Consider the following 57671-nt stretch of genomic DNA (forward strand, 5'->3'; position numbering starts at 1 on the left):
AGGTCCTGCATTTTACAGAAACAATCCTACACTACTCATTAGAAAAGATTATCAACTATCGCAAGCGTTTTATATGGAGCGGGATGGCTGTATTTATCGTCAGTACCTTACTGGCTATCTTGGTGATTATTATCAATTTAGGTGTCAAATAAATGGGCGCAACTTTAGCTGCTGGACCATTCACCTTTATGGTTCTGAAACACGCTGGCACAGTTGTCGGCGCCGAGTTCCTGGTGTCCGACTAATTTGGTGTAACTTGAGAATGAGTCATCAATACTGCAGATGCGCATGAAAACAAACTAGTCCAGGTGTGATTCAACGGCAACCAAACAAAATTAACGTGCTGATCCTGTGTGTATTCTGGCGGCCATAGGAAAGATGAATGTGGTCATCCTTTAGTTCAATTTATTTCCCAATGGGAAAAGTAAACCATTGATTGATCAGAGGTTATCTAAATTTCAACAATTGCACCCTATAGATCAAGAAGGGTGAAAAAATCAAACGGAAATGCAGGCTCTTGAGTAACTACTCAGGCTTGCTGAGCGACGAAAGGAGGAGGTAGGGCTTTTCAATGAAAGCAATGCGCAAAACAATCTACATCCACTGGCCATTCTTGTAAGCTATCGAAAAGTACGAACGAACCGTGCAGAACATCTCGACATCTTCTTCTGAGTGGAAACCACTGAACACGTTCATCTTGACTTTCATCATGCGGATATCGGGTTCCCCTGATTGATGTCACGCTTCATGATATTGATAATGTAAATATGCTTTTGGATTTTTTCTTGATTAGTTACTAATCATCTATCTTTTCTGCCCGAAACCCACCTTTCTAAAACACGTAAAGCTTTTTCTGATCCTATCTCCTCTAGAGCGCCTGCCGCAGCATCACTGACTCTAGTTTCCTCATCGTCAAGGGTTTCACGAAGCACAGGAATAGCTTTTTCTGAGCCGAATTTACCTAATGCTATTGCCAATGATCCTCTAACATTCGGGTCAGGCTCATCGTTATCAAGCATAATTATTAAGTAATCAACAACCGATTCGTTTCCAATAAGACTTAGAGCTTCAATTGCATACCACCTGATAAACGCATCATCATCGGATAAAAGTTTAATAATTGAGGGGATAGCTCTTTCATCTCTAATTGATCCTAAAGCCCACAATATTTTCTCTCTCACTTGATTATCTTCATTTGCCAACAGGTTAATTAAAACAGTAGTTGCCATTGTACCGATTTTTTCAAAAGCGTAAGCAGCAAATCCTTTTCCCCCTTGCCTTTCAGATTTAATAATATTAATAAGAGGATCTATTGCAAAGTAATCTCTTAGTTTTAAGTGGGTAAATTTGTACACACCTGAGTATGTTTTGGACAAAAATTGCATCTGATAGCAAAGCGTGAATAGCTTCTCGCTGCCATCCATAACATTAATACCATCTTCCTTACTAAAATGACTCCTAAACGAAACGTTTCCTATTCCATCTCTCTTTATTGCAAGTTTGCCCAGAAATTTTTTAATATCTTTTTCGCTAAAAGACAAATTGTATTTCTCGGTTTCGTGCAGGATTCGTTCTTTAAAAAAGCGATCAAAAATTTGCCACTCAGAAATCGTTTTCGAATTAATGATCGAATTATCTGATCCATTCCCATACGCAATAATCAGTAACGACAACATTAATGGAGTTCTAACTAGTTTTAAGAGCTCCTTATCTTTTGAAATTTTGTTTATTATCCTTTGGGAACCACTTTGAATAAGATATTTTTGAATCTGAGCATTACTCAATTCGTTAAGTGTGATAGCACCTGCCAAGTCAATTTTTGTCGAGATATTATAATAATCTGATATTCGGCATGTGATTACTACTTGCTCATCTTTTATTTGCTCATTGAATTGTTGTATGAATGATGAGCGAGCTTCGAGAGTATTCTTATCATTTTCTTGCATGATCTCATCTAGACCATCCAATAGATACAGGCGGGGATATTCTTTTGGAATTGCTCCGAATGTAGGTTTTTCAATCCAATCTCTAAGTGGGGTTGTTAAATCCCAAGCGCCTATATTAGCCCAAATAGGAATAGGCTTTTGGGGATCAGCTAAGCGATCTAATATAGCCTGTCTTGTAAAATGTAAAAGTGTAGTGGTTTTTCCAGAACCGGGCAATCCCAGCAATAACACCCGATTTTGATGATAATCAAAAGCCTCGGTAAAATTTGAAAAGGTACGATTTTCGATACTTGAGGAAATAGTGTTATTCCGTAATCGCTCTTTTCCTCTATGAATCGGTGACGCTATATAATCAAATTTGAAATCCGGAACAATAGCGTTTGGCGTGTCCGACGATGGAATTTCTAAAAATGTTTGAAAACTGATATTGCATTCGCTGTCTATAAAATCATAAAGCTTTCGTAGATAACCAATTAATTTGGGGGAATCTTTGGATTCTTTTTGAATGTGTAGAGCACTCATCTGGTTGCAAACACCTAGAATTGTTTGCATACTAATAGCAAATGTGGTTTGTGTATTCCTCAGGTTTTGACCTTTGTCCAGGATACTCTTGCCCTTGCTAATCATTCCAATCACTACGCGACGTTGTTCATCAAATACTGGCCCGCCGCTCATTCCATGGTCGGGTTCCTGGGAAATCAACTGTACCAAACGGTTACTGTCGACAATATCCACTATTTTCCCGCGAGCGCCAATTCCCTGAACGTCGGTCACCACTGCATATCCATAAGCGTAAAAGTCATGTCCGGCACTGCCAGAGGCTGAAGCCAGTGGCAATGGCTTCACGTCTTGGGGAAGTGAGACCACACGTAGCAATGCCACATCCCGTTCATAGCTAGGACTGAAACTCTGCTGTTCGACCCACGCGATTGTTTCTGAGCAATCTGCTTTAAAGCGAACTTTCACATGTTTATTAAGACCATCTGAGGCAATCTCGACCACGTGAGCACAGGTCAGAATCAAATTCTCCCCAGCTACAAATCCTGTACCGACAATATCGTTTTTATTATTCAGGATGGCAACAATACTTCTTTGAAGATCCATGATGCCTTAACCGATTCATCTTAACAATGCGATTTCTCTACCTTGCCAATCATGTTTCAGAGTATATATGAAATGGACTCATGCGTCAAATTCGGGAAAACATGCATAGGGAAAATAAACACCAATCCGGGATTGTAAAATTTCTTTAAAAAATTTCAATTTACTGATCTTTCTCATCGAAACTCAAGTATGTTAGCCAGGCTATCGTAACAGAAGATCAATTTCAATGTTTTAAGTTGGATATACAATGGGTTGGTAAATGGGAGGAGCCGATCCACCGGCGTTTTTGAGGGTGACCTAGGGTTAGAAGAGTTTGCTCGTTGTGTCGCGGACCTTGTTTACGTTGGCAAACGCCTGAAATTGGGGTATGATCTACTCCAACAGTCAATATTTATCAATCCGATGGGAGTAAAAAAATGGCGAAGAAAGCTGCACTGTCGCTTACAATCTTGATGCTGCTCGGCCTGGCGGCTGCCTGCGCGCCGAGCGCCACATCACTGCCGCCCACGCCGGTGGCCACCGAAGCCGCGACCCCCACGGCATTCCTGCCGGCCACGCCGACCGCCACGCCGGAAGTACCCACCGCCACGGCCACACCGGCCTATCCGGCCGAAGGCGTTGGGCCGACCAGCTACCCGGACGGCTACGATCCGCTAACCGGTTTGAAAGTGGCCGATGCCAAGCTGCTCGAGCGCCGGCCCATCATCGTCAAGGTCGAAAACCTGCCCCGCGACGATCGCCCGCAGTGGGGTTTGCCGCAGGCGGATTTGATCTACGAATACTACACCGAACTGGGCACCACCCGCTTCGCGGCCGTCTATTACGGCGAAAATACCGAGAAGGTGGGGCCCATTCGTTCGGCGCGCCATTTCGACGTCAACGTCATCCGCGCCTACAAGGCCTGGTTCATCTTCGGCAGCGCCTATGAAGGCGTGATGACCCGCCTGGTCAATTCCGAGTTTGCCAGCCGCCTGGTCCTGGAAGGGAATTACACCTGCCCGGCCGTTTGCCGCGAAGACCCCAACGGCAAGAATTATCTGGTGGCCAACCTGGCTGAATTCGAGAAAGTGATCACCACCGACAACGCCCGCCCCGACCTGAACGGCATGTTCTTCCAGGCGCAGACGCCCACCGGCGGCCAGAAGGCCGATTCGGTGTTCGCGCGCTTCTCGGCGGCCATTTACAACCGCTGGGATTACGACACAGCCAGCGGACGTTACCTGCGCTTCTCGGATACCGAGAATGATTTCACCGGCACGAACGAAAAGTATGCTCCGCTGGTCGACCGCGCCAACCAGAAGCAGATCGGCGTGGATAACGTGGTCATCATCCTGGCGCCCTTCGAATATCTGGTCAAGAAAGCGGATACCGAAGTGCTGGACGTGAACATGACCGGTTCGGGCGCGGCCTACATCGCCCGGGATGGCCAGATCTTCAAGGTCAAATGGAGCCGCCCGGCTCAGGATTCAGTTCTGACGCTGACCTATGAAGACGGCACACCCTTCCCGTTCAAACCCGGCAAGACCTGGTTCGAGGTCATGGGCGTGACTTCCTCCACCGAACAGACGGATACGACCGCACGCTTCAAGTTCGGCATTCCCTAGAGCGGGCCGTTTGTAACTTGACTTTCCGTGGAGCTTGTGGAATACTAGGGACATCATTCGAATATTCATCCCCTCGCTATTCTAAGATAAGGAGGTGATGCCCAAGATGAACGATAGTAGTTATAAACCGGCTGCGGCATCCCTCCTTACTGTAAAGTAAGCAGATGCCGCAGCCCAGAACACGATAGACCGCCAGAAGAAGGCGGTCTATTGATTTAATCTCCCAGGCAAATCCCCAGGCCGCGTGCCGTACGCACCGTGTCGCCGTGCGGGTCGACGCGCCGCGGAACCGCCAGCGCCTCGGACAGCGGCAGGTCGGTGATGCGGCCACCATTGATCGCCACCATGCGCCCGAAGCCGCCCGCATCTGCCAGCCTCACCGCGGCTGCGCCCAGGCGGGTGGCCAGGACGCGGTCGAAGGGGGTGGGCGAGCCGCCGCGCTGCAGGTGACCCAGCACGGTGACACGCGTTTCGACCCGGCAGGCGGCGGCGATGTGCTCGGCCACGGCCTGCCCGATGCCGCCCAGGCGGGGTACGTAGACGGAATCGCCGGCCCGGGCCACTACAACACTCTCCCCGGCCGGATGCGCGCCCTCGGCCACGGCGACGATGCTGAAGGGGCTGCCGCGCTGTTTGCGATCTTCCACTTTTTGATAGAGGGTTTCGTAGCGGAAGGGAATTTCCGGGATGAGGATGATGTCGGCGCCGCCGGCCAGGCCGGCGTGCAGGGTAATGAAACCGGCGTCGCGCCCCATCAGTTCCAGCACCATCACACGGTGATGCGATTCGGCGGTGGTGTGCAGTTTGTCGATGGCTTCGGTGGCCGTATTGACGGCCGTGTCGAAGCCGAAGGTCACCTCGGTGCCGCCGATGTCGTTGTCGATGGTTTTGGGCACGCCCACCACCGGCACGTTCAGTTCGGCCAGTTCCTGGGCAATGTGCAGCGTGCCGTCGCCGCCCACCACGATCAGTGCGTCCAGTTCAAGTGCGCGCAGGTTGGCGATCACCTGGACGGAGGTGTCCTCGACGACCTCCTGACCGTCGCGCAGCACCTTGCGCGCGAACGGGTTGCCGCGGTTGGCCGCGCCCAGGATGGTGCCGCCGCGCGGCAGAATGCCGCGCACGTCCTGCAGGGTCAACGGGAAGACGCCGCCGGGGGTGATGAAGCCGTCGAAACCGTCCTTCACGCCCAGCACCTCGCAGGCGTATTCCTGGCAGGCGGTCTTGACAACGGCCCGGATGACGGCGTTCAAGCCGGGGGCGTCGCCGCCGCCGGTGAGGATGGCAATGCGTTTCATGACAGGTTCTCGAGTTTCTCCGGCGGCCAGTCGATGATTTCAGGCCTGGCGTTGGCCGGGTTTTGGGCGTAGATCAGGGCCAGCGGCAGCCCGCGGGCCCGGCAGATGAGCGCCGCCAGCAGGATGCCGTGTGAAACCAGCAGCACCAGCCCACGCGGGTAGGCAGCCGCGATCTCATCCAGAACCGGGTAGGCGCGGGCGGCCATTTCGGCGATGGTCTCGCCCGCCGGGGGGCGAAAATCGGGCGGGTTGGCGTAGCGTTCGGCCCACTGCAGCGGGTAGCGGGCCTGCACATCGGCGTGGGTTTGCCCCTGCCAGACGCCGAGCATCACCTCGCGCAGGCGCGCATCCAACCGCAGCGGCAGTTTCAAGGCGGCTGCCAGCGCTTCAGCGGTCTGGCGCGCGCGCAGCAGATCGGACGAATACAGGGCGTTGAAATGCTGGCCGCGCAGGCTGACCGCCAGGTCGGCGGCCTGCTGCAGGCCCGCGCGGTTGAGTGGAATGTCCTGCTGGCCCATGAAGCGCTGTTCGCGATTCCATTCGGTCTCGCCGTGGCGCACCAACCAGATTTCGGTCATGATTTCACCTGAATCAATCGAATCGATCGCTTCTTTCAGGTTGATTATACTGAAATCTGGCGGGATGGACTGGCGCGGTTCGAAATGGACGCCGGATGAGTCTCTGAATTCTTATATATTTATAATAAAAGTTGGTTATCATCTCTCATAGAAGGAGAATACGAAATGATGACCCTCCTGTTTCTTGTTGCCGCTGGTTTGATGTTCGCGATTGCGGCGATCCTGGCTGGGAGTTCCTTTTCCCGGCCGGTCCGCGAGCCGGTTCGAATTCACCGGGATGAAGATCAACATTGATCCGATCCTTTGATAACCGTAACCAGAAGTGTGGCGCGCGAGAATTCTATCGCGCGCCTTTTTTTGTCCTCGAATCCCTCTTCAAGTGCGTATAATGGACGGATGACGGGCGGCAGTTTGCCCGCTTCATCGAGGAGCAGACCATGACAGACGAAACGACATTTCAAGAGCTGGTGGATTTCATCCGGGAAGCCATGCCGCGCTGGCACGTGCCCGGCGTTGCGGTCGGTGTACATTTTCAGGGCTGCCAGTGGACGGCTGGTTTGGGCGTGACCAGCGTGGATTTTCCGCTGCCGGTGAACGCGGATACGCTGTTTCAGATTGGTTCGATCACCAAGACTGTAACCGCCACAGCAGCGATGCGCCTGGTGGAGAAGGAGCAATTATCCCTGGATGCGCCGGTGCGCAGCCTGCTGCCCGAGCTGGACCTGGCGGACGAAGACGCGGCCGCGCAGGTGACCCTGCGCCACCTGCTGACGCATACCGGAGGTTGGGCAGGCGATTATTTCGATGATTCGGGGCGCGGCGACGATGCGCTGGCCCGGATTCTGCCGCGCCTGAAGCGGCTCGAACAGCTCACGCCGGTTGGCGAGGTGTGGGCCTATAACAATGCCGGCTTTTACATCGCCGGGCGCATGATCGAACTCGCCGCCGGCAAGGTCTATGAAGAGGCGGCCCGCGAACTGGTGCTGGATCCGCTGGGCATGCGGGCCTGCACCTATTTTCCCGAGGACGTGATGACGCGCAGTTTCGTCGTCGGGCACCAATTGGCGGGCGATCAGCCGCGTGTGGCTGCGCCCTGGGCGCCGGCGCGCTCGTGCAGCCCGGTGGGCGGGTTGATCGCCACGGTGGGCGACCTGCTGGCCTATGCGCGCTTCCACATGGGCAACGGAAATGGCCTGTTGAGGCCCGAGACCCTGCGCCAGATGCAATCCCGCCTGGTCAAGGCGGACGGCGCGCGCTGGGTGGGCTTGAGCTGGTATATCACTCCCTATCAAACACCCGCTGGCGAAGTCGAGGTGATTGGGCACGGCGGCGCGACCAACGGTCAGGAAGCCCTGTTTCGCATGGTTCCGCAGCGGGATTTCGCCATTGCCATTCTCACCAACAGCGACGGCGGCGATCCATTGAATACAGAATCGCTGGCCTTCGCTCTGGATCATTTCCTGGGTCTGCGCGCCAAAAAAGCGCAGCCGGTGGAGATGCCCGCCGGCCGCGTAAACGAATATCTGGGCAGCTACGATGCTCAGGAAGCGACGATTGTTCTTTACATGCAGGGCAAGGATCTGATGGCGCGCGCCGTGAAGAAGGGCGGCTTTCCAACTCCAGATTCACCCCCGCCGCCTCAGCCCGATCCAACGCGCCTGGTATTCTTGTCCCCTGACCACATGCGCGCGTTGGATGGACTGTTCACCGACAAGGAAATGGAAGTGATTCGCGCTAAGGATGGCGGAATTATCTGGCTGCGTTCCAGCGGACGCCTGTTCCGCCGCCTGCCGGCGAACGCCTAAGCGTAAGCGCGTTCGGCCTGGTAAAGCAGCGTGCGGTAATCATATTTGGCCATTTCCACCAGGTCGAATAGACGGGGCAGGTTGCCGTTGCTTAATTGAAGGATAGCGATTTGGACCCGTTCACGATGCTGCTCGCTGGTTTCCAGGCCATAAAGATCCAGCAATTCCATAATCTGGGCTGGATCCTGGTGCGGAAAATTGATTTGCACATCCTGTATAACTTGTTGCCGGGTGTGAGCTGCAATTCGATAAGGATATGTGGTAAGCGACATTTATAACCCCCTGGTTACGTCGTGTGCCATTTTGGTGATGCTTTTAAATCCTAACCTTCGTGACTGACAAAAAACTGTCATTCCCGATGAAAAAAGGAAGGTTCAGCCCGGATTTTGCGGCTGAACCTTTCAGTTTGGTTTTAATTTCGATCTGAATCCCCGCTCAAATCGCTCTGAAGACCTCTTCGATCACGTCCAAGGCCCGGGTCGTCAGATCCAGGTCGGCCTGAGAACCCATATGACCGAGGCGGAACACCTTGCCGGCCAGCGGGCCGTAGCTGCCGCCAACCGCCAGGCCGCGCGTTCGCAGGCGGCGATCGAATTCGGGCCAGTCGATTCCTTCGGGCAGGTTCACCGCGCTGACCGTCGGCGCCGTGATTGCGCTGCGGGCGGGGTACATCGACAGCCCCATTTTGATCAGGCGCTGGCGGCAGTAATCCGCCACCTGCGCGTGGCGCTGAAAGCTGTGTTCCAGGCCTTCATCGAGAATGCGTTGGGCGGCGATGTGCAAGGCGGACAGACCCTGCCAGTAGGGCGTATAAGGGAAGGCGCCGGTCTTTTGAGCCGCATAAAAGGGCCGGATGGCGTCGTAGCCCGGGTAATTGACCTGTTCGATGATCTCCCAGGCCGCGTCGCTGACGGTCACAAAGGACATATCCGGCGGGCAGGAAAGCACTTTCTGCGAACCGCCCAACGCCAGGTCGATGCCCCATTCGTCCACCTTGACCGGCGCGCCGCCGACGCTGGAAACCACATCCGCCAACAGAAGCGGGACTTCATATTCGTGCTTCAACTTCCCGAGTTGCTCCAGTGGATTGAGCGTGCCGGAAGGCGTCTCGCAGTGCACCACGGTGATCATTTTGGGGCGATAATCGGCCAGGGCGACCTCGATACTCTGCCAGTCGGTGATGGTCTGATTGTACGGGATGGGCACCACCTTCACAGAAGCGCCGAGCGCTTCGGCCATCTCGGCCAGGCCGAAACTGAACACACCGTTGGCGACCGCTACCACGCGGTCGCCGGGTTTCAGACAGCTTTTCAAGGCGCCCCACAGCACCAGCATGCCTTCGCCGGTATGAATGACCACCGAATTCTTCGTGCCGAATAATTGCTGCAATTCGCGTTCGGTTCGATTGTACAGGTCGAGAAATTCAGGTTCCAGATCCGCCGAACCGTAATCTTTTTGGTAGGCGGCCAGGATTTCCGGCGGTACTCGAACCGGCCCCGGGATCATGGGGATGGGATAGGTTTCCATGTCTGGATAACTCCTGCGCTGCGGGCCGGGCAGCTTGATGGTATGTGAGTCTCAAATTCCTGGCAGCCAGGGATGGATTTTTCAAGGATTGTAATCGTTTGAGATCCGGGAAGGCTTACAACTCCATAACAATCCGATCGACGGCGCTATTCCTTCGTATTATATCCCACTCGTGGAAAGGGAATCCCCGGAGACCTGCCGATTGGCTCATCGAGCGGTAGGGCCTGTATTTGTGAAGAGAATCTGACAGTTCGGGGTATAATTTATTCTGTAGACAGACAATAGGTAATTTGTCTGAGCGCTTCTGCACGGCGAAATCTTTGACTCGATCCCACGGAACATCGCCAGGCAGCTTGACCGCTCATCACACCGGTCCTGACCGGTTTTGCTGGATGAATCTTCCAATCATTTCGGAGGCAACATGTACCAAAAAATCGTAACCCTGCTGGGCGCAGAAGCGCAATCGCTTCTCGAGCATGAGTGCAAGACCATTCGCAAGGATTTGATCCACGTTCCCGGTCCCGATTGGGTAGACCGCATCTGGGAGCATTCCGACCGTCCCATCCGTGTCATGCGCAATTTGCAGGCCATGTATGGCCACGGCCGGTTAGCCGACACGGGCTACATGTCCATCCTTCCGGTCGATCAGGGCATCGAACACTCGGCAGGCGCTTCTTTTGCCAAGAATCCGCTGTATTTCGATCCCGAAAACATCGTCAAGCTGGCGATCGAAGGCGGCTGCAATGCCGTGGCCTCGACCTTTGGCGTGCTGGGTTCGATTGCTCGCAAATACGCCCATCACATTCCTTTCATTGTGAAGATCAACCATAATGAATTCCTGACCTATCCGAACAAGTACGACCAGATCATGTTCGGCACTTTGAAGGAAGCCTACGAAATGGGCGCTTCCGCAGTTGGCGCGACCATTTACTTCGGCTCGCCCGAATCATCCCGCCAGATCATCGAAGTGGCCCAGGCCTTCGCCATGGCGCACGAACTGGGCATGGCCACCGTTTTGTGGTGCTACCTGCGCAACCCGGGCTTCAAGGTCAACAACGTCGATTATCATGTTTCCGCGGACCTGACCGGCCAGGCCAACCATCTGGGTGTGACCATCGAGGCTGACATCGTCAAACAGAAATTGCCCGAAAACAACGGCGGGTACAAGGCGATTTCCAGCAAGGAAAATCCATACGGCAAGATCGACGAACGCATGTACACCGAACTGGCCAGCGATCACCCGATCGATCTGGTGCGCTACCAGGTGGCTAACAGCTACATGGGCCGCGCCAGCCTGATCAACTCCGGCGGCGCCTCCAGCGGTGAAGGTGATCTGGCCCAGGCCGTCCGGACAGCCGTCATCAATAAGCGCGGCGGCGGGGCGGGTCTCATCTCCGGCCGCAAGGCTTTCCAGCGCCCGATGAAGGAAGGCGTGGAACTGCTCAACGCAATTCAGGATGTGTATTTGAGCAAGGAAATCACGGTCGCATAAGGATCGTGGCAATCCTCAGGCCTGGTAGATCTTACCAGGCCTGAGTTTTCGACCATCTGGCGCGAAGATCGTTAGCCGGATGAGATGCAAATCACCAGATCAATTGAAAATTCCATGGGAGGGAAATATGGCTTTTGAATTGCCTGCATTACCTTTTACAGAAGATGCGCTGGAGCCGTATTATTCCGCGCGGACGCTTAGCTTCCACCACGGCAAACATCACAAGGCCTACGTAGATAACCTCAATAAACTGATCACCGGGACAGACCTGGAAAGCAAGACCCTGGAGGAGATCATTCTCCTGGCGGCGGCGGATCCGGCCAAGGCCGGCATGTTCAACAACGCCGCCCAGATCTGGAACCACACTTTCTTCTGGCATTGCATGAAGCCTGGCGGCGGCGGCAAACCCGGCGGCGCAATTGCGGCGCGCATCGATGCCACTTTTGGCAGTTATGAGAAGTTCGCCGAACAGTTCAAGGCCGCGGCAGTCGGGCGTTTTGGCTCGGGATGGGGCTGGCTGGTCCTGGACGGCGGCGAATTGAAGATCCTGTCCACGCCCAACGCCGAAACCCCGCTGGCAAAGGGCCAGAAGGCGCTGCTCACCGTGGACGTCTGGGAGCATGCCTACTATCTGGATTATCAGAACCGGCGGCCGGATTTCGTCCAGGCTTTCCTGGACCATCTGGTCAACTGGGACTTCGTGGCTGAAAATCTCAAGTAATTTTCAGCCCACGGCTGGCAATTCTCAGCCGGGCACAAATTCGATCGAAGACAATCACCGGCCGGGGGCAACCCCGGCCGATGAGCTAAGCTGGGAGAAATTACGTTCATCCCTCTGTCATTCTGTGGACCGGCCCTTTGCTTAAAAAATACTGGCCAAACTGCCGGTCAAAATCCCGCGGGTCAGGATAAAATTTGTGTATGCCTTCCAAACCAAAACAATCGATTCTGCGATTCATTCAATGGGCGGTCATCGCTTCGCTGAGCCTTGGGCTGACGCTGGGTGTGGTGACGCCGGTAAAGGCGGTCGCCGAAGTGGTTCGTTTCGAACGGCTGACCTCCGATCAGGGCCTTTCGCAAAGTTGGGTGCGTACCATCCTGCAGGATTGGCAGGGCTATCTGTGGTTTGGGACTGAATATGGCCTGAACCGCTACGATGGTTATGAATTCGAGATTTACCGTCACGACCTCGAAGACCCCGACTCGTTGGCGGATAGCAATGTGATTGCGCTGCTCGAGGATACGAATCACCGGTTGTGGGTTGGCACATTGAATGGATTGGACCGCCTGGATCGGGATGGGAACCGCTTCGTTCACTACCATTCCGATGCCTATGACCCCAACAGCCTGGGGGGTATGGAAATTTCGGTGTTATACCAGGACCGGCAGGGCGTATTGTGGGTGGGCACCGAAGACGGCGGGCTCAGCCGGTACAACGCGGCCACCGACAACTTTACCCGGTTTCAGTTTGCATCGGCGGACCCGACCAGCCTGAGCAACAACGATGTGCTGTCCATTTTCGAGGATCACAACGGCATATTATGGGTGGGCACAGCCCTGGGCGGCCTGAACGCGCTCGACCCGAATACCGGAAAGTTCACCCGCTACCGCGCCAACTCGAAAGATTCTGCGAGTTTGAGTTCGGATGCCGTTCGCGCGATCTATGAAGATAGCCTCGGCAATTTGTGGGTGGGCACGGATACCGGCGGATTGAACCTGTTCGACCGTAAAGCCAATACTTTTACACACTACCGCTATCAAGTGGACGATGCTTATTCGTTGAGCGGGGATGAAGTGCGGGTCATCTATGAAGATCGGAGCGGCGAACTGTGGGTTGGCACCAAGGCGGGTTTGAACCGCATGGACCGTAATCTGGGCCGATTTATTCGCTACCGGCATGATCCGAGTGATCCCTATTCGATCAGCAGCGACTCGATCTGGTCGTTATATGAAGATCGCGGCGGAATCCTGTGGATTGGAACCGGAGGCGGGGGTGTGAGCAAGTACGCCGGTTCGCTGCAGAAGTTTACGCTGCACCAGTATCGCCCGGATCAGACCGCCACCTTGAGCGATAACGACATCCTGGCCATCACGGAAGACAGGCAGGGACGCCTATGGGTCGGAACGCATTTCGGCGGGTTGGACCGTCTGGACGATGTGGAAAACGACGTGCGGGTTTTTCGCCACAATCCGCACGACTCCACGAGCATCGCCGGGGATGATGTGCGCGCGCTGCTCGTCGACCATACCGGGCGTTTGTGGGTCGGCCTGAACCGAGGCGGGCTGGACTATCTCGACCCGTATTCCGATGATTTCGTTCACCTGGCGAATTCGGCCGACGATCCCGCCGGCCTTGGCGAAGATCGGGTGGCAACCCTGTTCGAGGACCGTGATGAGACCCTGTGGGTCGGCCTGTGGACGCAGGGATTGGACCGCCTGGATTCGGCAAGCAAAACCTTTACCCATTTCCGGCATGATCCGGCCGACTCGAACAGCCTGGTGGACGACCGCGTACGGGTGATCTATCAGGACAAAGAAGGATTATTCTGGATCGGCACCTATGGCGGGTTCAGCATCTGGGATTCAGGGGAAAACCTGTTTACCAATTATTCGAACGATCCGAATAATCCCGATAGCCTGTCGAACGATATCGTCCGCGCCTTCCATGAGGATGCGTCCGGCAATATGTGGATCGCAACCTATGGCGGTGGGCTGAATTATTTCGACCGGAAGACCCAAAAATTCTCTCACTACACCATCAAGAACGGATTGCCGAGTGACGCGCTCTACAGCCTCCTGGCGGATGAGACCGGTGAAATGTGGATCAGTTCCAATTCCGGCCTCACGCACTTCGACCCAAAACGGATCTCATTTCGCAACTACACCACCAAAGATGGCCTGCAGGGTGATGAGTTCAACGGCGGTTCGGCCTTCCGGAATGCCGAAGGCGAGATGTTCTTCGGTGGCATCAACGGCTTCAATTCCTTCTATCCGCAGCAGGTGGCGGATAATTCAAGCGTTCCACCGGTCGTCATCACGGCCTTTCGCAAGTTCAATAAGACGGTGCGAACGGATTTGCAGCCAGGTGAGACCATCGAGCTGGACTACACCGACAATTTCATCTCCTTCGATTTTGCCGCGCTGGATTATTACGCCCCGCTTCGCAACCAGTACACCTACATGCTGGAAGGTTTCGACCGCCAGTGGGTCGCAGCCGGAACGCGCCGGTACGCCAGTTACACCAATTTGCGGGGCGGCGATTATGTATTTCGGGTGCGCGGCTCCAACAGCGACGGTATCTGGAATGTGGACGGTTTTTCGGTCAACATCCACATTACGCCGCCCTTTTGGGAAAGATGGTGGTTCTTCGGGATGATCGCCGTGGTGTTGGCGGGCGGCGCATTTGGCGCCTATCGCATGCGCGTGCAGGAAATCAAGGACCGCAACCGTTCGCTGGAAGTGCAGGTCCGCGAGCGCACCATGGAAATCGAACGCCGGCAGTTGGTAGCCGAGGGATTGCGCAAGATTATCTCCATGCTCAATTCGAATTATTCGTTGAGCGAAAGTCTGGATACCATCCTGGTGCAGGCGGCCCAATTTACCGGCGCCTGCTGTGCCTATATCTTCCAAACCTGCGAAGACTGCGGTGATCTGGCGGTGCTCGCGCTTAAGGAGGATCATAACCTGTCCGATGAAGCCCTTCGAAATTGGAAAGGTTTCATCGGCGATGAGGTGACCAACAACCTGATCCGCGGGCAGTCCATGGCGGTATCGGATTTGTCGGCGCTGCGCGCTGAAACCGGTGAATCTCAATATCCCTATGCTGTAAACCATAATGCGCTTCTGGCCGTTCCGCTGCCGGTGAGCGGGAAAGTGGGCGGCGGCCTGATTTTGCTTTTCGAAAAAACGCGCAATTTGACCCAGGAGGAGATCAACCTGGCGACCACTCTGGCCGACCAGGCTTCCCTGGCGATCGCCAACGCTCAACTTCGCGCCCAGGCCGAGCAAAACGCGATTGCCGCCGAACGCAGCCGGTTGGCGCGTGATTTGCATGACGCCGTCACACAGACTTTGTTCACCACCAGCCTGATTGCCGACGTTCTGCCGCGCATCTGGGAGCGCAATCCGGAGGAGGGGCGAAAACGGTTGGAACAAATCCGCCAATTGACGCGCGGCGCGCTGGCCGAAATGCGCACTCTGCTTCTAGAACTGCGACCGGCCTCCCTGACCGAGACGAACCTGGCCGACCTGGTCCGTCAATTGAGCCTGGCCTTTACCGGGCGCACTCAGATCCCGGTGGAAGTGAGCGTGGAAGGAAATTTCGTGCTGCCGCCGGATGTCCAGGTAACATTGTATCGAATCGCTCAGGAACTGCTGAACAACGTTGCCAAACATGCCCAGGCCACGCAGGTCAGCGTCAAATTGAGTGAGGTGAACGGGCAAATCCTGCTGCAGGTCTGCGATAACGGGAAGGGTTTCGATATCGAGGCCGTTCCCAGCGGGCACATGGGATTGGGGATTATTCGCGAGCGGGCTACCTCGGTGGGGGCCACGCTGGATGTGGAAAGCCGGCCCGGCGATGGCACCCGGGTGGCCGTGTATTGGGATGGAATCATTCAGGAAAGCTGAGTGAAATTAGCAGATTTTCTTTCATCGCCCTGGCCAACTGGCCGGGGCGAATTTTATCCCGCTGGCAGGTCGAAAGTACCGCCATTCATCCAGTGGAAAGAAAGACAATATTGGTTAGCATAGGGACTGCGATGGGAAAGAATGCGATGAAAGGAGATGCGGTCATGTTTACACCGATGATGGGCCCGGCGATCGGCCGGTCCTACAACCGGCCAGCCGATGAGGCTCGCCGGCAATTCAACGCCGCTCTCCAGCGCGGGAACCTGTTCACAGCATTGAACGGACTGCTGGGACGCAGGCAGGGGCTGAATAGCCTGCCCAGCTTCGCAGAATTTCGCCGCGAGTATTCCCGCGGACTGGTTACGGTTCCAATCCGGAAAATCATCGGCAGTGAAAACCGCAGCCGGGATTATGATCGCTTCTTCAATCCGCTCAATGAAACCACGCGCGAAAGGTGGATTCGGGTGGCTGTGTCCATCTTCAAGGGACGGCCTCTGCCGCCCATCACGCTGATCGAGGTCGACGGATTTTACTACCTTCGCGATGGCCATCACCGCGTCTCCGTGGCGAGGATGAACGGCCAATTGGAAATCGAAGCCCTGGTCACCGTATGGGAGCGGTGATTCTCCTCTGGGTTGTTGGGATGGGATATTGCTAGGAGAAACCGCCGGGATGTTTACATCCCGGCGGTTTCGCGTCGATCGATCTCTGCCCGGACTATTCATATAAAAAAACCGCCGCAACCCATCCGAAGGATTTGGCACGACCGCCCGGCTGATGTAGAATGGATGGCAATAAAGAATGGATTGAAAGGTATCGATTCTCGAAAGGAGTCGTAATGACGGAGCTGCGCCCCATTCGCGAAGAAGATGCTGGTGCTTTTCTGGCGTTATGCCGGCAGTTGGACGAAGAAACCCATTTCATGATGCTGGAACCTGGCGAACGGACGACCACGGTCGAGCAGCAACAAGATCGTATTCGGCAGGTGCTGAAGCGCGAAAACCAGATCATCCTGGTCGCAGAGGATGCGGAGAAACTGGTTGGCTACATTTCGGGCATGGGCGGTGATTACCGGCGAAATGAAAAAACCGTGCACATTGTCATCGGCATTTTGCAAAGTTATACCGGGCAGGGGATCGGCAAACGCTTTTTTCAGGCTTTGGAGGAGTGGGCCGTCCAGCACGACCTTCACCGGTTGGAATTGACGGTAATGACGCACAACCAGCGCGGCATCGCGCTGTATCAACGCATGGGGTTCGAAGTCGAGGGGGTGAAACGCGATGATTTGTTCGTCGATGGGGGATATATCGACCAGTACATGATGGCCAAATTGCTGTCATGATTTTTTAACAGCATCCACGGGGGGGCTGAACCCCACCCAGGGCTTTGGGCTGATTGGGCGCGCCGAAGCCGCCCGCCGCATCGGCTAAAATTCGAATTTGCGTTGTTTCATCGAACGGCCTTCCGGGAGTCCTTACCGGAAGGCCGTTCTGTATGGATCATTTCCCATCCTCCCGCCGGCTGAAGGGAGGCGGGGTTCGGCGCGTGGCAATGCCGGCGGCAGTGATGCTGCCGGCCGGTGGAAAGAGGTCGTAAACGGTCTGTCTCAGGTTGACCGGAAGCGCGTTCAGGATGCATTCGTGTTGGTCCGCGAAGAAGCGCAGGTTCAGGTGATGCAAGCGGGTCTCGCGCTGCAAAGAATCGGCTTCGCAGGGGCTGAGTTCGAAGGGTTGGCCCTGCACGTTGGCCGGCAGATAAGCCTGGGCACGGACGAAACGGAATTCCTGCGCGTCCCGCAGGTAGCTGAAGCGCAGAAAGCGCGCGCCGTCGAAGATCCAGGCCGCGCAGGCGCCGGGACGATGGAAGATGAAGATCATGGATAGGCGGTTTCTGTGGATCTGAATCATGGCAGCGCCCCTTCGAGTTGGAGATACTTCTAGAAAGAATGAGTGTTAATGATTTTTTCGGGTGGGCGCGATCGGCCGCCCCGCCAACCCAGCCCTGGTTTCTGCAAGGTGTCCCCTGTGCCGCGGAGCCGTCCCACAGGCAACCACCTCGCCGAATTGACCTCGGATGTTTACAGTATAGAGGACATGTGTTGCAAATATAGCAACAATAAGAGGAAGAAAGCCACAGAGATCACAGAGTCCGCAGAGGAAATGAACAAAAAGAGGAAGAAAGCCACAGAGGAGGTTAACAAAAAGAGGAGAAAGCCACAGAGACTACGAAGGAAACGAATCAAAAGAGAGTGATTTTGACAAAGAGACTCAGCGTTTCTTCAATTTCGATCTTCTGCTTATTGCCGCTCTGAGTATTCTGTGTTCTCTGTGGCTAACTCCCGTAAAGCATATTCATGCGCCGGAGTTCATCCAGCAGCATCTCGCGCAGCTCGGGTGGAGAAAGCACCTCCACCTCGGCGCCCCAGCCGCGGATCCAGGGCAGCATCTCGCGCGGTTCGGCCACCTCGGCCGTCCATTCGAGACTGCCATCCTCGAGTTCGAAGATGCGTTCGGAGGTGTGCCAGCGGGTTTCACTCACCCGCCGGGCGGCTTTGGGTGAAAAACGCAGGCGAATCTCGACCGGGTCGTGGTCGCTGATCCAGATGCCCCAGGCGTTGGCCAGCAGGCTGGTGGCATCGAAATCTTCGGGAATGGTGTAGTGTTCATCGAGCAGCTCGACGCTCTCGATACGCTCGATCTTGAGGGTGCGCAGAGCGTTGTCCGGCTCGCGGGCGCCGATGACGTAGGTGCTCTGGCCGATGGCGTTGGGCTCGATGAAGTAAGGCTTGAGGATGAATTCGGCGAGTTCGTCCGTGCGGATGCTGCGGTGGAGAATGCGCACCTTGCGTGCCTGAGCCCAGGCGCGGGCCAACGTTTCCAGGGCCTGGCGGTAGAGATCATCCCGCAGGGTGGCGCTCTCGATCCATTCGGCGGAGAGGCGCAGGCTGTGACTGATGAGTGGGGCCATGCGCGCCGTGGCCTTGCTGAGCTTTTGAATGGCGGATGCGGCGTGCGGATTTTGACGGTCGGTACGCGTGGCCAGCATGCGCGTGGCCAGGTGGACCGCCAGGGCTTCGTCCAGCGAGAATTCGATCTCGATGGGCAGCTTGGCGCGATCGATGCGCCAGTGACCGGCGTCGTCCTGAAAGATGCAGGCTGGCAGGTTGGCGTAGCGGCAGATGGTGGAGCGGTTGACGCCCAGGCGGCGGGCGATTTCGGCCGGGCGCAATCCATCCGGAAAATCGAGCAGCAGGTTGATGATGGCTTCGTTGCGGTCGCGATTTTCGATCATAATGACTCCAGCGCGTGGGGATGGCTTGATTGTAAACCGGATTGGAAATCGGGACGCCGGTTCTCGCGCGGAAGACAGCAAAAAGGAGAAAAGATGGAAAGGCGGACACGCAGGTCCGCCGCTACAGGATCTTGGGGAAAGAAAAAGCCCCGGATCAGGGCTTTTCTTGAAGAGAGGCGACGATGGGATTTGAACCCATGATCAGGGTTTTGCAGACCCTTGCCTTGCCACTTGGCCACGTCGCCGTTTGAATGGTAGCAGGATTTTAACAAAGTTCAATCGTTTGGTCAAGGCAAAGCGCCGGACCAGTTGCCGGTGAGCGATGTTAAAGAAAAAAGCCTCCAGTTTGGAGGCTTTGAGCGGGCGATGGGACTCGAACCCACGACCTTCTCCTTGGCAAGGAGACATTCTACCAACTGAACCACGCCCGCATCACTGTTTTCAGTGTGCCCGAAGTATAGCACGGCATTTTTAAACCGTCAACCCCTTTGAAAAAATTTAAGAATATTATGGCTGCTGCACGGCTGCACCAGGAGGCGTTCTTTCTGCAGGCTCCTGATTTTATTTCCGATACTCAAATCCTTTTTCGGGCGCCCATTCGCAGGCGCCGGGAGCTTGATACCAGCAATCGCAGCACAGATTACCGTCCGCGAGGGTGCCGCTGCGCCGGAAAGACTGGTGAAAATAATGCGAAAACAGATAATCCATACGGCAAACCTGTGGGAATAATTCACGGTACCCAAACAGGTCGGCCAGCTTCAACATGCCGCATTCGAAAATATCGATCCTAAAAGTATTCCGGTCGATGTCGGTATATTCGATGCGCCAATCGAAGGGATGCAGTTGGCCGGCCTTGCCGAGCTGTTCAGCGCGGACGGCTCTTTTCCGAAACGTCCCCAAATACATTTGTTTGCCAAACCATCGCAACAATGGAGTCGGGATGCTTTTGACAAAATCTTCATTGATCTGCCAGATGAGATTCAAGGCGCTGGACTTTTCGACCCCCAGGTCTCTCAACGTTTGATACCAGGCAAAATAGCATGGCCCATACAGGTAATTGAAGGCGAAAATGCTGTCGCCAATATCCTGGACACGCGGCAGCATGCTTTCGAGATGCTGCCTGGACAGGACGGCAAAGCGGCGGTAAAAATCGGCGCCGTAGATTGTCTGGATGCCGCTTTTCGCGGTGCGGGTCATGGCGTTGAAAATGAACCGGATTTTACGGATTAGCATGGGTCTCCTTTTTTGACTGCAATGCCGGAGAAATATAAACCGGAAAATGGTAAACCGCATTGATCTACTTTCGAGGTCTGAAGTGTCAGGCCGCAGGCTGCGATTATCTTCAACATATCGCGGTTGATATTGCAACCGCATGCCAAAATGTTGTAAAAAGGATTGAGCAGGTTCTGCAACGCGGCGATGCATCGGTTTTGGCTTTTCCCATGCTCGAGGAAGAAAAATCTTCCTTGCGGTTTTAGAACCCGGGTAATTTCCCTGAGCGCAGACTCTGCATCCGGAATGCTGCAGAGTGTGAATGTTCTCACCACGCTGTCAAAACTGGCATCTGGAAAGGCCAGCTTTTCCGCGGACATGATCTGGTACTGAATTCGGATGCCGGAAGCGGGGTGGGGTGTTTGCAATGGAAGGATATCGATCGCGTTCATCGAACGAATGCCTGGCGGGTAGCAAGCCAGGTTGAGCCCCGAACCGAACCCAATTTCGAGGACTTCGCCGTACACCTGAGCCAGGACTTCGCGGCGCAGCCGCTGAACCGATTCATTCCCGAGGCGGCGATTCATCAATGGTTGGAATAGGATCTTCCAGTAGAGGTTTTGCATCTGATTCTTTGAAGGCAGGGCTATGCAATGATTTCGTTGATGAATGTATCGACAAAAGCATCGATGATCTGGCTGGCGTACGGTTCATACTGACTTCTGGCAGCGCACAGAACGAACAGCGCCTGCAGGTAGGAAAGGATCCGGTTCACGTCGGGTGTCACGTGTAATCCGCGAGCACTCAATTTCTCGATCAGATTTTGCAGAAACGCGCCATCCCTCTGCAAGTGTTCCGCGATCATTTTTGGATCGACTCCCCTGAGCAGATAATCCAATTCTTCTTTTTGCATCAATCGTAACAGCGATTGCATCGCTTCCGAGCGAAGCATTTGTTTGAGCGCATCTCGAACCGCAATGGCCGATATCTCAATGGAGGGTTCGACAAAAGCGGTAAATTCATTTTTCAGGTCTTCTTCGGCGCGATCGTAAACCACGAAGAAAAGGGTTTCTTTGGATGGAAAGAATTTGTAAAAAGCGCCGGTGGAAATGCCTGCTGACCGCGCGAGATCTTCCACAGTGGTTCTGCGTACACCGGTATTCGCCAGGGCATCGAAAGCGGAGGCGATTAGTTTTTCTTGAAGATGTTGTCTCTGGTTTTCTGAAAATCCGCGCGGCATGGTTCGATCTTTCTTATATGAATATATGAATAATCTATTCACATATTATATAAAGAATGTCCCACCGCGTCAAGGTTTCGGGATCGTTGAGATAGGGTATCCACCCGGCCTGTTCTTTGCCGGTGATTTGAAAGAATCTCGTTTCTCTGAAACCAACGCCAGGATTGGCAATTGTAATGTTGATATTCTTTCCAAAAATTGGATAAAAATGCTACAATATTTTTCAGGCCAATTCCTATCTCATCGTTGGTATGGAGGTGATCGCTGATGACTGCCCTCAAAACGACACTGACCGGCTACGCCGTGTATCGTGGGAGAGAAGGACACTGGAGTTTTCTTCTGCACCGCATCACCGGGTTGGGAACGGGCCTCTTTCTCACCGTTCACATCCTGGATATCGCTTTTGTCTATCTGGCTCCTGACCTCTTTGCCAACGCCATCCGGCTGTATCAATCCACATTGTTTGGCATCGGCGAGGTGGCGCTGGTGTTCTGCGTGTTCTTCCACGGCGTGAACGGGCTGCGCATCGCCTTTCTCGACCTCGTCAAACCGGATTGGTGGACGATATCGAAGCAGCGCAACTGGACGCGCGTGACGCTGGCCATTTCGCTGGCGCTGTGGCTGCCATCCGCGGCAGTGATGTTGTACAACCTGCTTTACCATAACTTCGGTCTGTTCGGTGGGTAGGAGGAAAGGATGAGAGCAACGAATCACACGGTTCGGTCCGTGAAGGTGCCCGCCAATTCCGAGACCATCGCCTGGAAGTGGATGCGCTACAGCGCCTTTTTGCTCATCCCGTTGGTGTGGGTGCATATGATCCTGCAGGATGTGGTGATTGGCGTGCACAACATGAATCTCGGCTACGTTGCCGAGCGTTGGGCCAGTCTGGGCTGGCGCGTTTTCGACGGCCTGCTGCTGGCTTTTGCCTTCGCGCACGGCGTCAATGGATTGCGCCAGGTTTTGAACGACTTCTTTCATACGTCCGCAGGGCGTAGAGTTTTGAACTGGGCGCTGTTCATTTTCTGGTTGAGTATCACCGTGATCGGTTTCATTGCGTTGATCGCCGGCGTCAGACAGCCATTTCCATTGCAATAAGCCCGGGAGGCGACCATGACACAAACCCATATTTTCGACGTGGTCATTATCGGCGCGGGCGGCGCCGGGTTGATGGCGGCATTATATGCTTCGCGAACCGCCAGGACTGCGGTCTTGAGCAAACTATATCCGATACGCTCGCACACCGGGGCGGCTCAGGGCGGCATTGGAGCGGCCCTGGGCAACGTGGAAGAGGACCACTGGGAGTGGCACGCCTTCGATACCGTCAAGGGCTCGGATTATCTGGGCGATCAGGACGCGATCGATTTCATGTGCCAGGAAGCCGTGCAGTCGGTTTACGATCTGGAACATCTGGGCCTGCCCTTTTCACGCATGTCCGACGGACGCATCGCCCAACGACCTTTTGGCGGGCATACCAACAACCTGACCGGAAAACCGGTCAGGCGATCCTGTTACGCCGCCGATCGCACCGGGCACATGATCCTGCAAACGCTCTTTCAGCAGTGCATCAAGAATCAGACCCTTTTCTTCGACGAGTTTCAGGTGCTGGATCTGTTGATCGAGAACGGGCGAGCGGCCGGTGTGGTGGCCGTTGAAATCGCCACCAGCGAATTACATGTTTTTCAGGCCAAGGCGGTGATATTTGCCACGGGCGGTCATGGGCGGGTGTGGGAAATTACCTCGAATGCCTATTCCTATACCGGCGACGGCGTTGCCCTGACCCTGCGGCGGGGTATCCCGGCCGAGGACATGGAGTTCTTCCAGTTCCATCCCACCGGCATTTATAAACTGGGAATTCTCATCACCGAAGCGGTCCGGGGGGAAGGTGGAATTTTGCTCAACAACGACGGCGAACGCTTTATGGAACGCTACGCGCCGCATATCAAGGATCTGGCCTCGCGCGACGTCATCAGCCGTTCGATGTATTTGGAGATGAAGGCCGGAAAGGGAATCAACGGCCAACGATATATGCTTTTGGATGTTCGTCCCGAGACGGTGAATAAGTACGCCGAACTGGACGGTCGCACGCGCCCGGATGGCACACCTTACCGCGTGACCGACCAGGAAATTCTTAACAAAATTCCGGATATCACCGATTTCTGCATCACGTATCTGGGCATCGATCCGGTCAAACAACCCATCCCGGTGCAGCCGACCGCGCACTACGCCATGGGCGGCATTCCCACCAACAAAATGGGCGAGGTGGTTATCGACGACCAGGGTACGGTGCTGCCCGGCCTGTATGCCGCCGGCGAATGCGCCTGCGTTTCGGTGCATGGCGCCAACCGCCTGGGCACCAATTCGCTGGTCGACCTGATCGTATTCGGCAAGCATGCCGGCATCCGGGCCGCCGAATATGCCGCCGGGGTCGATTTTCAGCCCCTTCCCTCCGATCCGACCGGACCGGCGCGACAGCAGATCGAGAAATTATCCGTTGGTAGTGGAAAAGAGAAAGCCATTACCATCGGGCGCGAGATGAAAGCCGTCATGTTCGACCATGTGGGCGTGTTTCGCACGGCCGAGGGGCTGCACGCCGCGATCGAGAAGGTGAGAGAGTTGCGCGAGCGCTTTCAACAGGTGCGTGTAAGTGACAGCGGCAAGATCTTCAACACGGAACTGCTGAATACCTGGGAATTGGGCAACATGCTCGACCTGGCATGGGTGACCGCGCTGGCCGCCGAAGCTCGCACCGAGAGCCGTGGAGGGCATGCGCGGGAGGATTTTCCGCAGCGCGACGATGCCCGCTGGTTGAAGCACAGCCTGGCCTGGTTCGACGGCCAGTCGGTGCGCCTGTCCTACAAACCCGTGACGATCACGCATTACATTCCCCAGGAACGCGTTTATTGAGTCAAGGAGCCGGAAATGCAATATCAGGTGAAGATCCTTCGCTTCCTTCCTGAACAGGATGACAGACCTCATTTCGCGACCTTCGAAGTCGAAGCAGACCCGGCAGACCGCGTGTTGGATGTGCTTGAACAGATCCGCGGTGAGCAGGACGGCACCCTGTCCTTCCGGCGTTCCTGCGCGCACGGCGTGTGCGGCTCGGACGCCATGCGTATCAATGGGCGCAACGTCCTGGCCTGCAAGGTGCTGCTGCAAGACCTGGATTCCACCGCAATCGTGGTCGAACCCTTGCTGGGCTTGCGCGTAATCAAGGATTTGATCGTGGATATGGAGCCGTTCTTCGACCATTACAAATCGGTGCTGCCATACCTGATCAATGATGATCCACTGCCTGGCGATGGTAAAGAGCGTCTGCAGAATCCGGCCGATCGAGATCGATTCGATGACACCACCAAATGCATCCTGTGCGCCGCATGCACCACCGCCTGCCCATCTTTCTGGGCCAACGATGAATATGTCGGCCCGGCGGCAATCGTCAATGCGCACCGCTTTATCTTTGATTCGCGCGACCAGGGCGCAGAAATCCGGTTGAGTATTCTCAACGAGCAGATGGGGGTCTGGCGCTGCCGGACGGTCTTCAACTGCACCGAGGCCTGCCCACGGGACATCAAAGTCACCCAGGCGATCGGTGAAGTAAAAAGAGCCATTCAAACAGGGCGGGTCGAATAGCAGTACAATAGAAAAAGAGGAGTGTAGACTCCATGGGTGATCGGCGGTCGATGAACCTTTACTGGAGGTGCACCATGTTACTCACCATTCTCACAGGTCATGTCGCCAAAGAAAATCGGGAGTTACTCAAAGAACGGTTTGCCCGGGAACTGCATAATCCGCCTCAGGACCTGCTGCAAACTTTCCTCATCCAATCCGAGGATGATCCGCATTGCTGGCAGATTATCTCATTGTGGCGAAACCTCGAGGCCTACGAGAAAGAACATAGTGGAAAGATCATGGAAGCCTGCGTGCAAATGTTTTGCGATGCCGGCAGCACGCCGGACCGAACGATCTTTCATGTGACGGAACACTATACCCGTGTATAACCGGTTTTCCCGTCATCGCGCACACAGGGGCACTCCCTTTGAGATAAGCATGCTCCATGGCTGACCTGCTAAACCGTCTGGTGGAGCTCGAAGCAGATATCCATTACAAAATGGCTCCACTCGATGGCGAGCGGGACTTCGGCTATGATTTTGGCCGTTTACCGATTGTCATTTCGGCGCCGCACGGCGCAGCCCATTCACGCAACGGCGCCCTCAAGAACGAAGATGATTACACAGCCAGCCTGGCCCGCCTGGTGGCTGAGATGACCGGCGCGCACGCACTTTACCTGAGTTATTATTCCAGTACGGATGCAAATTTCGACGCCAGCGCGCCCTACAAACAATTCCTGCAGGAAGTGATAAAACGCAACCGCATTCGCTTTGTGCTGGATTTGCACGGCGCGGCTGCATATCGTGATTTCGGCCTGGCGTTGGGCACGTTGTACGGCGAGAGCTGCCCGGATGAACGGCCTTTAATTCTTTCGATTCTCAAGCGCTTTGGTTTTCAGGAGGATGCACCCTGGTTGAGCCGTTTGGATCTGGATGACACTTTTACCGCGATCGGCGTCGAGGATCAGGAGACCGTCACCCGTTTTGTTTCGCAAAGGCTGCACATCCCGGCGGCGCAGCTCGAATTGAACGCCTATTTGCGGGTGGTGCGCCGCCAGCCGGATGCCAGCGAACGCGATCCATTCCGGGGCGATCCGGTCGCGATCGAACGCACGGTAACAATGCTATGCGCGTTGGTACGCGAGCTGGTGCGTTTTCGCCGGCCTTGACAGGGAGTTTTTTGTAGAATTTCAAAAGATCGGTTATAATCAAATTGTTGTACAAAAAATATCCAGCCTATTTGGCTGATCTTTGCCTTTATTGCCCTTAATCCTTCCACCGGGTTGGATGTTCATTCAGCCGGAACCCTATTAATTGATGTTTCAGGAAACGAACCGCAAATAATTTATGTGGGTTTTACACGCGCACTGGCAGCCGCCACAACGTTCGGCTGACCTTGGGGGCATGATTTTTTGGGCCGAGACCTCCGAGGAATTACCGCCGACACAACTACGACGTCTATCGCAGCGGATCAAAGTCCGCGAGCATCCCTTCTGCCTGCCACCCGAGTTGATTCGGGAACGGGTGGGTTCAGGCACGCCATTGGAAGCCGCCCCCAAACGGCCGATCTTCCTCAAGCTGCCCACCGGCCATCAACGCCCGCTGCCTTCTCCGGAGTTGAACCACGATTGGGAAGTGGATCTCGAACAGCGGCCGACCCTGATGACCTGGGCAGTTTCCGGTTTATGGCTGCCGCTGAACAAGGCTTTTGGCGTGCTGGCGAACCTGCCGGTTGAAAATCTGGCTGGCGGGTATGTGCTGGGGCAGGATACGCGCTACTGGCGGACGGTTACCAATCTCGTGATGGAAGTGCTCGCCGAGCAGAATTTCCTGCCCATACTGGTCGAAGTGGATGAGCGCCACAACCTCTATCACGCGCGCTGGCAACCGGTTTTGGATGGCCCGCGGGACGGGCAGCGCCTGGCGCAACTGGCCGGGGCCATGCCGCCCATTTGCCGCGCTGAAGCCGAGCTGATGGAAACACCGGGATCGGAGGCCATCCGCATCATTCCGCGCGAGCTGCTGGAGAGCTTTCTCAACACGATGACCGACGCGTTGGCGCGCTCGTGGGGCGCGGCCAAGGCCCGCCAGCTTCAGCCCAACAGTGATGACCTTCTGGAACGCTGGCTGTACGCGCTTTTTCAGGAAGACGCGCGCGTCAATGCCTCCGCGGCGCAGCTCGAAGCGCTGGAAAGCTCCCTGCGCGCCTGGCGCCGTAATCTGGAGGCCGCCGGAACGCGGACCTATCGGATCGCGTACCAGTTGACGGCGCCGGTGACCCAGCCGGCGGATCCGAACGAGCCTGCCTGGGAACTGCGCTATTTATTGCAATCGCGAGATGATCCGAGCCTGCTGCTGCCCGCGGAGGATGTCTGGCGAACCGGCAGCTCGGCGCTGGTTCAATTGGGCCGCCGTTTCGAACAGCCCCAGGAAAAATTGCTGGCCGGCCTGGGTTACACGGCGCGCATCTTTCCACCCATTCTATCCAGTTTGCAGGCCCGCCAGCCGGTCAGCGTCAAGCTGGATACCAAAACTGCCTACGCATTTTTGCGCGATGCCGGTCCCTTGCTGGAACAGGCCGGCTTTGGCCTGATCGCGCCCACCTGGTGGAACCGGCGCGACGCACGCCTGGGCGTCAGCCTGCACCTGAAACCCGGAAAGTCGGCTCGCATGGCCTCGGGCAAGTTGGGGCTGGATACGCTGGTGCGCTTCGAGTGGAAATTGTCCCTGGGCGAGACCACTTTGACGCGCGAAGAATTCGAAGCCCTGGCGGCGCTGAAGATGCCGCTCGTGCAGGTGCGCGGGCAGTGGGTTCAGCTCGACAGCGAGCAGGTGGAAGCGGCCATTCACTTCTGGGAGAAACAGCGCCAGACCGGCGAGATGAGCCTGGTCGAGGCGGCGCAACTCGCCCTGGGCGGCAAGGCTTCAGCGGAAGGCCTGGACGTCGAAGAAGTCAGCGCCGAAGGCTGGGTGGAAGACTGGCTGGATCAATTGCAGGATCAGGAAAGGTTGAGCGAACTCGGCCAACCGCCCAGTTTGAAGGGCGAACTGCGTCCTTACCAGCGATTCGGCTTCTCCTGGCTCGAATTCTTCCGCCGCTTTGGCCTGGGAGCCGTTCTGGCCGACGATATGGGCCTGGGCAAGACCATCCAGGCGCTCTCGCTGATGGCCTACGAAAAAGATTCACTGGGCAAACTGCCCGGACCGGTGCTGCTGGTTTGCCCGACCTCGGTGGTCACCAACTGGGAGCGCGAGGCCAAACGCTTCACGCCGGATTTGAAAGTGCTGGTCCATCAGGGACCCGACCGGCTGCGCAATTCCGAATTCCAGAACGCCGCGCGCGCGTCTGACCTGGTGGTGACCAGCTACGCGCTGCTGCGAACCGACGCGGAGCTGATCCAGTCGTTGAAATGGTACGGCGCCATCCTGGATGAAGCCCAGAATATCAAGAATCCGGCCGCCAAGCAAACCCAGTCCGCCCGTAAATTGCAATCCTCGTTCCGTTTCGCCCTGACTGGCACGCCGGTTGAAAACCGCCTCTCGGAACTCTGGTCGATCATGCAGTTCCTCAATCCCGGTTTCCTGGGCGGTCAGGAAGCCTTCCGGCGCGAGTTCTCGGTGCCGATCGAACGCTTCAGCGACCCGGATGCCACCGAAAGATTGCGCCGCCTGGTGAGCCCGTTCATATTGCGGCGCGTGAAGACCGATCCGCGCGTCATCCAGGACCTGCCCGAAAAGATCGAGATGAAAGAATATTGTCCCTTGACCGAGGAGCAGGCGACGCTCTACGAAGCGGTTGTCAAGGACAATCTGAAGAAGGTCGACGAGCGCGAGGGCATCGAGCGTCATGGTCAGGTGCTGACCATGCTGATGCAGTTGAAGCAGGTATGCAATCACCCGGCTCAGTATTTGCACCAGATTTCACCCGAACCGGGCGCAACCCTGGTCAAAAGCGGCGATGGTCGCGAAAGCGCCCGGCGCAGCGGCAAGCTGGCCCGCCTGGGTGAAATGCTCGAAGAAATCATCGCGGCTGGCGATCACGCCCTGATTTTTACCCAGTTTGCCGAAATGGGGAAACTGCTGGCTGAAGTTCTGCCGCAGATGACCGGCAGCCCGGCGCTCTTCCTTCATGGCGGTACGCCGCCCAAGGTGCGCGATCAGATGGTCCAGCGTTTTCAGGAAGATGAGAACGCCCCGCAGATTTTCATTCTATCGTTGAAAGCCGGTGGAACGGGGCTCAACCTGACCCGCGCGAGCCACGTCTTCCATTTCGACCGTTGGTGGAATCCGGCTGTCGAAGATCAGGCTACCGACCGGACTTACCGGATCGGCCAGGTGCAGAATGTGCAGGTGCACAAGTTCATCTGCACGGGAACCCTGGAAGAGCGCATCGATGAGATGATCGAGTCGAAAAAGGGACTGGCGGATGCAATCATCGGCACCGGAGAGCAGTGGCTGACCGAGCTTTCGACAGATGATTTGAGAGATTTGGTGACGCTGCGGCGTTAGGAGCAGGTATGGGCAAGAAAGCTGCCTATGGCAATGGCGGAAACAATAATAACGGGAATACCAACGGCAACGGTTGGGGCATGAACCCGCGCAAGGCGCGCGGCGGCATCAAGGCGCACAGTGAGGGCGATGAATTCGCCAAGAACTGGTGGGCACGGCGCTGGATCGAATCCATGGAACGCTTGGTCCCCGTGGCGCGGCTGGAGCGCGGCCGGTATTATGCCCGTGAAGGCCAGGTGCTCTCGCTGGAGGAAATCAAGAACGGCGTTGCGGCGCGCGTGCAGGGCTCGCGGGCCAAACCGTATCTGGTGACCATTCGAATGCGCCCGTTGAGCAACGAACAGTGGAAGAAAGTTCTGGACGTGCTGGCGGATCGCGCCATTTTTGCGGCGCAGCTCCTGGCCGGTGAAATGCCCGCCAACATCGAAAACGCGTTCGCGACCGCCGGCGTCAGCCTGTTCCCGGTCAGCCCGGGCGATTTGATGACGGAGTGCAACTGCCCGGATTGGGCCAACCCCTGCAAGCATGTGGCCGCCACGCATTATATTCTCGGCGAGCGTTTTGATGAAGATCCTTTTCTGCTCTTTCGTTTGCGCGGCCGCACTCAGGAAGCCATCCTGAACGGCCTGCGCCAGCGGCGCTCGGCATCCTCCGAGATGGAACCCGAGTTGATGGCCGAATCGCGGGCGGATTATGTGCCCGCGTTGGAAGCCGACCTGGAGCATTTTTGGGAGATGGGATCGGGGTTGCAGTCTTTCTCCGTCCAGGTCAAGGCGCCCGCCATCCATTTGCCCCAGTTGCAACGTCTGGGCGAACCTGAACTGCCTACCCAACTGACGGTAAAAGGCGAGCTGGAAGATGCCTACGATGCCATCAGCCAGTTCGCGTTGATGGTGGCTTACGGCGACTTCAGTGCGCCGCCACAGGATGAAGAATAAGCCACACAGGGCACAGAGTTCTCAGAGAAGAGAAAGCCACAGAGAGCACAGAGACCTCAGAGAAGAATAAGCCACAGAGGACACAGAGTTCTCAGAGAATGAAGAGTAAGAATTAAAATGGAACAGAGATCCTTACCGACAGGATCTCTGCTCCATTTTCCGGGCCTTCTCTTCTTTCAAATCTTCTTCTCTGAGGACTCTGTGATCTCTGTGGCTATTTCCCCACCACCTGGCCGCCCAGGATCACGGCCTGCACCCGCTGCAGGGCCGTCAGATCGTCCAACGGGTTGCCGTTCACGATCAACACATCGGCAATGCGGCCAGGCTGCAACGCGCCCAACTCGTCGGCGTGGCCGCACACTCGCGCGGCCGTGGTGGTGGCCGCAGTGAGGATTTCAGCATTGCTCAGGCCGGCCTGTTGCAGCAATTCCATCTCGTGCCAGGGCAGGCCGGCGGCCATGCCCGCGCTGCCGTAATCGTTGCCAAACGCGATGACGCCGCCCATCTGGTGAAACTGGCGCACGGCTTCGACATAGACGCGCACGCAGGCACTGCGTTCGGCGTCACTCTGGGCAACCGTATTGCAGGTGCGTCGTTCGAGGACCTCCAGAGTCGGCGTCAGGGGTGCGCCCGAATCGGCGAGACGTTTCAACTGGTCGAGATAAGTTTGCGGCAACTGGAGGGCTTTGTCGGTGCGCATCCACAATTCGAACACCTGGCGCGAGAATTCCGGCGCCGGGATGTGTTCGACAGCGTCCACCCCGGCGTCCAGGGCCAGGTTGATGTATCCAGCATCCAGCACGTGCGCGCGCACGCTCAGGCCCTGCCGGTGCGCCTCGGCAACGATCGCCCGCAGCACCTCTTCAGATAGCACGGGCAGCGGTACGTCGCCGCGTCCGTCATCCAGCGCCACCTTGATATAGGAGACTCCCTCGGCCGCCAACCGCTGCACAGCCCTAACGGCTTCCTCGGTGGAGCCCACCTCCAAACGCGCGCTGGCATCGGTATCGGAAGGATACCCACCTGGAGCGCTGAGGAAGGGTCCGGAATAATACACGCGCGAGATGAGTTCTGTTGAGGGCGGCGTGCTCCGATATTCGCGTAATTGAATGGCGCCTGCGCCCGTATCGCAGAGGGTCGTCACGCCGGCTTCCAGAAATTTGCGGCGGACCTCCGGTTCTGCGGCGTTGTGAACGTGATCGTCGATCAGTCCGGGCAGGATGGCGCCGCCATTGGCATCGATCATTTGCGTGCCGGCCGGAATGGCGACCTGATCGGCTGTCCCGGCGGCTTCGATAATCCCGTCTCGAATGACCAGCACACCGTCCGGAACCAGTTGGCTGCCGTCCCAGAGCGAGCCGTTCGTCACCGCCAGTACGGCCGGGGTGGGCGCGACCGGGCTGACCGGCGCGGTCTGGCAGGCGCTCAGCAGCAGGCTACAGAGCAGCAGGATCTTAGTCCAGTTCGACATAGACGCGTTTGTTGATACGGCCCTTGCTCTTGTAATCGACGATGCGCATGCGCCCCACTTCAGAGGTGTTGTGAACATGCGTGCCGCCGTCGGCCTGTAAATCCAGGCCGGCAAGTTCGATGGTGCGGATGTGGGAAATTTCGGGCGGCAGAAGGTTGATCTTGGTGCGGATCAGGTCGGGAATCTTGAAAGCTTCTTCCCGCGGCAGGATGGCAATGCGAATGTCTCGCGCAGCCTGCACCTCGCGGTTGACCGACTGTTCGATCACGCTGACCAGGTCACGGGTCAGGGATTCGAATTCGAAATCCATCCGGCCGTGCAACGGTTCCATGTCGCCGCCGGTGACCTGGGCGCCGTAATCGCGGAAAACGACTCCGCACAGGATGTGCATGGCGGTGTGAGTGCGCATCAGGGCATAGCGGCGTTGCCAGTCGATCCGGCCGCTCACCTGCGCGCCGATCGCCGGAAGAGGCGCCGCGGCTGCCAGCGTGTGCCAGATCCCGTCGGGTGCCTTGCGGGTCCGTTCCACGGGTAAGCGGGTTCCCTGCCATTCGAGCCAACCGGAATCAGCCGGCTGGCCGCCGCCGCCCGGGTAAAAAATGGTGCGATCGAGCGCAACAGCGTGAGCTTCAGGGTCCGCCCCGATTACCGTTGCCTGGAATTCTTTCAAATAGCTGTCGGTTTGATAAATCAGTTCAGTCATACCTGACACCTCCGGCTGGATGATTGATTCTACTCCCTTCCGATAGAAAAATCGGACCTCACCTTACATAAATGATATTCATAAAAATGACAGATCGCTAAAAGACCGGTTCAAAGTGATGTATATTTTACAAAGGCGACCGATTCCAGAGCATTCGGGATGGAGAAAAAATTATTAGAATCCTTAACGATTGTAATCCGTTCGCTTTATGCTCCGGGAAGTTCGCCCCGGAACTCGGAAGCCGGAAATTCAGGTTTCAAACGCAGCCCGGCACCATGCCAGACAGTCACCTTCGCGGCCGCACCATTCTTTCATCGAAGCCAGGAGAAAATCAATGCACCCGAAACAGAATTATTGTTTATTCGTAATGATCGTCGTTGGTTTGTCTTGCGCGATCCTGACTGGCACAGTTCAGGCGAGCACCCCGGTCGGCCAGGCTGGAACGGATGCTCCGGCCATCGGTTATGAGCGTCTGCCGATCAGCGCCGGATCGACCGGCCAGGGGCAGGACGGTCCGGCAGCCCCGACTGTTTCCGCAGGTGAGACGATTCAGCCGGATTCTCAGACCAGCCTGGAAACTGTATTGACAACGGCCGGCGATTTTACCCTTTCGCTCGACGATGGATCCGCTGAATTCAACGTTGGCATCGGCGCCGCACGGGAAATGTTATTTCTGAATCGTTTTACCCCGGCTGCCAACCTGTATCCCTTTATGCTTAATGAAATCCGGGTGTTCTTTTCAGGCTGCGGTGGAGTGAGGGTTGGCGATGATATCACCCTGGTCGTCTATGAGAATACAAGCGCGAACACGGATCCGTCGAACGGCGCTGTTCTTCGCGCGCAGGTCCCGGCAACGGTCAAGGCCACAAATATCTGGAGCACTTACACGCTCGCGACGCCCATCGTCCTGAACGGGCCGGGGGATGTGCTGATCGGGGTGGTGGCCATGGAAAAACCGGGCACGGAATATTATCCGGCAGCCATCGACGTGACTCACAGTGCTGGGCGTTCCTGGGCCGGCTGGTGGACCGCATCGCCGCCGTCCAACTTCGCCCTGCCGCCGGACGGTTCATGGTCGCTGACGGACACTGAGGGAAACGCCGGCAACTGGATGATCCGCGGGTATGGAACGACGTCCAATCGATTTATCTATTTGCCGCTGGTCACCCGGTAGAACTGCAGGCTGATCGACTCCGGGAAAGCCCGAGGGGAGTCCAGGAGGTTGGGTAAACAGGCTCCCCGGATCCGGGCAATTTACGGAATAGAATTGACGGTTTGGGGGGATGCGTGATAAAATCCTGTCCGTCGGGCGTGTAGCTCAATGGCAGAGCAGTGGCCTTTTAAGCCATTGGTTGAGGGTTCGAGCCCCTCCACGCTCACTTTTGTTTTAAACCTATGAAGTTGGTTGAGCGCACCCGGAAGGGCATGATATTCGAGCCCCTCCACGCTTACTATTGTTTTAAAGTAATGAGTTATGGGTTATGAGCGATGAGATTGGTCGAGGGCGCCCGGAAGGGTGTGATCTGAGTAACTCCACGCTCACTTTTGATTAAGGCAATGAGTAATGAGTAAAGATGTCGATTGTGGGCACCCGGGAGGGTGTAATTCGAGCCCTCGCGCAGTACCCAGCGGGCTCCACGCTCACTTTAGATTTACGTGAAAATCATGGGATGAGTGCGCCATTTCGGCAAATTTAGTGCCTTGGGCTGGTGTTTGCAGTCCATGCATTCGCACATCACTTTCTGAAAAAGGCTCAAAGGATATTCCTCATGCAAATAGATGTGATGTCATATGATTAATTGTCATATTGACAAGCATTATTTTGCGTGGATAATTGAAGACATAGGTAAGTAAGGACAGTGTACTAACTAATTACATTCTTTACTTCCATGTTTCCCCCGAACCCCAATCCTTATCAAGGAAATTCGCCATTTTGCAGGCTTTTGACTAAGCAGTACTTAAATTTAAACCTTTAGGAAAAGAAAAATGGACAATGTTAAAGGCAGCCTGGAATTGATCAAACGAATGAACCGTTCCCTGGTGTTGGAAACGGTAAAGAATTTTCAGCCAATCAGCAGGGCTCAGGTCGCCAAGAAACTCAAATTAAGCAAGACTACGGTCGTGGCCATCGTGAATGACCTGGTGGAAAGAAAATTATTGACCGAGTTAGGTGAGGGCGCTTCATCCAAAGGCGGTGGCAGACCCGGAATGATGCTGGGCTTCAATCCCAAGTCCGCGTATGGAATCGGCGTCGATATCGGGGGTACGAAAATCCAGGTGATCATCACCGATCTCATTGGCGAGATCGTCCTCGCCAAGAAAATTGAAACCACCAACAAAGTTGATGAACTTATCTCGATAATCAAGGATTGTATTCAAGAAGCCGGTATTTCGGCCGAAAAGGTGATTGGGATGGGAATTGGCGTTCCGGGTACGACTCGAAACGGGACGGTTGTCCTTGCGAAGAGCCTGGGCTGGCAAAACCTGGACCTAGAGTCGATCCTGAAATCCCAGTTTCATTTTCCCGTGTTTGTGAAAAATGACGTCCAGTACGCGTCGATGGGCGAGCGTTGGTTAGGCTCAGGTGACAATTCAAACAACATTTTCTTTATCGCCATTGGTACCGGGATTGGCAGCGCAATCATCTGCGATGGGAGTCTGGTGACCGGGCAGCAAAACAGAGCCGGTGAGATTTGCTACCTGACCAGCCGGGATGATTTTATCCATGACCACGTCAATGTGTTGGGGAAGTCAAGCGTTTTCGAAGAAAAAGTATCCGGTTCATCATTGAGCCGTCACGAATATTCACCCGAGGAATTGTTCATACTCTATTCAAAGAGATCTCCGGAAGCCGTGCCGGTCATCAAGGATTTCATCATCGATCTTTCAGTTGCCATTGCCAATGTAATCAGTCTTCTCAATCCTGAATTTGTCATTATCGGCGGCGGGGTGTCTGATTCGATGGGTGTCGTCATTGATGAGATTCAAAGCACCGTAGCAAAAATAACGCCCACGCAGACTAAGGTGAGATTAGCCACATTGGGCGGCCAGGCTGGAGCTCTGGGCGCCATCGCTTATACATTCGAACGTGTCGAACAAAGCTGATTAATCATGGAGCAGAAGCCAGTGTCTCAGACGATGCGGAATTATATCCTGGAACAAGGCATTACCATGCAACAGGTGATCGAACATGTTCCAGGTGAAGTGGAAGGCGTCCTGCAGAAAATAGGCCGACAATATAAGAGAATCTTATTGGTCGGTTCGGGCACTTCCTTGAATGCGGCGATTGCCGGCAAATACGTCATGGAAGAATACAACGATTGTGAAGTCCAAGTTGTGACTCCATTCGACTTCATTCATTATTTTCCGGAAAAGCGCATCACGAATGACGCATTGGTCGTTGGCATATCGCAGACGGCACGCAGCACCGGTGTCATCGATTCGATCCATCGCGCTCGCGAATATGGGGCTCGAACCCTGTTCCTGACCGCCGCCCCTCAGGCGGCGGGCGCCCAGTGCGCAGAAAGCATTCTAAATACCTGGACCGGGGATGAATTCGTGGGTCCTAAAACCAAGGGTTTTACCTCGACCATGGCGGCGCTGTTCTATCTGGCGGCCGGACTTGGAGGGAAATCGATCGATCTGACAACCATCCCCGGATTTATTTCAGAGACGATTGGCTCATCGGAAAAGGTACTGCCTGGGTTTGTCGATCAGTTTCTAGCGGCTCCGTCGTTAAAAATAATTGGTTTTGGGCCCAACATGGCTGTGGCTCGCGAAGGGGGTTTAAAAGCCCTTGAGACCATCCGGATTCCGGTCGAGGTCTACGATGTCGAGGAATATATGCACGGCCCATATCATTGCCTCGAAAAAGATACCTATATGATCTTTATCGCTCCACCCGGTAAAGGCCAGGAGCGAATCCTAAGGCTGTTCCAATTCGCGGACTGCATCACCAGCAACACTCTTGTCATTGGGGATGAAGATCTGGCAAGTACAGGCAGGATCAAGAACCTCGTTCCCCTTCCGTGCAATGTGGATGAAATGCTAACGCCTTTGGGTTACATCATCCCATTGCAGATACTGGCCAATGACATCACTCTGAAAAAGGGCCGTCGCCCTGAGCTGTCTCGATATCCAAATTTCCATGCCATGATGGGCAGCAAGTTTACACCCCAATAGCGAACATACTATACATTTCAAAGGATGGTAAAGCTTATGAATAGATTAAAAATCGGGGTCGATGTTGGAGGAACTTTTACCGATATCGTCGGTATTGATGATAATGGCAAAGTTTTCTACGCGAAAACTCCCTCGACTCCTCAAGATCAGAGTATTGGCGTTGTAACGGGCATTCGCCGGCTCTTGGCAGACCTGAATATGCCAACGGATGTGGTCAAGGAAATCGCCCATGGAACCACCGTTGCGACGAATACTTTGCTTGAACACAATGGCGCCGTCACGGCCCTGATTACGACGGAAGGATTCCGGGACGTTCTTCAAATCGGCCGCCAGAGCCGGCCATTTCTTTATGATCTGCATGCGAAACGGCCGGAACCCTTGATTCCGCGCTATCTGCGTCAAGAAGCGTCTGAAAGGACCATCTATACCGGCACTATTTTGGTCCAGTTGGACGAAGAGAGATTGAGAAAAACGGTCCGAGAATTAGTCGCTGAGGGCGCTCAATCCATTGCAGTTTGTTTTCTACATTCATACGCGAACGCGGAAAATGAGCAACGAGCCTTAAAGGTTATTAAAGAAGAAGCTCCTAAACTGTACGTGTCGGTATCCAGTGACATCCTGCCCGAGTTTCGAGAATATGAGCGCATGAACACGACCGTAATCAACGCTTACGTTCAACCCAGGATGGATCACTACGTATCTCAATTGACCAAGCATATCTCCGAGGCAGGGGTCGATGCGCCGCTGATGATCATGAAATCCACCGGCGGCATGATGACCGATGCAATCGCGGCAAGTAAAAGCGTCAACACCTTACTCTCCGGCCCTGCTGGTGGGGTGTTGGCAGCCGAATTCTTATCGAATATTTCCGGATACAAGAACCTGATTACCTGTGACATGGGAGGCACTTCCTTCGACGTCGCCGTGATCCAAAACGGCCAGGTCGGGATCGGCAACGAGGGCGTCATCGAAGGCTATCCGGTCATGTTCCCGCATATCGATATTACGACGATCGGCGCGGGCGGTGGATCGATCGCCTGGATCGACGCGGGCGGCGCCTTACGAGTTGGGCCAAAGAGCGCCGGAGCCGTGCCAGGGCCGGTTTGCTACAGCAAGGGCGGAACGGAGCCTACCATTACTGACGCTCACGTGGCCATCGGATTTATCGGCACCGAATTGTTGGCCGGTGAGATGAAGATCGATGTCGATGCTGCCCGCCGCGCCATCCAGGAAAAATTGGCCGACCGATTGGGAATGAGCATCGAAGAGACTGCTGAAGGTATCCTGCGGGTCTCGAACGCCAACATGATTCGCGCAATTCGCACGATGACCGTGGAAAAAGGAATCGACCCGCGCAAATTCGCATTATTGCCGTTCGGTGGGGCCGGTGCCCTGCAGGCCGTCGAGCATGCGCGCGCTCTCGAGATCAAACACGTCATCATTCCGCCCGCTCCGGGTAACTTCTCTGCCTTTGGCTTGCTGGCAGCCCCCATTCGCTACGACGAAGTGGTAACTTACCGAGCGCGCCAGGATAAGGTTGACCTGAAGAAGATGGAAAACCTGATGCGTGGTCTGGAAAAAACCGCCATGGACGAAATGAAGCGCGATGCGGTCGAGTCGTCTTCGATGTCCTTCGAATATAGCGCAGATATCCGGTATTTCGGGCAGGCGTATTCACTGAGCGTTCGCATTCATGACAGCTCCATGTCCGAAAGCACCTGGAACCAGGTCATCGCCGATTTCCACCAATGCCATATTCAGACCTATGGCTTCAAGAATGAGCACGATCCCGTCGAAATTGTAAACCTGAGGCTTGCAGTTATCGAGAAGACAAATAACGCTGATCTTTACGCCAAGGGCAAGAAAGTATCCAATCCTGTTGTGAACCATACCACCCGATCGGTATTCATCAAGGATGGTTGGGTGCCAGCCGCAATTTACAAACGGGCTGATCTCCCGGTTGGATATACCATCCAGGGTCCTGCTGTGATCGAAGAACAAGGCTGCACCTCGGTATTGGGTCCGGGTGATGGTGCCACCATCGATGATAGGATGTCGATTGTTGTCACAGTCGCAAGCGTACAAGAATATGAGGATTGTTTGCACAATCTGATCATGAAAGCAGGAATGTAAAGACTATGGATGCGATTACTTTGGAAGTGATGCGAAATCGTTTTTTCGCAATTACCGAGGAGATGGGTGCGGCGATCATCCGGACCGCGTATTCGACAAATATCAAGGATCGGCGGGACTGCTCTTGTGCTCTTTTTAATGTTAATGGTGATACGATCGCCCAAGCCGAACACATCCCGGTACACTCTGGCGTGCTGCCCTGGGGCGTCAAGGGGGCGCTGAGCCGGATTGATATGGCGCAACTTAAACCCGGCGATGTTCTGATGCATAACGATCCGTTTATCGGGGGTACGCACCTTCCGGACATCATCATGTTTTCCCCGATATTCTTTGCGGGGAAACTTGTTGCTTTCGTTGGCAATCTAGCCCACCATGTGGATGTGGGAGGTATGGTTCCCAGTTCTCTGACCCCCGATGCAACTGAAATTTTCCAGGAAGGAATTCGCTTCCCCCCCATCAAGATTCGCAAAGCGGGTGTTCTCGATCAGGAATTGATCAATATCCACCGGGCGAACGTCAGGACTCCTTATATTTGTGGCGGCGACTTGATGGCCCAAATTGCTGCAAATAACGTCGGTGAGCAGCGTTTCGAGGAGCTATGCCGTGAAGTCGGCGTCGACATGGTCGAAGAAGCGATCGTCGAACTGGAAAATTACTGCGACCGACGCATGGTAGCCGAGTTGGAGAAATTCCCAACCGGAACCTATGAGTTCTCGGATATTCTGGAAGGGGATGGGGCTACCACGGAAGAACCGTTGGTGATTAAAGTCAAGATTATCACCGGCGGCCCCCAGATGACCGTTGATTTTACCGGCACCTGTCCCCAGGTAAAGGGCTCAATCAATTGCGTCCGCCCGATGACGCTGGCCTGTATCTATTATGTGATTCGCGCGGTGACCGATCCTTCCATTCCGCCAAACGCCGGTTCTTTCAAGCGGATCAATGTGATCACGCCCGAAGGTTCGCTGGTAAATGCGGTATTCCCTGCTGCTACGGGCTCCGGAAACAGCATCACCTGCCAAAGATTGGTGGACGTGCTCTTGGGCGCGCTGGCGAAGGCAGTGCCCGATAAGGTCTGCGCGGCCGCAACCGGCTCGATGAACGGCATTCAAATCGGTGGATTCAACCCGGCTACCAATTCCTATTTCGTAAATGGTGAAACGGTCGGCGGTGGGTATGGCGGCATCATCGATCAAGATGGCACCAGCGGGGTCAACACCCACATGACCAATACCCGAAACACGCCGGTCGAAGTCCTGGAAACGATTTTGCCGGTCAAGGTTTTGCATTATGGCCTGCGGGAAGATTCCGAAGGAGCGGGATTGCATCGGGGTGGATTCGGAATCGAACGCGTTTTCGAATTCTTAACCGATGACATTAACTGCCAGATCATATCGGATCGCGTGTACAGCAAACCTTGGGGACTAGCTGGCGGTAAAGAGGCCAGCGGCACCCGGTTCACGATCGAGCGGAAGGATGGACAAACCATTGAACTGTCCTCCAAGAACCGGGTGAAGTTCAATGCCCACGATAAATTCTACATCCGCACGAGCGGAGGCGGCGGATGGGGTGATCCAAAGAAGCGTGATCCTATGCTGGTGGCTACAGATGTGAAAGACGGTTTGATCAGCCGGGAACGCGCAGATCAAGAATACGGCGTGAAGCTGGATGGAAAGGGAAAGGTCAAATAACCCTTGAAGCTCTCAATTTGGGTGCAAATCCCATCAAAGAAATGATCCTCTGCGAGAGGAGGAAAAATAAAGAAGAGAAGAACTGGCGAAGCGTTGTTTATGTATCGATGAGGCAATTATTGGTATGAACCCATTAATTGCACAATCAGATCCAATAATGGAATGGTGGAGGACCAAGAATGTTCAAGAGAATAGAATGGGTTATGTGCGTAGTTCTGATCGTCGCTAGCATCGCTCTCTCAGCCTGTTCTCAGGCTACTCCTGCGGCGACGACCGAGGCGCCAGCAACCAGCAACGCCACTGAGGCAGCTACTGCCGAGTCAACTTCTGCTTCAACCTCTGCTACAACGGGTGAAGCCGTGACCTTAACGCTGGGAAGCTGGCGTACAGATGATTCTGCGGCAATTCAGCCGATCCTGGATAAGTTCCATGCCGCATATCCAAACATTACCATTAAATTTTCCCCGACTCTTCCCACGGAATATGATGCCGCAATCACCACGCAACTGACCAGCGGCACGGGCGACGATCTCTATTACCTGCGCTCGAAAGGCTCTGGCGCGGCTCACAAACTGTATGATGCCGGCTATTTTGTATCCATCGATGGTTTGCCGGGTTTGGAAAACATGCCGCAGGATGTAATTGACTCCTGGACCGGCTCGGATGGCCACGTTTTCGGTGTGGGTATTTACAAGAACTCGATGGGCTTGTTCTACAATGCCGACTTGTTCAAACAGCTAGATCTGCCCCTTCCGACGACCTGGGATGAACTTCTGGCGACAGCCCAAAAGTTCAAGGATGCCGGCATCACCCCGTTCGCAAATGGTTATGGCGAGCCGGCTTACGTTCGCTCCCTCTTCCTCTGGAACTGGATTCCGATGGTGATCGGCGGTAAAGACGGCCGCCTGGCCTACTTTAACGGCGTCGCCTGCCTGAACGATGCCAATTGGACCCAGTTGTTCAAGATGGTCACGGATGTGACACCCTTCCTGCCCGACGGCGCGGCAGCTTTAACGAACTCGGATGCGCGCGAATACTTCATTCAGGGAAAGGCTGCGATGTTCTTCAACGGGTCCTATGATATCCCGATCATCCAGGCTGGAAACCCTGAATTCGAGTGGAGCATCATGGCCATCCCGCCGCTCGAGGGCAAGGAAAATTACATGGTAGCTGAACTGGATGCAGCGATCGGCATCAATTCGGCTTCCAAGCATATTGATGAAGCCAAGACCTTCCTTTCTTGGCTCACCACCCGCGATTTCGCCTCCATGGTTCCGGATAGCCTGGTCGGTAATTTCCCGGTTACGAAGGATAACGACATCACCACCAGCAATCCGTACGCCCAAAAGTTCCTGGATCTGATGGCGGCGGCGAAGGGCACCGATGCTCGCTTCTATATGAATGGCGGCACGCCGGGTACTTCAAGCCTGTTCGTCGATCTGACGGTAGCCGTTCTCAATGGAACGATGACCCCAGAACAAGCCTCCCAGGCTTTGTATGAAGGTATTTCTTCCTGGAGTGCTGAACAGAAAGCCTGCAAGAAATAACCAGGAGATCGATCTGGATGTCAGTAGGGATTATTCCCTACTGACATCCGCTGAGCCATCTATCATTTCATTCTACTGGTTGCAGGCCATGATCTTCTTCTCGTAGGATGATCCCTAAAAAGGGAGAAGCATGGCTTTTATAGGTCGCACAACAACAGGAAAATTTAACTTGGGGCAGGTGGAGATTTCAGGATGGTAAATTCAGAATCCGTAACGCCAAAGGTGAAATTATCAATCGAAACGATAATGAAGAGAGCCTCGAAAGCGCTGAGACCTCTTACATGGATTAGTTTCTTATTGCCTGCGCTGATCGTTTATTTTGTATTTATGGCGCTGCCCCTGGTGGGGTCGCTAAAGTTAAGTTTATATTCTGGAAATGGCATAATTGAAAATACATTCGTCGGGTTGGGCAATTTTAGGACGCTATTTGGCGAGCCGTTATGGTTTGGAAAATTAATCAATGCAATTCGAAATACGCTCATATTATTAATGGTTCACATTGTTTTCCAAAATGGCTTAGGCTTATTTTTCGCAGTATTGCTTACCAGAATCAAGAAAGGGTTTAGTTTTCTCCGCACAGCAATATTTCTACCGGCAACCCTGTCTGTGTTGATCGTGGGCTTCCTCTGGCGTTTGATTTTAAACCCGCAGTGGGGCGCGGTCCCGAGCCTGCTCAATTCCATCGGTCTGGAATCTTGGGTCAAGCCCTGGTTGGGTGATCCCAAGTTCGCAATGGTGACCATCTCCCTGGTTTCTTCCTGGCAATGGATCGGCATGCCAACGATGCTGTTCCTGGCAGCCTTGTTGGGTATCCCCGAGGAACTTCTGGATGCCGCGAAGGTCGATGGCGCGTCTTCCTGGAAGACGTTTTGGCTGATCAAACTTCCGCTGATCGCGCCCGTGATCGGCATCTATACCATCATGACCTTCATGAGTAATTTTACGGCCTTTGATATTATCTACTCCATGGAATCCTCGCGTGGAGATCCCTTGGGCGCAACCGATATCATGGGGACCTTCTTTTACCGGACGGGCATCGGCGGCGAACCCTTTACCGGCCTTGTCATTCCGGGTCTGGGCGCGGCCATTGCCGTCGTCATCTTTGTGATCCTTCTATTCGGCGTCATTGCCTGGCTCTATCTCACTCGCAAGCAGGAATATGAACAGTAAGGATATCCTATGAAGATTAAGAATTACCTTGATAAAGTGATCGCTTATGTATTCCTGGTGGCATGGGTCTTGATTGTGTTCTTCCCGCTCTGGACGATGATCGTCAATTCCTTTAAGACCCAACACGAGATTTTTACCGATCCATTTTCACTTCCCAAAGTATTCACACTTGAGGGATACAAGAACGCCCTTGAGATGGGTAATTTTGGCGTGTTCTTTCTCAACAGCCTGTTCATCACCGTTGTATCGTTGAGCCTGATCTTGCTGTTCGGGTCGCTGGCAGCCTATGCCCTCGTGCGCTGGAAATGCCGCCTGTCGAATGCGCTATATTTCTTCTTTATCATCGGCATGATGATTCCGATCCGGCTTGGGACCATGAGTGTCGTAAAAATCATTATTTCCCTGGGATTGAACAATAAAACCTATGGCCTGATTCCCATATACGTCGCTTCGGGTATACCCGTATCCATTCTGGTGCTGACCGCGTTTATCCGGAGCCTGCCCAAGGGATTGATCGATGCGGCCAGTATCGATGGCGCCTCGGAAATCACCATTTTCTGGAAAATTATTCTTCCGCTGATTCGCCCGGCCTTGTCTACAGTCGCGATCTTTAACATGATTCCCATTTGGAATGATTTCTGGTGGCCGTTGATCTTGCTCCGGCAGGAAAGCGTTCGAACCGTTCCCCTGGGTGTTTCCCTTCTGTTCGGTGAATTCTCCGCAAACTGGACAAACATCCTGAGTGTTCTGACGCTGGCCTCTATACCTATGATCATTCTGTATTTACTCATGTCCAAGCAATTCATCCGTGGCTTGACCGCCGGGGCTATGAAGGGGTAATTCGATCCAAAAAGGAAAAGAGGTTGAAAGATGACATCGCATATGGATAAGAAGAAGATGTTCGAGTATTGCCGCATTCCCGTTGAGGAACTTGAAAATCATCCGGATTCTCGCATTCGAATCAATATCTATGAGGAAAGCAAGAAGGTCTATGAGCACGTTGCTCAAATCATGATCGACGAGGTGTTTGCGAACAATCAAATGGGCAAACCCACACGCTGGGTGTTGCCGGTTGGCCCAAGCGATCAATATAAGATCTTCATCGATTACGTCAATCGCGAACGGGTCAGCCTGAAGAATCTGCATATTTTCCAAATGGATGATTATCTGGATTGGAACTGCCGGCCCTTTCCAAAAGAGAATCCCTATTTTAATCTGGCGGCGAAGTTCGACCGGGTTTTCTACAACAAGATCGATCCTGAATTGACCGTCCCGGTGGAACAGCGTTACCGTCCCGAATATAACAATCTGGATGCCATGGATGAAGCTGTGGAATCCCTGGGCGGATTGGACACCGTTTTTGCCGGATTGGGCTTCCGCGGTTTGGTTGCCTACTGCGAAGCGCCGCTTTCGCCCTGGTTCTCCGTCACAGAAGAAGAATATTGCCAGATGAAAACCCGCATTTATCCGATCAATGTGGATACGACCATAGCCACAGCCCAGCGCAAATTTGGCGGCCTCACGCAGTTCAACCCGCCGCTGGCAGTCAGCATCGGCTTCAAATCCATGTTGCACACGAAAAAGGTTGTCTTCCTCAGCACCACCGGCGCCTGGAAGCGGACCGCGGTGCGCGTCTTGATGTTCAATGAACCCACTGTCGAATATCCGGCCACACTCTTCACCGATAAAGTCGCTGAAGTTTTATTGCTCTGCGATAAAAATACGGCTGCTTCGCCTTTACCTCCACAGGACTGAGACAAAAGACATGACAAGAGCTCCAGAGATTGTTGTTTTAGGGCATCACGGCTGCGGCGCGCGCCAGGTTCGCGTACATCATATTCCGGTTATCGGCGAGACGGTCATCGCGACGGGTTTCAAAATTGCCAAGGATGGCGGCAAAGGTTCCCATCAGGCCATGGTGATCGGCCGGCTGGGTGGGAACGTAGGGTTCATCGGCAAGATCGCCACGGATGAACAATCCGATGCAGCCAAACAGTGGCTGATCGATGATCATGTCGATATCACCCATTTGCTGCGCATGGATTATCAACTGGCCGGCGCCGGGATGATCATGGTCGATGATAACGGAAACAACGCCATCGTGAGCGTCCCGGGCATCCGGGCAACCCTGAAATTTGAAGAAGTCAAGCCGTGCATCGAAGATTTCAAAGGTGGCAAGTATTTCATTACCGGTTTCGAAATTCCCATCCCGACGGCGCTTGAAGGGGCCAGGCTGGCGAAGAGCCTGGGGATGCAGACCATCCTCAATCCAGCTCCGGCTCAAGAGTCCATCGGCGTCCTGGATTATATCGATATTCTGATCCCGAACGAAACGGAAGCCAAGATTCTGGCCGGTCATTCCGTCCAGGACGAGGTAGAACCGGCAGAATTGGCGAAGATCCTGCGCGAGAAATATCAGGTCAAAACCGTCATTATCACGCTGGGGGAAAAAGGAGCGCTGTGCGATGAAGGGAAAGATAGTTTTGGAGTTGGATCGGTAACTGTAAAAGCAGTCGATACGACTGGCGCCGGCGATACATTTATCGGTGCGTTCACTCTCGCCCTTGCTGAAGGGAAAAAAATTCAGGATGCGATGGCCTGGGCGAATTACGCAGCTGCATTGTCCGTTTCCCGCCCAGGGTCCATTCCCTCCTTCCCCAGAAGAGATGAAATGGAAGAATTTATTAAGAGGTGTGGGAATATAGAGGATCTGAGATATCATGAATAAAGATCGCAGGTGATATTGACCGAGCATGTGATGACTGACCTTTTATGGCCGCATCCAAGAGACTATACTTGTTCTTTGTCCAATGGACAAGGCAAGAATGGCAGGCTTTTGGATGGGTAAAGTGATTTTCGGGTTTTGTCCTTTTAAGCCATTGGTTGAGGGTTCGAGCCCCTCCACGCTCACTTTTATTTTACGGGATGAGTGATGAGTGATGCGGTTGGCCGCGGGAACTCGCCCGGGCAAAAGGATCCTTGAGTGAGGATTCCTCAAACCTTATTCCCATAGACAATGGAATGATCCAATATAAACGGCGCCCTTATTTCGGGCGCCGTTTGCTCTACTAAAAGTCTACAACCAATTGACTTGTCTTGGGGATAGCGCGTCCGGTCGAAAAATCCAGAAGGCGTCCGTGGTGATGATAACTGTCTCTTGAAAAACAGCCAGTCGGGGTATTTTACAGACTGCGCAGGTCGATATCCGCGACGAACATCGAGATATCCAGGCGCAGGCGGCGTTCGGCCTGGGCGTAACCGGGCGTTTCGTAGTTGACCGGCGTGAAGACGCCTTCCTGCTTGCGACCATCGATCTTGGCATCCACCGCGATGGCACCGGCCGTCATGGAGACTGCCGTGGACGCGGGCAGCATAAAGTTCAGATCGCCGACGAAACCCACCATGCGCAGGGTCGTCTCGCCGACTGGCAGTTCGACAGAGGTCAGGTCCATGTCCAGATCGCCAACGATCAACCAGTATTCCTTGCTCTGAAGCACACCGGTTGGCCGGCGGCGCATGTCGCCCAGCAGGGTGAATTCGATGTCGGAATATTCCCCCTGAAGTTTGGGACGAAAGATGGCGAACAGACCCAGCAGGATCAGGATCGTCGGAAAGCAAATCGCCCAGGAATCGATGTGAAACAAGGAGCTGAGCAGCAGCATGATGCCGGAAACGATAAGAATGACGGCTAAGACAAGAATTCCGCGGTTTTTCATGATATTTCCTCCCGTTGCGATGTGTGCGATAAGAACGGGCTAGCAGCGAACCTGACCTTCCACTTCCAGGTGAAGGGGGGCTTTTGGCGGCCGATCGCCGTAATCTGTCAGGTCTTCCAGTGTGATACGCAGGAGGAGCGGCTTGCCGGTCTGAGCATTCATCAGGTGACTCAGGATGGCTTCATTGGCCTGGATGCCGAATGTCTTCAGGAGAATACGAATATCATTCTGGCTGAGATCTTCCATGGCTTCCTCCATGGATTAATCATAACCGAGTTTGATCCAGGAGCGTATTAGCCAAAGGAACGGTTTATCCATAACACGGTTGGCTGTTTGATCGGATAGCCCCGAATAGGTGGACCCGGTTATGGCCTGCCAGAATCGAGGTCGATCAGGGCTTATTGGGCCATTCCAGGCTGGTGACCTGATTGATATTGAGAAGCCGGGCGCAGCCGTTTTCCAGCGCCACTACGGTGACGGAGGCGGTGGAGATCGAAAAGCTGTGATAGGCATCCAACGGCAAACCCAGATAGTGCACGATTGCCAGGCGTATCAAATCGCCGTGGGTGACGCAAGCAATGACGTGGTTATCCGCGTGGTGTCCCACGAGGCTTTCCAGGGTGGCCACCGTGCGCTGCATCACTGCCGTCATGCATTCGCCCTCCGGAAACTGCACAGCCGATGGTTTTTCATGCACCAGCTTCCACAATTTCGTCCGCCCAAGTTGTTTGTAGGTCCGCCCTTGAACGCGGCCGTAATCCACTTCGATCAGGTCAGGATGCACCTGGACTTCCAGATGATGCCGGTCGGCCAGGGGAGCGGCGGTTTCGAGCGCCCGTTCCATGGGGCTGCTGTAGATGGCGGTCAGGGGAGCATCGGCCAGGCTTTGCGCCAGCGCCTGCGCCTGCCGGTAACCCTTCGCGTTGAGATGCACGCCCGGCATCCGGCCCGCGATGCGCGTTTTGAGGACGTCGTTCTCAGCGTGACGAATCAGCAGGAGGATCGGCATGCTCGTCCTTTTCGGATGGATCGGAGGGGGTGTCGTAGCCCAACCCTTCCGCCTGCAGTTTGCGCCAGCGTTCCAGGCGTTCGGTTATTTGTGATTCATATCCCTGATCGGATGGGTGGTAGAAGGTCCTGCCAAGCAGGGCGGTGGGTAAATATTGCTGCGGGGTGAAATGGCCGGGGAAGGAATGCGGGTACTGATAACCTTTCCCATGCCCCAGCCCCTTGGCATCCCGGTTGGCGTCCATGAGATGGACGGGGACCGGACCGACACCCTCTTCTTCGATGAGCTTTTGAGCAGCGAAAATGGCTCCGGCCGAGTTGGATTTGGGGGCCGTCGCCAGATAAAGGGTGGCCTCCGCGATGGGATAGATGCCTTCCGGCAGGCCGATGTATTCGAAAGCGTACGCAGCCGAGGTGACGACCTGAATCGCGTGCGGATCCGCCAGGCCGATATCCTCACCCGAAAGTACGATCAGACGTCGGAGAATGAAACGCGGATCTTCGCCGGCTGCCAGCATCTTGGCCAACCAGTACAGCGCGGCATCCGGATCGGAGCCGCGCACGGATTTAATGAAAGCCGAAATGGTATCGTAATGAGCGTCGCCGGATTTGTCGTAGATGACGGCCCGCTTTTGAATGGATTCCTGGGCGACATCCAGCGTCACATGAATACTGCCATCGATCAAGGAAGGCGTCGTGGTCTCGACGGCCAGCTCCAGGGCGTTGAGCAGGTTGCGCGCGTCGCCGCCGGACAGGCTCAACAGGTGTTCGCGGGCATCTTCATCCAGCCGGACGTTCCGGTTGCCGTAGCCGCGTTCCGTATCCTGCAGGGCGTTATCCAGAATGGCGTTGAGATTCGCCTCGGTGAGCGGTTGTAATTGAAATACCCGCGAACGCGATACCAGCGCGGAGATGACATCGAAATAAGGATTTTCGGTCGTCGCGCCGATCAACGTTACCATGCCGTTTTCGACGTGCGGCAGCAGGGCATCCTGTTGAGCTTTGTTCCAACGATGAACCTCGTCGATGAACAGGATGGTGCGCTGGCCGTGAAGGCGACGGCGTTCACCGGCTTCCTGGATGACGCGGCGCAGTTCAGCCACGCCGGCCAGTACGGCTGAAATGGTTTCGAAATGAGCCCGGGTACTGTTAGCGATGACCTGCGCCAGGGTGGTCTTCCCGGTGCCGGGCGGCCCGGTGAAGATGATCGATGAAAACAGGCGATCCGCTTCGATCGCGCGCCGCAGAAGCTTACCGGGGCCGATGATATGTTCCTGCCCGATGAATTCATCCAATGTGCGTGGCCGCATGCGCGCTGAAAGTGGTGCTTCATGCACCATCCGTTCATGCATGGCGTGTTCGAAGAGATCCATAATCGTCATTCTACCACAGGCAGGTCTTTCCTTTCCAAGGCCGTTCGAGATTCCCGCGCTCTCTGTCAAGTTACAATTATTTAAGCTAATTGTATGCCAACCGAAACCGGCTATCCAAATATTCCGTGTATACTTATGAATAAAAGTTAACAAAAATTAAGATTTCTCTTAACAAGATCGATCACCTAACCTGTTCAGGAATTTATCGATCGGTTGGCGTATTCTACGGGAGAAATCATCCATGGGTGGATTTAACTGGCGGCGAGAAGCAGTCCGATGGACACGATTATGTGGGGCGTAAATCATATCTGGCAGCTCGTGGTCCATCATCCATTTATTCCGGGCCTGATTGGGATTGTGATTTGCCTGGCAGTGATTGGGTCGTGGAGGTCCCGGCACCATCTGAAACCTCGCCTGGCAACATTTCATAGAGACGCAGAATCCGCCCAGCCGAACGGCGTAACCGAACTCACGGAGCACCCGGCGGCGTTGGATCCGTTGGTGGAATCGCAGGAGAAATATTCGACGATTTTTCGGATTTTCCCGGACGCGGTTGCGATAACTACTCGACAGGACGGGCGGTTGATCGAAGTGAACGAAGGGTTTTTGTCGCTGACAGGCTATTCGGCTGCAGAACTGCACGAAAAAGACACCCATCAGATCGATCTATGGGCCCAGATCGAGGATCGGGATTGGTTATTGGAACAACTGCGCCTTAACGGCCAGGTGATCGATATGGAAAGCAGAATTCGGATCAAGAGCGGAGAAATCCGCTATTGCCTGATTTCCAGCCGGATCATCGATATTCGCGATGAAGAGTGCATTCTCACCATCCTTCGCGACATTACCGAGAAGAAGCGCAGCGAGGAACATGCCCGGCAGCAATTGCAACGCCTGGCTACTTTGCGGGTGGTGGATATGACCATCGCGGCGAGCATGGACCTCGACCAGGTCCTGGATGTGCTACTCGAAAAGATCGTCAGCGAATTGAAGGTGGATGCGTGTCTGTTGCTGCTGTTGAATTCCGACCAGCACCTGGTCTATCGGGCTCAGAAGGGCATGGATGCCGACAAGGCCAGGCGGACAAGTGTCAAACTGGGTGAAGAATACGCCGGTTGGTGCGCGCTGCACTGGAAGCCCATGTACGTCCTGCAGAATGAGGAAAAGACGGATTTTCTGCTTAACAAGAAAGATATCGCGGAAGCCGGCTTCATTGCCTATTATTGCACGCCCCTGATTGCGAAAGGGCAGGTTTTGGGCGTGGTGGAGATTTTCAACCGGAAACCTTTACCGTCCGATCCGGAATGGATCAGCTTTTTCGAGGCCCTGGTCGACCAGGCTGCCATCGCGATCGATAATACTTCGCTGATGGATCGGGTGGAGAAGACCAACCAGGAATTGATCGCGGCTTATGATGCAACCATTCAAGGTTGGGCGCGCGCCTTGGAATTGCGGGATGTGGATACGGAAGGCCATTCACAGCGCGTGTTGCGGCTGACCCTGGCCGTTGCCAAGGCGATGGGATTTCCGGAAAAAGCGCAGATCCAACTTCAGCGCGGCGCCTTGCTGCATGATATCGGCAAGATGTCGGTCCCGGACGCCATTCTGTTCAAGACCGGCCCCCTGACGCCGGAAGAATGGGAAATCATGCGCAAACATCCGCAATATGCATATGAATTACTTTCCAGCGTTTCCTTCTTGCGGTCGGCGCTGGATATTCCCTATTGTCATCACGAGCGTTGGAACGGAAGCGGCTATCCGCGCGGGTTGGTTGGCGAAGAAATTCCCCTGGCGGCGCGCATTTTCGCCGTGGTGGATGTATGGGATGCGCTCCTCTCGAATCGACCCTACCGTGCGGCCTGGGATGAAGAGCGAGCCGAGCTGTATATTCGCCAGAATGCCGGCGTCTTGTTCGACCCGACCGTGGTGGAAGTATTTATCGAGCAGATCACTGCGCCCGGTTTACCCAATAAATCCCTCCCAAGAGGATCAGCCCCCCAATCCATTGATTGATCTGCGGCATTTCACCCGCAAATGGAATGGCCATCAGCGTGGTAAACACGGGGGCCGCGATCATGGTAGGCGAGACGATCGACGCCGGCAGACTGCCCAGGGCAAAGCTCATCGAAAAATAGCCGATGGTTTGAGAAATCAATCCCGCGCCCAGAAAGGTCAGCCACGTGGCAGTGGGATAACCGGTGAGAGCGTGTCCGCTGGCCAGATTGAAACCTAACAACGCCAGCGCAGCGACCCAGTTGACGGGCACCAGATAGGCCAGGGTGCGCAGGTGGGTGCGGCTGCGTTGAGTCACCAGAAAATAAAACGCGTAGAAAAGGCTGGAACCAATGGCAAGCAGATCGCCGGCATTCATGCTGAGGCCCTGCATTTCCCTGCCGTTGAAAAACACGACCGTTCCCAGCAGCGTCACCGCCAGCCCGGCCCAGAATTTGCCGGACAGCTTCTCGTGCCACACCAGCCAGGCAAACAACGCCACCCACAGGGGGGAAATGTAGTTCATCAAGGTCGCGTTGGCGATCCGCGTCATGCCGATGGAGGTGCTCCACATCCCATGATCCATCGCCGTGCACAGTCCGGCGATGAGCGGCAAGTACCAATAAGAATTCAATCGCTTGCGGTCCGAAGCCGGCAGACGCAGAAAGAACGGCAGCAGAACCAGCCCGGCGATCGTCATCCGATAAAAGGCTGTGACCGTGCCAGGCGCCTGAGACCAGCGGACGAACAGGGCGGAGAGGCTAAGCGCCAGGACACCCACACCCATGGAAATGTACGCCAGGGTTTTTCGGGGAATTTTCTGAATAAACATTAACGGCCGATAAAGGAATTTGGAAGCATGCATTGGACAATTCTACCCCATGCGAATGGAAATGGAATTTGCAGAGCTGTTATGTTTTACGCTTCCGGCAATACCGATTACAATAGATGTAGATTATCTCATGGAGGAAGTCATGATTTGTCCGCAATGTGGATTCGAGAATGAAGCCGGCCAGGAAACGTGCAGTAATTGCGGCGCTTCACTGATCGTCAAGCAGCCCGAGATTACGCCGGAAAAAAAGGCTCACACATCGATTTGGGGTTGGGTTGTTGCCGTATTGATCGTCGGGTTGGTCGCGGCCGCGCTGTTCATCTTCAAAGGACAGGGTACAGGCGAGAAGAAGCCCATGCTGTACGCTGTTTTGAGCGACCAGGCGGTCCCATTTAGCCAGATCGGCGTGCTCGAACAAAGCGGCAAGAAAGCCACTCCACTTGGAGGGGGTTCGACCAGCCTGGCGATTGCGCCGTATTCGATTCGCTCCGGCCATTCTTACCTGAGTTCAACCGGGCAGTTGGCGTTGTTCGCGGACGCCGATTTAACGGGCGGCGGAAAATTATTACTGACCAATGTCCAGGATGGCGTGTCCAACACCGCCACCGAAGCGCCCCTACCTTTGACGGTGGCCGGCAATTTCCAATCCTTCTCTCCGGATGGCCAGTATTTTGGGTATACCAGTATCGCGACTTCGGGCGCGACTTTGAATGCCATCGTGGTCAACAATCAGGCCGCCACGGTCATGATTGCGGAGAACATGATCCTTTCTGAGATACTGCCGGACAGCCGGCATTTCCTGGCCTATTCTCTCGACCCGACCACTGGCAATCCGGCTGCTCTGGTGAGCGTCGCGATTCCCTCCGGAGAACAGACGGTGCTGTTTACACCGGAGAGCAGCGAAGATGTATTATCCGGAGCGGACATTGTTTCACCGGATAACAGCATCTATTTCGTCTTGCAAAAGAACGGAAGCGTTTATATCTATCACATGGGATTGGATGGCAGCAATCCCAAGGTTGTTTACACCTTCAAGCAGCCCATCAGCTTCTTCGGTGTGATGAGCATCATGCCGGATCAAAAGAGCCTTCTGGTCATGGACGCCAATGAAGCCGCAACGGGTTATGACCTGTATAAAATCAACCCCGACGACTTATCCGTGACTCAACTGGCCAGCAATGTATACGGCGAGTTCTTCTCGGAGGCCATCTTCCTGCACCAGATGTACGGCGAAATGGCGGTGACCTTCTCACCGGACGGAAAACACATGGCGTATATGGTGTCTGAAAATGATACCCTGAGCCTGTACGTCTCGGATCTTTCCGGCCAACCCGGAACGTTGATCGCCAGTGGCCAGAACGCGTATTCGTATGCCTTTACACCGGACAGCGATAAGTTGATCTACGTCCAGTACGCCGAAAGCGGCCAGATGACCGGCAATTTGAGCTCGGCCGATTTCAGCGGCGCGAGTACGCAGTTGGATGGGGATGTGACTTCCTTTAATTTTCAGAACGGAAAATTGATCTACTTCAGCGCCCCGACTGCCGACCAGACGACCTCCACGCTGTACGAAAGCGGATTGGACGGCAAGAACAAGACTGAAATTCTCTCGGCTCAACCCGGATACTGGGTTTTTCTGAAGCTACCTGAATAAAGTGAATTTTTGGAAGAAAAAAGCCGTCCGAATATACGATCGGACGGCTTTTTATTTACCTGGTTGCGTTCCAGCGCTCCACCAAAGGTGGAAGCTCAGCAAGAGACTCGATGATGCCGTCCGGCTTGATCTGCCCGGCCAGCGCGCGGTTTTCGGGGGTGTCCACCCGGCGCGCGATCCAGACCGCCCGCATGCCCTGATTGTGCGCACCGACGACATCCGCCTGAAGCAAATCGCCGACCATCAGCGATTCTTCGGGGATGGCTTTCATCTCCTCCAGCGCCATCTCGAAGATGCGAGCCGCCGGTTTGCGATATCCGACCTCGGCAGAAATCAGGATGGTTTGAAAGTAAGGTCGAATTTCGGCTTTATCGATGAGCGTGTTGGCATCGGCTGCGTCGCCGGCGTTGGAAATCAATCCCAGACGGAAGCCTGCTTTCTTCAAAGCTTCCAGGGTGGGCAGGGTATCCTGCTCGATGTGCCAGTGCGCCTGCGTAACGGCGTACATTTTTGCCAACGCGCCGCGAACGACGTCGATGGGTACGTCCGGATGGCCGAAATCAGCCAGTTGGGTTTTCAGGATGAATTCGGTTGTGTATTCGAGAAATTCCTTGTCGCGTTTGACGAAATACGCGTTCATGCGGCTGTGGAATTCCTCCAGAAACGGATGCCAGTCGAGCCGGTAGCCGGCCTGTTCCAGGGCGTCGCCGAGCTGGTGGGCGGATTCCAATAACGCCTCCGGCCAGGCGCCGTCATAGTACATGAGCGTGCTGCCGAGATCGAAGAAAATATTGTGAATGTGAGGACGAGAGGTCATATACGGATATTTATAACACCTGTACCCCTAAAATCAGTACCCTTTTTCGGGGTCAAAACGGTTATAGATTCCGGCGCCGTCGATATAGCGGCGCAGATTTTCACCGAACATGGTCGCGGCGTGAAGGTCATAATTCCTGTTGACGCCGGCGATGTGGGGGGTGACGATCACATTGGCCATTCGCCAGAGCGGATTGTCGGCCGGGAGGGGCTCCTGCGGAAAGACATCCAGGGCGGCGCCAGCGATGCGCTTTTCCTGCAAGGCATGGATGAGCGCCGGCTGGTCGATCACCCAACCCCGCCCGCAGTCGACCAGGTAAGCGCCGGGTTTCATGGCTGCCAGTTCTTCCGCCCCAATCCGACCGCGCGTCTCGGGCGTGAGGGGAAGCGAAATCACCACGAAATCACACTCCTTGAGCATCGATTTGAGCGCTTCGATCGGATACAGACGCTTGAACAGGTTGCCTTCCGGGTCCCCCAACCCTTCCGGCATATAGCCGCGATCGGTTGGATCCATGGCGTTGCGTTTGGCGGCCAGAATGGTGACGTCGAAGGGTACCAGCAGGCGGGCGATTTCGCGTGAGATGCTGCCGTAAGGCACCAGGCCAACGGTGCTGCCGCGAAGTTCGGCCGGGGCGAGTTGGTCCCAACGTTCCTGCGGCCATTCGGCTCTGGTTTGGTTTGCCATGAGATCCGGGAGGTGATGTCCCAACGCCATCATCATCGTCACCGCGTACTCGGCCACCTGCGGACTGACTGCGCCGCTGAGCGTGGCCGCGATGACATCCGGTTTGTGCAGGATGGGCGACTCGGCGGCGAAATCGACGCCCGCGTAATGGAATTGAATGAAGCGCAAATTGGGCGCCTGGGCGGGCGTGGGAAGCACCCGGTCGGTGTAAAGCACCTCGGTCCGCGCCCACACTTCCGACGGGATTTCCTCGGCCTTGATGACCGGAAGGACGGTGATGTTCAGGCGGCTGGAGATCGCCTTCAGCCTGGCGATTTGTTCCGCGGGATACGGCAGGGTCATCAGAACTTCTATTGTTTCACTCATGGCACGCCTCCTATGGATAAGAACTTGACGGGCCTGGGCCGTTCAGCGCCAGGCCCGCTTTAACCTCAGGAAAGATAGATCCTTTGGGGATCCAGTTCTCGCAATAAACGCAGTTCGTCTTCGGTGGGGGGCTCGGTGATACGCAGGTTGCCGGCTACTTTCAAATCCCAGCCGGTGTTTGTCTTGACTTCCTCGACGGTTACGCCGGGGTGCAGGGCCGTCAGAACCAGTTCGCCGTTTTCATCCGGTTCCATGAAGCCCAGGTTGGTGACCACGGCCTGCGGACCGCCGCCGCGTACGCCAGCGGCTTCGCGTTGCGCCCGCCCGTTCAGGAAACCGGCGGATGTCGCAAAATCGACCTTCTCCGGGAAGCGGCGCTTTTGGTGGGGCGTCATGATGTAGCAGCGGTTGGCCCAACCGGCGATTTCCATGCTGCCACCGGAACCCGGCAGGCGGACTTTGGGATGGTCGTAATCGCCGATGACGGTGGCGTTGATATTGCAGAAGCGGTCGATCTGGGCGCCGCCCAGGAAGCCCACGTCCACGTTCCCGCGTTGCAGGTATAAGGTGAAGATGTCATACATACTGCACACCGAGGTGGCCCGGGTGACCAGGGTGGGGTCGCCGATGGAAAGCGGAAGGCGCGCCGGGCGCGCGCCGATGACGCCGGCCTCGTAGATCATCACCAGATTGGGGGCGTGCGTGCGGCGGGCCAGGTTGCAGGCCAGATTGGGCAGCCCAACGCCGACGAACACCACATCGCCGTCGCGCAGCAGGCGGGCGGCATGAACGGTCATTAATTCAGATGCAGTGCAAGTCGCCATTTCAGTACTCCCCATAATTAACCGGCGCGGCATACAACGGCGGGACGCTTAGACGCTGGTGCGTTTCGCTGCCTAATTTTTGCCAATATTCATCCCGATCTGCCACGCCATAAACCCATTCCTGCAGCCAGGCCTGAACGGATTCGGGCGTTTCGCTGATCTTATCCCATTCCAGGTAGAAGGCGTTGTCGCGATCGTAATACCCCTGCGTGTAGGATGGATGCGAGCAATAGGGTACGTGGCAAACCGCCGAGACGACGAATTCGGGGATCAGGGTGCGGTTGGGATCGGAACGGATGATTTCTTCCGGGACGATTTCTTCCGCGGTCAGGATGACGCGTTTGGCGGCAAAGGCGGCTTCTTTCTGCTCGCCCAGGATGCCCCAGATATGGGCGTTGCCGCGTTCGTCGCAGCGCTGCACATGGATGATGGCCACATCCGGGGTGAGCGCCGGGACGACGACCACTTCGCGTCCTGAATATGGATCGGTCACGCGCTTATACTGGGGGTTGGCCCGTTCCAGATCGGTGGCCGCAGTCTGGTTCATGGGCATGAAGGGCAGCCCGGAGGCGCCGGCCTGCAGGCGCGAGATCATGCCGAAGTGTGAATATTCTTCGAATTCCAGGCGGCCGGTTTCCAGGGCGCTGCGAATGATGCGCAGCGAACCTACGCCCGGATTGCCAATGTAAGAATAGATCACTTTTTTGGCGCAGCCGGCGGCCAC

The 57671-nt window shown here is 55.0% G+C and carries 48 protein-coding genes and 3 tRNA genes (1 of these 51 running past the window's edge); 28 read left to right on the forward strand and 23 right to left on the reverse strand.

What is annotated here, in order from left to right; all coding sequences use genetic code 11:
• Positions 1–800 precede the first annotated feature (800 nt).
• The gene (locus LARV_RS07935) at positions 801–3050 is read right to left on the reverse strand and encodes a HEAT repeat domain-containing protein (protein ID WP_075073134.1); all 2250 of its coding nucleotides are present in this window, start codon (positions 3048–3050) and stop codon (positions 801–803) included.
• Between the two features lie 416 nt (positions 3051–3466).
• Here LARV_RS07935 and LARV_RS07940 point away from each other — a divergent pair, with 416 nt between their 5' ends.
• Positions 3467–4654 (forward strand): DUF3048 domain-containing protein, encoded by a 1188-nt coding sequence (locus tag LARV_RS07940; protein ID WP_075073135.1) that lies wholly within the window; start codon positions 3467–3469, stop codon positions 4652–4654.
• A gap of 215 nt (positions 4655–4869) precedes the next feature.
• On the opposite strand, the gene LARV_RS07945 is transcribed toward LARV_RS07940, so the two are convergent.
• Together LARV_RS07945 and LARV_RS07950 are read right to left on the reverse strand one after the other, a co-directional pair.
• Entirely contained in the window at positions 4870–5952 is a 1083-nt protein-coding gene (locus tag LARV_RS07945; RefSeq protein ID WP_075073136.1) for a 6-phosphofructokinase, read from the reverse strand.
• Positions 5949–6530: a histidine phosphatase family protein gene (locus LARV_RS07950; protein WP_075073137.1), complete on the reverse strand. Its 582-nt coding sequence runs from the start codon at positions 6528–6530 to the stop codon at positions 5949–5951. Before LARV_RS07950 ends, LARV_RS07945 begins: the two co-directional genes overlap by 4 nt.
• Positions 6531–6967: 437 nt before the next feature.
• Here LARV_RS07950 and LARV_RS07955 point away from each other — a divergent pair, with 437 nt between their 5' ends.
• Complete coding sequence (locus LARV_RS07955; RefSeq protein ID WP_083522412.1) at positions 6968–8335, forward strand: serine hydrolase domain-containing protein; 1368 nt, start codon at positions 6968–6970, stop codon at positions 8333–8335.
• Here LARV_RS07955 and LARV_RS07960 read toward each other — a convergent pair.
• Both LARV_RS07960 and LARV_RS07965 read right to left on the reverse strand, forming a co-directional pair.
• Complete coding sequence (locus tag LARV_RS07960; RefSeq protein WP_075073138.1) at positions 8332–8607, reverse strand: hypothetical protein; 276 nt, start codon at positions 8605–8607, stop codon at positions 8332–8334. The two genes, LARV_RS07955 and LARV_RS07960, sit on opposite strands and share 4 nt — an antisense overlap.
• Before the next feature lie 163 nt (positions 8608–8770).
• On the reverse strand, positions 8771–9862 hold the full coding sequence (locus LARV_RS07965) for a pyridoxal-phosphate-dependent aminotransferase family protein (RefSeq protein WP_075073139.1): 1092 nt from the start codon (positions 9860–9862) through the stop codon (positions 8771–8773).
• Positions 9863–10283: 421 nt separating this feature from the next.
• Between LARV_RS07965 and LARV_RS07970 the strand changes: the two genes are divergently transcribed.
• The 5 genes from LARV_RS07970 to LARV_RS07990 all read left to right on the forward strand — a co-directional run bounded on the left by LARV_RS07970 (position 10284) and on the right by LARV_RS07990 (position 17325).
• Positions 10284–11354 (forward strand): class I fructose-bisphosphate aldolase, encoded by a 1071-nt coding sequence (locus tag LARV_RS07970; RefSeq protein WP_075073140.1) that lies wholly within the window; start codon positions 10284–10286, stop codon positions 11352–11354.
• 127 nt (positions 11355–11481) lie between these two features.
• Entirely contained in the window at positions 11482–12075 is a 594-nt protein-coding gene (locus LARV_RS07975; protein ID WP_075073141.1) for a superoxide dismutase, read from the forward strand.
• Positions 12076–12275: 200 nt separating this feature from the next.
• The gene (locus LARV_RS07980) at positions 12276–15983 is read left to right on the forward strand and encodes a two-component regulator propeller domain-containing protein (protein ID WP_075073142.1); all 3708 of its coding nucleotides are present in this window, start codon (positions 12276–12278) and stop codon (positions 15981–15983) included.
• Between the two features lie 164 nt (positions 15984–16147).
• Positions 16148–16606 carry a hypothetical protein gene (locus LARV_RS07985; RefSeq protein WP_152031753.1) on the forward strand — a complete coding sequence of 153 codons (459 nt, stop codon included), beginning with the start codon at positions 16148–16150 and terminating at the stop codon, positions 16604–16606.
• 215 nt (positions 16607–16821) lie between these two features.
• Positions 16822–17325 (forward strand): GNAT family N-acetyltransferase, encoded by a 504-nt coding sequence (locus LARV_RS07990; RefSeq protein WP_075073144.1) that lies wholly within the window; start codon positions 16822–16824, stop codon positions 17323–17325.
• Positions 17326–17482: 157 nt separating this feature from the next.
• On the opposite strand, the gene LARV_RS07995 is transcribed toward LARV_RS07990, so the two are convergent.
• From LARV_RS07995 to LARV_RS08030, 7 genes are all read right to left on the reverse strand, one after another.
• Positions 17483–17890 carry a hypothetical protein gene (locus LARV_RS07995; RefSeq protein ID WP_075073145.1) on the reverse strand — a complete coding sequence of 136 codons (408 nt, stop codon included), beginning with the start codon at positions 17888–17890 and terminating at the stop codon, positions 17483–17485.
• 424 nt (positions 17891–18314) lie between these two features.
• Positions 18315–19274 carry a helix-turn-helix transcriptional regulator gene (locus LARV_RS08005; RefSeq protein WP_075073147.1) on the reverse strand — a complete coding sequence of 320 codons (960 nt, stop codon included), beginning with the start codon at positions 19272–19274 and terminating at the stop codon, positions 18315–18317.
• Between the two features lie 174 nt (positions 19275–19448).
• Positions 19449–19519 (reverse strand) — tRNA-Cys (locus LARV_RS08010).
• 113 nt (positions 19520–19632) lie between these two features.
• Positions 19633–19705: transfer RNA gene (locus tag LARV_RS08015), tRNA-Gly, on the reverse strand.
• A gap of 130 nt (positions 19706–19835) precedes the next feature.
• Positions 19836–20507 (reverse strand): L-2-amino-thiazoline-4-carboxylic acid hydrolase, encoded by a 672-nt coding sequence (locus LARV_RS08020; protein ID WP_075073148.1) that lies wholly within the window; start codon positions 20505–20507, stop codon positions 19836–19838.
• The gene (locus LARV_RS08025) at positions 20501–21112 is read right to left on the reverse strand and encodes a class I SAM-dependent methyltransferase (protein ID WP_075073149.1); all 612 of its coding nucleotides are present in this window, start codon (positions 21110–21112) and stop codon (positions 20501–20503) included. Before LARV_RS08025 ends, LARV_RS08020 begins: the two co-directional genes overlap by 7 nt.
• 20 nt (positions 21113–21132) lie before the next feature.
• Positions 21133–21726, reverse strand: a complete 594-nt coding sequence (locus tag LARV_RS08030; protein ID WP_075073150.1) for a TetR/AcrR family transcriptional regulator — start codon at positions 21724–21726, stop codon at positions 21133–21135.
• Positions 21727–21993: 267 nt separating this feature from the next.
• Between LARV_RS08030 and LARV_RS08035 the strand changes: the two genes are divergently transcribed.
• From LARV_RS08035 to LARV_RS08070, 8 genes are all read left to right on the forward strand, one after another.
• On the forward strand, positions 21994–22413 hold the full coding sequence (locus LARV_RS08035) for a hypothetical protein (protein ID WP_075073151.1): 420 nt from the start codon (positions 21994–21996) through the stop codon (positions 22411–22413).
• Between the two features lie 9 nt (positions 22414–22422).
• The gene (locus LARV_RS08040; RefSeq protein ID WP_075073152.1) at positions 22423–22821 is read left to right on the forward strand and encodes a succinate dehydrogenase, hydrophobic membrane anchor protein; all 399 of its coding nucleotides are present in this window, start codon (positions 22423–22425) and stop codon (positions 22819–22821) included.
• 15 nt (positions 22822–22836) lie between these two features.
• On the forward strand, positions 22837–24630 hold the full coding sequence (locus LARV_RS08045) for an FAD-dependent oxidoreductase (RefSeq protein WP_075073153.1): 1794 nt from the start codon (positions 22837–22839) through the stop codon (positions 24628–24630).
• Between the two features lie 15 nt (positions 24631–24645).
• The gene (locus LARV_RS08050) at positions 24646–25356 is read left to right on the forward strand and encodes a succinate dehydrogenase iron-sulfur subunit (RefSeq protein ID WP_075073154.1); all 711 of its coding nucleotides are present in this window, start codon (positions 24646–24648) and stop codon (positions 25354–25356) included.
• Positions 25357–25430: 74 nt separating this feature from the next.
• Positions 25431–25724 carry a hypothetical protein gene (locus tag LARV_RS08055; RefSeq protein WP_075073155.1) on the forward strand — a complete coding sequence of 98 codons (294 nt, stop codon included), beginning with the start codon at positions 25431–25433 and terminating at the stop codon, positions 25722–25724.
• A gap of 56 nt (positions 25725–25780) precedes the next feature.
• Positions 25781–26503: a hypothetical protein gene (locus LARV_RS08060; RefSeq protein ID WP_075073156.1), complete on the forward strand. Its 723-nt coding sequence runs from the start codon at positions 25781–25783 to the stop codon at positions 26501–26503.
• A 178-nt stretch (positions 26504–26681) separates the two neighbouring features.
• Positions 26682–29843, forward strand: a complete 3162-nt coding sequence (locus LARV_RS08065) for a DEAD/DEAH box helicase (protein WP_075073157.1) — start codon at positions 26682–26684, stop codon at positions 29841–29843.
• 8 nt (positions 29844–29851) lie between these two features.
• Positions 29852–30781, forward strand: a complete 930-nt coding sequence (locus LARV_RS08070; protein ID WP_083522414.1) for an SWIM zinc finger family protein — start codon at positions 29852–29854, stop codon at positions 30779–30781.
• Between the two features lie 214 nt (positions 30782–30995).
• Here LARV_RS08070 and LARV_RS08075 read toward each other — a convergent pair whose 3' ends face one another.
• Positions 30996–32252 carry an amidohydrolase family protein gene (locus LARV_RS08075; RefSeq protein WP_075073158.1) on the reverse strand — a complete coding sequence of 419 codons (1257 nt, stop codon included), beginning with the start codon at positions 32250–32252 and terminating at the stop codon, positions 30996–30998.
• Positions 32236–32955: an alanyl-tRNA editing protein gene (locus LARV_RS08080; protein WP_075073159.1), complete on the reverse strand. Its 720-nt coding sequence runs from the start codon at positions 32953–32955 to the stop codon at positions 32236–32238. Before LARV_RS08080 ends, LARV_RS08075 begins: the two co-directional genes overlap by 17 nt.
• Positions 32956–33289: 334 nt before the next feature.
• Between LARV_RS08080 and LARV_RS08085 the strand changes: the two genes are divergently transcribed.
• The 11 genes from LARV_RS08085 to LARV_RS08135 all read left to right on the forward strand — a co-directional run bounded on the left by LARV_RS08085 (position 33290) and on the right by LARV_RS08135 (position 46406).
• Positions 33290–34129, forward strand: a complete 840-nt coding sequence (locus tag LARV_RS08085; RefSeq protein WP_075073160.1) for a hypothetical protein — start codon at positions 33290–33292, stop codon at positions 34127–34129.
• 133 nt (positions 34130–34262) lie between these two features.
• Positions 34263–34334 (forward strand) — tRNA-Lys (locus tag LARV_RS08090).
• 646 nt (positions 34335–34980) lie between these two features.
• The gene (locus LARV_RS08095; protein WP_201785898.1) at positions 34981–36060 is read left to right on the forward strand and encodes an ROK family transcriptional regulator; all 1080 of its coding nucleotides are present in this window, start codon (positions 34981–34983) and stop codon (positions 36058–36060) included.
• Positions 36061–36066: 6 nt separating this feature from the next.
• Positions 36067–37137 (forward strand): SIS domain-containing protein, encoded by a 1071-nt coding sequence (locus LARV_RS08100; protein WP_083522416.1) that lies wholly within the window; start codon positions 36067–36069, stop codon positions 37135–37137.
• Between the two features lie 36 nt (positions 37138–37173).
• Positions 37174–39270, forward strand: a complete 2097-nt coding sequence (locus LARV_RS08105) for a hydantoinase/oxoprolinase family protein (RefSeq protein WP_075073163.1) — start codon at positions 37174–37176, stop codon at positions 39268–39270.
• A gap of 5 nt (positions 39271–39275) precedes the next feature.
• Entirely contained in the window at positions 39276–40961 is a 1686-nt protein-coding gene (locus LARV_RS08110; RefSeq protein ID WP_075073164.1) for a hydantoinase B/oxoprolinase family protein, read from the forward strand.
• A 179-nt stretch (positions 40962–41140) separates the two neighbouring features.
• Positions 41141–42508, forward strand: coding sequence for an ABC transporter substrate-binding protein (locus tag LARV_RS08115; RefSeq protein ID WP_083522418.1), 1368 nt, complete (start codon positions 41141–41143; stop codon positions 42506–42508).
• Between the two features lie 192 nt (positions 42509–42700).
• Complete coding sequence (locus tag LARV_RS08120; RefSeq protein WP_201785899.1) at positions 42701–43678, forward strand: carbohydrate ABC transporter permease; 978 nt, start codon at positions 42701–42703, stop codon at positions 43676–43678.
• Positions 43679–43687: 9 nt separating this feature from the next.
• Complete coding sequence (locus LARV_RS08125) at positions 43688–44518, forward strand: carbohydrate ABC transporter permease (protein WP_075073166.1); 831 nt, start codon at positions 43688–43690, stop codon at positions 44516–44518.
• A gap of 30 nt (positions 44519–44548) precedes the next feature.
• Positions 44549–45433, forward strand: a complete 885-nt coding sequence (locus tag LARV_RS08130) for a 6-phosphogluconolactonase (protein WP_075073167.1) — start codon at positions 44549–44551, stop codon at positions 45431–45433.
• Entirely contained in the window at positions 45324–46406 is a 1083-nt protein-coding gene (locus LARV_RS08135; RefSeq protein WP_083522420.1) for a ribokinase, read from the forward strand. Before LARV_RS08130 ends, LARV_RS08135 begins: the two co-directional genes overlap by 110 nt.
• Before the next feature lie 454 nt (positions 46407–46860).
• Here the strand turns inward: LARV_RS08135 and liaF are convergent, their stop codons facing one another.
• From liaF to LARV_RS08155, 4 genes are all read right to left on the reverse strand, one after another.
• Entirely contained in the window at positions 46861–47394 is a 534-nt protein-coding gene (liaF, locus tag LARV_RS08140) for a cell wall-active antibiotics response protein LiaF (protein WP_075073169.1), read from the reverse strand.
• 39 nt (positions 47395–47433) lie between these two features.
• Entirely contained in the window at positions 47434–47640 is a 207-nt protein-coding gene (locus LARV_RS08145; RefSeq protein ID WP_075073170.1) for a hypothetical protein, read from the reverse strand.
• Between the two features lie 145 nt (positions 47641–47785).
• Positions 47786–48403: a histidine phosphatase family protein gene (locus LARV_RS08150; protein WP_075073171.1), complete on the reverse strand. Its 618-nt coding sequence runs from the start codon at positions 48401–48403 to the stop codon at positions 47786–47788.
• The gene (locus tag LARV_RS08155) at positions 48372–49775 is read right to left on the reverse strand and encodes an AAA family ATPase (protein ID WP_083522421.1); all 1404 of its coding nucleotides are present in this window, start codon (positions 49773–49775) and stop codon (positions 48372–48374) included. The genes LARV_RS08150 and LARV_RS08155 overlap by 32 nt, the downstream gene beginning before the upstream one ends.
• Before the next feature lie 276 nt (positions 49776–50051).
• Between LARV_RS08155 and LARV_RS08160 the strand changes: the two genes are divergently transcribed.
• Positions 50052–51788, forward strand: coding sequence for an HD domain-containing phosphohydrolase (locus tag LARV_RS08160; protein WP_083522422.1), 1737 nt, complete (start codon positions 50052–50054; stop codon positions 51786–51788).
• Here the strand turns inward: LARV_RS08160 and LARV_RS08165 are convergent.
• Positions 51724–52599: a DMT family transporter gene (locus tag LARV_RS08165; protein WP_236709942.1), complete on the reverse strand. Its 876-nt coding sequence runs from the start codon at positions 52597–52599 to the stop codon at positions 51724–51726. The genes LARV_RS08160 and LARV_RS08165 overlap by 65 nt on opposite strands.
• Positions 52600–52741: 142 nt before the next feature.
• Between LARV_RS08165 and LARV_RS08170 the strand changes: the two genes are divergently transcribed.
• Positions 52742–54253 (forward strand): zinc ribbon domain-containing protein, encoded by a 1512-nt coding sequence (locus LARV_RS08170; RefSeq protein WP_075073174.1) that lies wholly within the window; start codon positions 52742–52744, stop codon positions 54251–54253.
• A gap of 55 nt (positions 54254–54308) precedes the next feature.
• Here the strand turns inward: LARV_RS08170 and LARV_RS08175 are convergent, their stop codons facing one another.
• The 4 genes from LARV_RS08175 to LARV_RS08190 all read right to left on the reverse strand — a co-directional run.
• Complete coding sequence (locus LARV_RS08175) at positions 54309–55070, reverse strand: HAD family hydrolase (protein WP_075073175.1); 762 nt, start codon at positions 55068–55070, stop codon at positions 54309–54311.
• A 33-nt stretch (positions 55071–55103) separates the two neighbouring features.
• On the reverse strand, positions 55104–56123 hold the full coding sequence (locus LARV_RS08180; protein ID WP_075073176.1) for a D-2-hydroxyacid dehydrogenase: 1020 nt from the start codon (positions 56121–56123) through the stop codon (positions 55104–55106).
• Between the two features lie 65 nt (positions 56124–56188).
• Entirely contained in the window at positions 56189–56947 is a 759-nt protein-coding gene (locus LARV_RS08185) for a CoA-transferase subunit beta (protein ID WP_083522423.1), read from the reverse strand.
• 1 nt (position 56948) lies between these two features.
• Positions 56949–57671 carry the 3' portion of a CoA transferase subunit A gene (locus LARV_RS08190; protein WP_075075161.1) on the reverse strand. 180 nt of this gene lie beyond the right edge of the window, so the window shows 723 of its 903 coding nt (coding positions 181–903); its start codon lies off the right edge, out of view; its stop codon occupies positions 56949–56951.

The sequence above is a fragment of the Longilinea arvoryzae genome, from assembly GCF_001050235.1.
Taxonomy (GTDB): domain Bacteria; phylum Chloroflexota; class Anaerolineae; order Anaerolineales; family Anaerolineaceae; genus Longilinea; species Longilinea arvoryzae.

Coding starts and splice junctions, on each gene's coding strand:
- LARV_RS07970 (WP_075073140.1), top strand. CDS start 10,284: ATGTACCAAAAAATCGTAACCCTGCTGGGCGCAGAAGCGCAATCGCTT.
- LARV_RS08130 (WP_075073167.1), top strand. CDS start 44,549: ATGACATCGCATATGGATAAGAAGAAGATGTTCGAGTATTGCCGCATT.
- LARV_RS07960 (WP_075073138.1), bottom strand. CDS start 8,607: ATGTCGCTTACCACATATCCTTATCGAATTGCAGCTCACACCCGGCAA.
- LARV_RS08080 (WP_075073159.1), bottom strand. CDS start 32,955: ATGACTGAACTGATTTATCAAACCGACAGCTATTTGAAAGAATTCCAG.
- LARV_RS08065 (WP_075073157.1), top strand. CDS start 26,682: ATGTGGGTTTTACACGCGCACTGGCAGCCGCCACAACGTTCGGCTGAC.
- LARV_RS08075 (WP_075073158.1), bottom strand. CDS start 32,252: ATGTCGAACTGGACTAAGATCCTGCTGCTCTGTAGCCTGCTGCTGAGC.
- LARV_RS08170 (WP_075073174.1), top strand. CDS start 52,742: ATGATTTGTCCGCAATGTGGATTCGAGAATGAAGCCGGCCAGGAAACG.
- LARV_RS07985 (WP_152031753.1), top strand. CDS start 16,148: ATGTTTACACCGATGATGGGCCCGGCGATCGGCCGGTCCTACAACCGG.
- LARV_RS08180 (WP_075073176.1), bottom strand. CDS start 56,123: ATGAGTGAAACAATAGAAGTTCTGATGACCCTGCCGTATCCCGCGGAA.
- LARV_RS08150 (WP_075073171.1), bottom strand. CDS start 48,403: ATGCCGATCCTCCTGCTGATTCGTCACGCTGAGAACGACGTCCTCAAA.
- LARV_RS07935 (WP_075073134.1), bottom strand. CDS start 3,050: ATGGATCTTCAAAGAAGTATTGTTGCCATCCTGAATAATAAAAACGAT.
- LARV_RS07950 (WP_075073137.1), bottom strand. CDS start 6,530: ATGACCGAAATCTGGTTGGTGCGCCACGGCGAGACCGAATGGAATCGC.
- LARV_RS07980 (WP_075073142.1), top strand. CDS start 12,276: ATGCCTTCCAAACCAAAACAATCGATTCTGCGATTCATTCAATGGGCG.
- LARV_RS08185 (WP_083522423.1), bottom strand. CDS start 56,947: ATGGCGACTTGCACTGCATCTGAATTAATGACCGTTCATGCCGCCCGC.
- LARV_RS08020 (WP_075073148.1), bottom strand. CDS start 20,507: ATGCTAATCCGTAAAATCCGGTTCATTTTCAACGCCATGACCCGCACC.
- LARV_RS07975 (WP_075073141.1), top strand. CDS start 11,482: ATGGCTTTTGAATTGCCTGCATTACCTTTTACAGAAGATGCGCTGGAG.
- LARV_RS08060 (WP_075073156.1), top strand. CDS start 25,781: ATGGCTGACCTGCTAAACCGTCTGGTGGAGCTCGAAGCAGATATCCAT.
- LARV_RS07990 (WP_075073144.1), top strand. CDS start 16,822: ATGACGGAGCTGCGCCCCATTCGCGAAGAAGATGCTGGTGCTTTTCTG.
- LARV_RS08175 (WP_075073175.1), bottom strand. CDS start 55,070: ATGACCTCTCGTCCTCACATTCACAATATTTTCTTCGATCTCGGCAGC.
- LARV_RS07995 (WP_075073145.1), bottom strand. CDS start 17,890: ATGATTCAGATCCACAGAAACCGCCTATCCATGATCTTCATCTTCCAT.
- LARV_RS08025 (WP_075073149.1), bottom strand. CDS start 21,112: ATGCAAAACCTCTACTGGAAGATCCTATTCCAACCATTGATGAATCGC.
- LARV_RS08100 (WP_083522416.1), top strand. CDS start 36,067: ATGGAGCAGAAGCCAGTGTCTCAGACGATGCGGAATTATATCCTGGAA.
- LARV_RS08070 (WP_083522414.1), top strand. CDS start 29,852: ATGGGCAAGAAAGCTGCCTATGGCAATGGCGGAAACAATAATAACGGG.
- LARV_RS08105 (WP_075073163.1), top strand. CDS start 37,174: ATGAATAGATTAAAAATCGGGGTCGATGTTGGAGGAACTTTTACCGAT.
- LARV_RS08165 (WP_236709942.1), bottom strand. CDS start 52,599: ATGTTTATTCAGAAAATTCCCCGAAAAACCCTGGCGTACATTTCCATG.
- LARV_RS07965 (WP_075073139.1), bottom strand. CDS start 9,862: ATGGAAACCTATCCCATCCCCATGATCCCGGGGCCGGTTCGAGTACCG.
- LARV_RS08045 (WP_075073153.1), top strand. CDS start 22,837: ATGACACAAACCCATATTTTCGACGTGGTCATTATCGGCGCGGGCGGC.
- LARV_RS08110 (WP_075073164.1), top strand. CDS start 39,276: ATGGATGCGATTACTTTGGAAGTGATGCGAAATCGTTTTTTCGCAATT.
- LARV_RS08050 (WP_075073154.1), top strand. CDS start 24,646: ATGCAATATCAGGTGAAGATCCTTCGCTTCCTTCCTGAACAGGATGAC.
- LARV_RS08005 (WP_075073147.1), bottom strand. CDS start 19,274: ATGATCGAAAATCGCGACCGCAACGAAGCCATCATCAACCTGCTGCTC.
- LARV_RS07955 (WP_083522412.1), top strand. CDS start 6,968: ATGACAGACGAAACGACATTTCAAGAGCTGGTGGATTTCATCCGGGAA.
- LARV_RS08160 (WP_083522422.1), top strand. CDS start 50,052: ATGGACACGATTATGTGGGGCGTAAATCATATCTGGCAGCTCGTGGTC.
- LARV_RS08120 (WP_201785899.1), top strand. CDS start 42,701: ATGGTAAATTCAGAATCCGTAACGCCAAAGGTGAAATTATCAATCGAA.
- liaF (WP_075073169.1), bottom strand. CDS start 47,394: ATGAAAAACCGCGGAATTCTTGTCTTAGCCGTCATTCTTATCGTTTCC.
- LARV_RS07940 (WP_075073135.1), top strand. CDS start 3,467: ATGGCGAAGAAAGCTGCACTGTCGCTTACAATCTTGATGCTGCTCGGC.
- LARV_RS08040 (WP_075073152.1), top strand. CDS start 22,423: ATGAGAGCAACGAATCACACGGTTCGGTCCGTGAAGGTGCCCGCCAAT.
- LARV_RS08125 (WP_075073166.1), top strand. CDS start 43,688: ATGAAGATTAAGAATTACCTTGATAAAGTGATCGCTTATGTATTCCTG.
- LARV_RS08055 (WP_075073155.1), top strand. CDS start 25,431: ATGTTACTCACCATTCTCACAGGTCATGTCGCCAAAGAAAATCGGGAG.
- LARV_RS08145 (WP_075073170.1), bottom strand. CDS start 47,640: ATGGAAGATCTCAGCCAGAATGATATTCGTATTCTCCTGAAGACATTC.
- LARV_RS08155 (WP_083522421.1), bottom strand. CDS start 49,775: ATGGATCTCTTCGAACACGCCATGCATGAACGGATGGTGCATGAAGCA.
- LARV_RS08030 (WP_075073150.1), bottom strand. CDS start 21,726: ATGCCGCGCGGATTTTCAGAAAACCAGAGACAACATCTTCAAGAAAAA.
- LARV_RS08095 (WP_201785898.1), top strand. CDS start 34,981: ATGAACCGTTCCCTGGTGTTGGAAACGGTAAAGAATTTTCAGCCAATC.
- LARV_RS08085 (WP_075073160.1), top strand. CDS start 33,290: ATGCACCCGAAACAGAATTATTGTTTATTCGTAATGATCGTCGTTGGT.
- LARV_RS07945 (WP_075073136.1), bottom strand. CDS start 5,952: ATGAAACGCATTGCCATCCTCACCGGCGGCGGCGACGCCCCCGGCTTG.
- LARV_RS08035 (WP_075073151.1), top strand. CDS start 21,994: ATGACTGCCCTCAAAACGACACTGACCGGCTACGCCGTGTATCGTGGG.
- LARV_RS08115 (WP_083522418.1), top strand. CDS start 41,141: ATGTTCAAGAGAATAGAATGGGTTATGTGCGTAGTTCTGATCGTCGCT.
- LARV_RS08135 (WP_083522420.1), top strand. CDS start 45,324: ATGAACCCACTGTCGAATATCCGGCCACACTCTTCACCGATAAAGTCG.